The organism is Phreatobacter oligotrophus, from assembly GCF_003046185.1.
In the GTDB taxonomy this organism is placed as follows: Bacteria; Pseudomonadota; Alphaproteobacteria; order Rhizobiales; family Phreatobacteraceae; genus Phreatobacter; species Phreatobacter oligotrophus.
The window spans coordinates 502,910-554,945 of the sequence record NZ_PZZL01000003.1; the positions used below are offsets into that span (position 1 = coordinate 502,910).

The following is a 52,036-nucleotide window of genomic DNA, read 5'->3' on the forward strand; positions in this document are numbered from 1 at the left end:
CAAGACCGCTGCACCGCGCGATCCCGACGGGCCGCGCTATACATGGGGCGAGAAGTTCCGCAGCCTCGTGGACCTCACTCCCACCGCCATCCTCATCCTCATCGTGCTCGGCACGATCTATGGGGGCCTCGCCACCGCGACGGAATCGGCGGCGCTCGGCGTCATCGCCGCCATCGTGCTCGCCGCCTTCGACGGCAAGCTGTCCTTCAAGATGCTGAACGACTCGGCCGAGGCCACCGCGCGCAACACGGCGCTCATCGGCCTCATCCTCTTCGGCGCCTATCTCCTGAACTATGTTTTCACCGCCCTCGGCGTGCCGCAGGCCCTCGCCAAGCTCGTCTCCGAGATGCCGCTGCCGCCCTGGGCGATCATGCTGCTGATCATCGGCTTCTACCTGGCGCTCGGCACCTTCATGGAGGGCTTCTCCATGATGATCACCACGATTCCGGTGATCTTCCCCGTGGTGCAGGCGCTCGGCTACGACCCGATCTGGTTCGGCGTCATCGTCGTCATGCTGGTGGAGATCGCGCTGATCTCGCCACCCGACGGCACGGTGCTCTACGTGCTGCAGGGCATGCGCAAGGATGGCGGCCCCATCACCGACGTCTTCTCCGGCGTGCTGCCCTTCATGCTCGTCTACATCCTCGCCGTGGGGATCCTGATGGTCTTTCCCTCCATCGCCCTGTGGCTGCCGAGCGTGATGCGCTGACGGGGAGAACGGCCTTCGCAATCGGTTCAGATTGCGTTCAGTTGCCAGGGCCCATCACAGGGGCCTCACGACCGTCGGGGCGTCGGGGCCAGCTGCCGAAGTTCACCCTGCGCGAGGAATCGCGCCGCGGTGGCTTTATTCGACAGGAAAGCCTCGCTATAGCTCCGTCCCGGTTGATTTTCAGCGGATGACGGCCAGGCTGTGCCACAGGGTGCGGCCGGCCCAAGGGACGAAAGTTCGGACATGACGCGAGTCGCGATTATCGGTGGCGGGCCGGGTGGGCTCTTCACCAACTACCTGCTGGACCGCTTCTGTGACGGCCTCTTCACGGCCACCCTCTTCGAGGCTTCCGACCGGCTCGGCGGCAAGGTCGCCACCGACAGCTTCGAGAAGGGCAACTCGCTCTTCGAGCGCGGCGTGGCGGAGTTCTACGACTACTCCCATTTCGGCCCCGACCCGCTGAAGCGCATCATCACCGAGGTCTTCGGGCACGAGGTCGTGCCGATGGACGGCAAGGGCGTCATCCTCGACGGCAAGGTCCTCAACACCCGCCGGGACATCAAGAAGCATTTCGGCGAGGCGACCGCCAAGGCGATCGACGATTTCCACGCCAAGTGCCACGAGCTCTGCTCGCCCGATGAGTACTACGAGGGCTATTCCGGCGACGACAACAAGCACCCCTGGGGCGGCAAGACCTTCCGCGAGGTGCTCGACGAAATCCCGGACGAGATGGCCCGCAAATATATCGAGGTCGCCTCGCGCTCGGACGTCGCCACCGAGGCCCAGCTCACCAACGCGCTGAACGGCCTGAAGAACGTCCTCATGGACGATCCGAAGTACCTGCGCCTCTATTCCATCGTCGGCGGCAACGAGAAGCTCATCGAGGGTCTCGCCGAGCGCATCTCCGCCAAGGTGATGCTGGAGAGCCGCGTCTCGAAGATCCGCCGCAACGAGGGCGGCACCTACACGCTCACCGTCCGCCGCAAGGGCCGCGACGAGACGCATGAGTTCGACCACGTGGTCGTCGCCGTTCCGAACTACTGGGTCAGCCAGATCGAGTTCGAGGGCCGCGAGGAGCGCATGGCGATCCAGGCGCACCAGGCCCGCTACGACAATCCGGCCCACTACCTGCGCGTCACCATCCAGTTCAAGAAGCCGTTCTGGACCGAGACCTTCCAGGGCCACTACGTGATGACGGACGCCTTCGGCGGCTGCTGCATCTACGACGAGACGGCGCGCCATCCCTCCAAGCACGGCGTCCTCGGCTGGCTCATCCCGGCGAGCCAGGCGCTTGCCCTGTCCAACCTCGACGACGAGCGCCTCGTGCAGCTCGCCCTCGACTCGCTGCCCGCCGAGCTCATCGCCACGGCGAAGAAGCAGATGATGGATGCCAAGGTCCAGCGCTGGGTCGGCACCATTTCCGGCCTGCCGGGCGGCCATCCCACCCTGTCGCTGCGCGAGCGTCACCAGCCCGACGGCAAGGTGCTGCCGAACCTCTATCTCGTCGGCGACTACCTCTTCGATTCGACGGTGAACGGCGCCTATGACAGCGCCAATTTCGTCGTCGACATGATGATGGGCAAGCTGCGCGGCGCCGCCTATTCCGGCGCCCGCAAGAAGGCCGACCTCGAGAAGCAGAAGGGCGTCATCGAGGAGGGCTTCGTCGAGTCGACCCTCACCGACGACTACCACGACGAATATGCCGTCGGCCTCTCCTACGAGGAGAGCTTCCGCGAGTATTTCGACGAGCAGTACAACGCCGATCTCTACCAGTGCATCTTCGGCATCAAGCCGCCCTACACCCTGCTCGACGTGGGCTCGGCCTCGGGCCTGACGCTGAAGTGCTTCGCCGACATCGGCATCGACGCTTGGGGCATCGAGAACTCGCGCCACGTCCATTCCCAGACGCCGAAGGAGTGGCTGCACCGCAACCTGCTCGGCGACGTGACGAACCTGCCCTTCGAGGACCAGTCCTTCGACGTCATCTACGACACGTGCCTGTGCTACGTGCCGGAGGAGCTGATCGACAAGGCCATCCAGGAGCTCTACCGCGTCACCCGCATCGGCATCTTCTTCGGCGGCATCACCGCCGACATGACCCGCGAGGTGATCGAGTATCACGACGTCTTCGACGGCGTCCTGACGCTGGAGACGACCTGGCAGTGGTCCGAGCGCTTCCAGAAGCATGGCTGGCGCCCGGCCGTCCATGACCAGAAGATCCTCAAGAAGGCCTGGAAGATCGAGTGCGACGCCAACGAGGGCGACTTCCCCTGGTATCCGGACATGGAGACCATGCGCTACTGCTTCTACGCCAAGCCGGACGCCGCCCAGTGGGTGGAGAAGCTGATGGCCGGCCGCGAGAAGGGGCCGACCTCCAAGCTGCGGCTGGTGGCCGGCGGCAAGCGCTGAGCCTCTTTGGCCGACGACATCCGAGAAAGCCGGGCCATGAGCCCGGCTTTTTTGCATCGCGCTTTTGGTCCCCGGCGGGCCTCGAGCGCGATTTTCGGATGCATCCTGTGACAGAATGCGGCATGAGGATGAGCCGACAGGCAGCCGGGCCCCTCCGGCGGCGCCCGGCCCCGTACCGACCCCAAGACCCGTCATGAGCCAGGACAAGAACTACGTCGAGCCCGTCGACGAGGATGACGAGGAGGAGGAAGAGGACGTCAGTGCCGATGATCTTCGGCTCATGGCCCGTTTCCTGGCGCCCTTCGCCGCGCCCTACAAGACAACCATCGCCATTCTCGTCGTCCTGATCCTGACCGAGGCGGCCCTCAACTTCTCCTTCCCGCTCGTCACCCAGTACCTGATCGACGAGGGCCTGATCAAAAAGGAGTGGCGGGCGCTCCTGAACTCCCTGATGTTCATGGGCATTGCCGCGATTGCCGTCTCGGGCGTCGCCCTGCTCGCCGATTTCGTCTACACGCGCCTCTTCGCCGACATCACGCGCGACATCCGCCAGCGCCTCTTCGACCATGTCCAGTCGATGTCGATGCCCTTCTTCCACACCACGCCGACCGGCACGGTGCTCTCGCGATTCTCGGGCGACCTCGTGGCGCTCGAGGCGGCCCTCGTCGCCTTCGTGCCGGGCTTCGTCATGCCCTTCATGGAGGTCATCTACGCCACGATCCTGATGTTCATGTTCGACATCTGGCTCGGGCTGATCGCCTCCCTCGTCTTCCCGATGATCCTGTGGTGGCCGCGCATCTTCGCCCGCAAGGCCTTCCTCTTCGCCTATGAGAAGCGCCAGACCGAGGGCCGCCTCATGACCGCGGTGCAGGAGAACGTCTCGGCCCAGCCGGTCATCAAGGCCTTCGGCATGGTCGGCCGGGCGCGCCTCGCCTTCGCCGGCATCAACGGCGTCTGGGTCGGGGTTGCCCGCCGCACCAACTTCTCCTCGGCGCTGGTGGAGCGCACCGCCCAGACCGGCCTCTATGTCATCCACATCGCCGTCTTCGCGCTCGGCGCCTACTGGGCCTTCACCGACCGCATCACGGTGGGCACGATCATCGCCTTCGAGGGCGTGTTCCTCTCCATGGGCTATGCGCTCACCAACGTGACGCAATATGTGCCGACGCTGGCCCAGGCGGCCGGCTCCATCCGCCACCTCGACGACCTGCTGGCGGTGAAGCCGACCATGGTCGATGCCCCCGATGCCGGCACGCTCGCCCCCTTCGAGCGCGAGATCGTCTTCGACAACGTCGCCTTCTCCTATCCGGGCTCGTCGTTCCGCACGGAGCAGCTCGCGGTCACCGTACCCAAGGGGTCCTTCCTCGGCATTGTCGGTCCCTCGGGCTCGGGAAAAAGCACCTTCCTCAACCTGCTGATGCGCTTCTACGACCCGGTCGAGGGGCGGGTGACCATCGATGGCACGGACATCCGCACCGTCACCCAGGCCTCGCTGCGCGCCCAGATGGCGGTGGTGTTCCAGGAAAGCTTCCTGTTCAATACCTCCATCGCCGAGAACATCCGCATGGCCTATCCGGACGCGACGATGGAGGACATCATCGCCGCCGCCAAGCAGGCCGAGGTCCATGACTTCATCGCCGCCCTGCCGCAGGGCTACGACACCACGGTGGGCGAGCGCGGCGGCCAGCTCTCCGGCGGCCAGCGCCAGCGGGTCGCCATCGCCCGCGCCCTGGTGCGCAACCCGGCCGTCCTGATCCTCGACGAGGCGACCAGCGCCCTCGACGCCGAGACGGAATCAAAGCTCAACGAGACCCTGCGCCGCATCGCCGAGACCCGCACCGTGGTCTCGGTCACGCACCGGCTGGGCAGCGTCGTCACGGCCGACCGCATCATCGTGCTGGACCACGGCCATATTGCCGAGACCGGCACCCATGACGAGCTGCTGCGCGCCGGGGGCCTTTACGCCACCATGTGGTCGCGCCAGCAATCGGCCCGCAAGGCTGTGGCCGCGGTCGAGGACGACGAGGACGACGAGTGACAACTCGGCCGAACCTACTGCCGCTCAGCGAGTGACCGAACCACCTCGGACAAGATTGGCAAATCCATCAACCACGCGATTACAGCTCCAGCCAGAGCAATGACCCGCAGCGTAAGAGAGATCGAAAATCTCGTAGTTACGCGCCCGCGAAAGTCGCGTCGTCGTTCGAACAGAATAATCGGTGGAGAACGTTTCTGGCTCACGGCAGACCTCTTCATTGAGGAAAAACGTGAGACCACGAGGGGTATGGGGACGACGATTCGGCCCGTCCGTCAACTAGGCTGCGGAAACCTTAGGCGATTGTGCCCATACCCTGGGGACGAGCGCGGTGGTGCCCCTATCTGGGGCCCTGGGTCGCTGACCGGTTGCAGATGAGTCAAACGCGGCGGCCGCGGCCGCCGGGATCCGTCAGGCCACCGTGATGTCCGGGGCGTGCGGGTTCTTCATGCCGACCACGTGGTAGCCGGCATCCACGTGGTGGATCTCACCGGTCACGCCGCGCGACAGGTCCGACAGGAAGTACATGCCGGAATCGCCCACCTCGTCGATGGTGACGTTGCGGCGCAGCGGCGAGTTGTACTCGTTCCACTTGAGGATGTAGCGGAAGTCGCCGATGCCGGAGGCGGCCAGGGTCTTGATCGGGCCGGCCGAGATGGCGTTGACGCGGATGTTCTTCTCGCCGAGGTCGGCGGCCATGTAGCGGACGCTGGCCTCCAGCGCCGCCTTGGCGACGCCCATGACATTGTAGTGCGGCATCCACTTCTCGGCGCCGTAATAGGTCAGCGTCAGCAGCGAGCCGCCATCGGTCATCAGCTTCTCGGCGCGCTGGGCGATGGCCGTGAACGAGTAGCAGGAGATGAGCATCGACCTGGTGAAGTTGCCTTCGGTCGTGTCGACATAGCGGCCGGTCAGCTCGTCCTTGTCGGAAAACGCGATGGCATGGAGCAGGAAGTCGAGCTTGCCGCCGAACACCTTCTCCGTCTCGGCGAAGACCGCGTCGATGGTCGCGCCGTCGGTAACGTCGCAATGGCCGACGACATGGCCGCCAACCTCCGCCGCCAGCGGGCGCACGCGCTTCTCCAGCGCCTCGCCCTGATAGGTGAAGGCCAGCTCCGCCCCCTGGTCGTGGCAGGCCTTGGCGATGCCCCAGGCAATCGATCGGTTGTTCGCAACCCCCATGATGAGGCCGCGCTTGCCCTTCATGATGCCTGCCATGTCGCTCCTCGCCGGGCGGAAAGTCTTCACAAAAACCAGCCGGTCCCTATGCCATCGGCAGGGCGGCGGCGCAAGCGGACGGGGTGAAGCGCCTCACGCCCCGTCGCGCGGGCTGCCCTTGCGCCGTTCGCGCAGCACCCGGGCGAAGCCCTCGAGGTCGGCGCTGGCCTCGGGCAGCACGATGCGGACGGTGACATAGAGGTCGCCGGGCTCCCCCTCGCCGGCAAGGCCCTTGCCGCGCAGGCGGAAGGTCTTGCCCGAGGAGGTCATGGCGGGAAGCGTCAGCTCCACCTCGCCGTCGAGGGTGGGCGCGCGCACCTTGCCGCCGAGAATGGCCTCGTCGAGGGCGATGGGCAGGTCGAGGCGGATGTCCTTGCCCTCGGCCTTGAAGGCGGGGTGCGGCTCCACCGCGATGACCACATAGGCGTCGCCGGTCGGGCGGCCGAGGCTGCCGGGCTTGCCCTTGCCGCGCAGGCGCATGCGATGGCCGTCGCGCGTGCCGGCGGGGATCTTCAGGTCCAGCGTCTCGCCCGAGGGCAGGACGATGCGCTGGGTCGCGCCGCGCGCCGCGTCGAGGAAGGGCACCTTGATGGTGAGCGTCACGTCCTCGCCGGCGGGCGGCGGGCCCATATCCGGCTCGAAGGGGCTGCGGCCGCGCCCGCCCCCCCGCCCGGTCATGCCGGAAAGGATGTCGAAGAAGTCGTCCATCGGCGGCGGGCCGCCGGGCTGCCCTCCGGGTCCGGCCTTGCCGCCGGAGCGGCGGAAGCCGTCCGGGCCGAAGGAGAAGCTCTCGAAGATGGTCTCGGCATTGGGGCCGGCGCCAGCGCCCGTTCCGCCACGCGGGCGGCCGCCGCCGAAGCCCTCGAAGCCGGCGAAGCGCGGCTTGCCCTCCGCGTCGATCTCGCCGCGGTCGAACTGCCGCTTCTTCTCGGCATCCGAGAGCAGCTCATAGGCATTGTTCAGTTCCGCGAAGCGGTCCTGCGCCTTCGCGTCGGTGGGATTGGCGTCGGGATGCAGCGCCTTCGCCTTCTTGCGGAAGGCGCGCTTGATCTCGTCGGCGCTCGCCGAGCGCGCGACGCCGATGACGTCATAGGGATCGCGAGCCATGGTGGTCCTTCAGGGGGAGCGCCTGAGGGCGCCCCGATGGTGGTGAGTCATCGGCCCATGTGGGGATGGCCGTCGCCATTCACAAGTTCGAGAGGGCGCAGCCTCAGCTCCGCCGCCAGGGGCGCAGTTCCACCACGGCCCAGGGCCCGTTCGAGCGGCAGGCGCGGCCGTCGAACCAGACCTCCTTGCCGTCCTTGATGGCGCTGCCGAGGAAGTCGCGGCAGGTCTGGCCACCGGTTCCGGCGGCGCGCTGCAGCGCTGTCACCGTGCCGCTCATGCCGGTCCCGGCATTGGCCCAGGGCAGGCTCGGCGTGTCGGCGCGATCGGCGAGCGCCTCCATCAGCACCGCCTTGGCGGCATCCCAGTCGGCCTGGGGAATGGGAAGTCCGTTCGGCTGCGGGGCAGGCGCGGGCGCGGCGGCGGGCGTCGCCTCCGGGGTGCGGCGGACGGAGCCGGTGGTGATCTGGTCGTCGCTCGCGCCCTGGCGCATCTGCGCGGCGCCGGGGGGTGCGACATTGCTCCGCTCCCACAGGGAGGGCAGCGCCACCGTACATCCCTGCGTCATGACGAAGGCGAGCAGCGCAAGGGCGGCAAGCGGTCCGCGGCAAGGGGCGGAACGGAATGGCGGCTCAGCCGGCGCCGGGCATGGGCTGCCCGCATCCGCTCCGCTATAGACATGGCCAACGCCACACCCGTCCACCATACGCCCTCAACTCCAGAGCCTACCTGGCTCTTGCCGCAGTGAACATCGGAGTTCGTTAATGTCCGGTTCGGATCAGGACGATTTCACCGAAAGCCAGGAGCCTTTCGCGCTCTTCGACACCTGGCTCGCCGAGGCCGGCCGTTCCGAGCCGAACGATCCCAATGCCATGGCGCTCGCCACCGTCGATGCCGACGGCCTGCCGAACGTCCGCATGGTGCTGCTGAAGGGCGTCGATCCCCGCGGCTTCGTCTTCTACACCAACACCGAAAGCCAGAAGGGCACCGAGCTCGACGGGCAGAAGAAGGCCGCGGTGGTCTTCCACTGGAAGTCGCTGCGCCGCCAGGTCCGCGTCCGCGGGCCGATCGAGCGCGTCGCAGACGCCGAGGCCGACGAGTATTTCGCCTCCCGTCCGCGCGGCAGCCGCATCGGCGCCTGGGCGAGCCAGCAGTCGCGCGAGCTGGAGAGCCGTTTCGCGCTGGAAAAGGCCGTGGCCTCCTACACCGCGAAATATGCCATCGGCGAGGTACCGCGCCCGCCGCACTGGACCGGCTACCGCATCCTGCCCGTCTCCATCGAGTTCTGGCACGACCGGCCCTTCCGCCTGCACGACCGGGTGCAGTTCACCCGCGCCGAGCCCTCGGGGGCGTGGACCGCGAAGCGCCGCCTCTACCCGTGATGCGCGAACGGCCATAGGCAGATGCCGCGGATGGCTCTATGAACGGGCCTTCTGTTCCGCGGCACACCCGAGGCCATCGTGAACCAATCCCGACGCACGCTCCTGCTCACCGGTGCCAGCCGTGGCATCGGCCACGCCACCGTCAAACGCTTCTCCTCGGCCGGTTGGCGGGTCATCACCTGCTCCCGCCAGGCCTTCCCCGAGAATTGTCCGTGGGAAATGGGTCCCGAGGACCACATCCAGGTCGACCTCGCCGACCCCAACGACACCGAGCGCGCCATCGACGAGATCCGCGGCCGGCTCGGCACCGGCCGGCTCGAGGCTCTCGTCAACAATGCCGGCATTTCGCCGAAGGGCGAGGGCGGCTCCCGCCTCGATTCGCTGCACACGCCGCTGAAGGTCTGGCAGCAGGTCTTCCAGGTGAACTTCTTCTCCTCGATCCTGCTGGCGCGCGGCCTGCTTAAGGAGCTCGCCGAAGCCAAGGGCTCGGTGGTGAACGTCACCTCCATCGCCGGTTCCCGCGTCCACCCCTTCGCCGGGGCCGCCTATGCGACGTCCAAGGCGGCGCTGGCCGGCCTTACCCGCGAGATGGCGGCGGATTTCGCCCCCCACGGCATCCGGGTGAACGCCATCGCCCCCGGCGAGATCGACACCTCGATCCTCTCCCCCGGCACCGACAAGATCGTCGAGCAGATCCCCATGCGCCGCCTCGGCACCCCCGACGAGGTCGCCAAGATCATCTACGTGCTGTGCACGGAGACCTCGAGCTATCTCAACGGCGCCGAGATCCACATCAACGGCGGCCAGCACGTGTGAGGGAGTGGGCTCTGCGGCCCCCGATTGGCCGCGCCTCGACGGCCGTCGATCGAGCGCCACCCTCTTCGCGTCATGGCCGGGCTTGTCCCGGCCATCCACGACTTGACCACCGTCGGATGAGAATTCGTCATGCCCGGGCCAAGCCCGGGCATGACGAACAGGGCGGCGGCTAACGTCACCCCGCCATCGCCCTCAGACGCTCCGCCGTCTCGGCATCCGCCGGCAGGAACGTCTCGATCGCCAGCTCCGCCAGCGTCACGTCGACCGGCGTGCCGAACACGGTGGTCGCCGAAATGAGCGTCAGCAACCCGACTGAACTCTGCAGCCTGACGGGAATGAACAGCTCATCCGCCTCATGGCCCTTGCGCGGATGCGGCGCGGCGAACGGCAGGGGATAGGCGGAGACCTCCTCCAGCAACGCGGCCAGCACCGGATCGCCGGTCAGCTCCACCTGCCGCTTGAGGCGCGCCAGCACATGGCCGCGCACCTCGCCGAGATTGACGATGCGCGGCGCGATGCCCTGCGGATGCAGCGACAGCCTGACCATGTTGATCGGGCCGCCCAGGAGCTCCGGCGCGCAGCCCTCGAGGAAGGGCGCAATGGCGCGGTTGTGGGCGACGATGGCCCAATGCCGGTCGAGCGCCACGGCCGGATAGGGCTCGTGTCCCCTGAGGACCAGCTCCACCGCCGCCCGCGCCACGGCGACGGCGGGATCGTCCAGCGACCGCTCCGGGAAGACCGGCGCGAAGCCGGCGGCGACCAGCATGAGGTTGCGGTCGCGCAGCGGCATCTCCAGCACCTCGGCCAAGCGCAGCACCATCTCCCGGCTTGGCGCGGCGCGGCCGGTCTCGACAAAGCTGAGATGCCGGGTCGAGATCTCCGCCTCCAGCGCCAGGTCCATCTGGCTCAGCCGCCGGCGCTGGCGCCAGTCGCGCAGGTGGTCGCCGATGGTCCGGGCGGCGGGGCGGGGGGAGGCTTGGGCCGTGCTCATGGCAAAACCCTAGCCGCGAGCCCGCCGCGGTCCAATGACCTTGGACGTAATCGACCCGCCGCGCCCGGCTTCCCATCCTCGCCCCATCGCCGCCCGGATCCCCCGTCGCGGCCGCCTCAGAGGAGACCCGTCATGAGCCAAGCTGCTTCTCTCGCCTTCGCCCTGTTCCGCACCGCCGACGCACCGACCTTCCTGCGCCGCGTCCTCACCCTCGACGCCGTCACCTCCGGCGCCATGGGCCTCATGCTGATCGTTGGAGCGGGCCAACTCGGGCCGCTGCTGGGCCTGCCCGTCGAGCTTCTGCGGGCGGTCGGCTATGCCTTCATCCCCTTCGTGGCTCTGGTCGCTGTCGCCGCGGCAAGGCCCGGCCGTGCTCTCGGCATGATCGTCGGTCTGCTCAATGCCGGATGGGTCGTCGCCAGCATCGGCGCGCTGGTCTCGGGCGCGCTCGCGCCGAACCTCCTCGGCATGGTCTTCGTCGCCGGGCAGGCCGTCTTCGTCGGCGTGCTCGCCGAGCTGCAGATCATCGGCGCGCGCCGGCTGTGAGGCCAAGCCGGGGGGATTGGGATGACCTGCCCCTCACCCTTCCCTCTCCCCGCCAGCGGGGAGAGGGCGCAACAGCGTCGCGTCCCGGTCGACAGCCCCTGTGCCTGGCACGGCCCCTTCCAACCTCGCGGAACGTCGAAGCCCCCTCTCCCCGCCTGCGGGGAGAGGGAAGGGTGAGGGGCCAGGGAGCCGGCCCCTTACAGCCAGCCCTTCTTGCGGAAATAGAGATAGGGCAGCACGCCCGAGGCCAGCATCAGCATCATGGCCATGGGATAGCCGTACTCCCAGCCCAGCTCCGGCATCTGCTTGAAGTTCATGCCGTAGATCGTGCCGACCAGCGTCGGCGGCATGAACACCACCGACAGCACCGCGAAGATCTTGACGATGTTGTTCTGCTCGATGCCGATGAGGCCGAGGGTCGCGTCGAGCAGGAAGGTGATCTTGTTGGCGAGCGAATCGCAGTGCTGCATCAGCGATTCGACGTCGCGGCTCTGGGTCTTCACCAGTGTGCGGATGTCCTTCGACACCTTGCTGCCCTCGATCTCGGTGGCGAGGAACAGCAGCAGGCGGTTGATGGAGACGAGGCTCTCGCGCGCCTTGGAGACCAGCTCGCCCTTGAGGCCGAGGGTGCGCAGCACGTCCTGGAAGGTCTTGTCCCGCCGTGCCGCGCCGTCACGGAAAATGCCGGTCGAGACCTGCTCGATCTCCTCGCTGACCTTCTCGAGAATGTCGGCGACCCGGTCGACGATGGTGTCGAGGAGGCCGGTGAGGATCGCCTCCGGCGTCCCCTGGATGGAGCCCGGCTTCTGGGCGCGGTTGAGGAAGAGGTTGATCGGCTTCGGCGTATCGTAGCGCACGGTGATGAGCCGGTGCGGCGCCAGCACGAAGGAGATCTGCGTCAGCTTTGGCGTGCCGAGCTCGGTGTTGCAGAGCGTCGTCGCCGTCATGTAGCGCACGCCGTGGTCGACATAGAGCCGGCTCGACGGCTCGATCTCCTGCATCTCCTCGCGCGTCGGGATCTCGATGCCGAGGCAGCGTTCCAGCGCCTTGTCCTCGCCCTGCTGGGGACTCAGGAGGTCGACCCACTTCACCTCCGCCGGAACCGCCTCGTGCGAGGTTTCCACCCGCACCAGCGCCTCGTTCTGGACGGCATAGGCATTGAGCATGGTGAACTCCAAATAGGGCTGGCGCCTGTGCTAGCCAGTCCGCCGCCGCTTGCAAGGCTGTGAAACCACGTGCGTCCCAATCATGACATGACCGTGACGGTGGCGCCTGCGATCGGCTTGTCGCGCCGCCCGGTCCCGGCTAGGCGAGGACATGCTGTCTGCGTCCTCCGGCTCCGCCGCCCTGACCGGCTTCCTCCTCGGCCTCGGCCTCATCGTCGCCATTGGCGCGCAGAACGCTTTCGTTCTCCGGCAGGGCCTCCAGCGCCGCCATGTCCTGGTGGTCACGACCATCTGCGCCCTCTCGGATGCCGCCCTCATCGCCGCCGGCGTCGCCGGCCTTGGCACGCTGGTCAGCGCCTCGCCGGTTCTCCTCGCCGTCGCGACCCTCGGCGGCGCCGCCTTCCTCGCGGTCTATGCGGTCCGCGCGGCGCGAAGGGCGCTCAGCCCCGGCACGCTGGAGGCGGCGGAGCCCGCCGATGGTGACCTCGGCCGCACCATTGCCGCGACCCTCGCCTTCACCTTTCTCAACCCGCATGTCTATCTCGACACGGTGGTGCTGGTCGGCAGCCTGTCGGGCGGCTTTGCCGGGAGCGATCGCCTCGCCTTCGCGCTGGGGGCGATGAGCGCCTCGGTCCTGTGGTTCTATAGCCTCGGCTTCGGGGCAAGGCTCCTCGCCCCGCTCTTCGCGCGGCCGGTGGCGTGGCGCGTGCTCGACGGGCTCATCGCCCTGGTCATGGCCGCCATCGCGCTGTCGCTGCTGCGCAGCTGGCTTGCCACCTGAAAAAAGGGCCGGTCACGAGGACCGGCCCAAGGTGTTCAGGAGAGGCATGCGGGAGGTCTGAAAGCCCGGCAGAGCCGGAAAACCCTCAGTCCATGGAGACCGGTTCAGCCAGCGTCCGGGGACGTGGCGCACCCTTGCGGGCAGCGGTGAAAGGCGCGGCGGCGGCGACCGCCGAGATGCCGATGGCGCCGTAGCGGGCCTCTAGGGGCTCGCGGGCCGGTTGACGCGGAACAAGGGGGGCCGCCGTGGCGGTTTTCATCGTCGATCTCCATTCGCCGGACGCGGGTGCATGGGCCGGTCCGGACGAGGACAGACCCTAGGCGCGCATCGCGGCGCCCTTGCGATGGGATCGTGAAGCGATCGTGGCGGCGGAAGGTGCGTGCCGCAGGTGACGCGACGGGTCATGCGCATGGCACGGATGCAACAGTTTTGCGGCTTTCCGCGAATTTCCCCGCGCCAATGCGTTGACCTAGCGCCAACCCTTCGCCACAAGCTTGACACGACTGGTCACAAACCGCGTTGCCTTGCCAATCGCCGCGCGGACGCCATTAGAGGGGTCGAATGATGCGTTGGGGCGTACTCGCAGTTCTGGGTCTGGCGCTTGCCGGCTGCAACAACACCGTTTCGCAGACCCAGCCCATCTCCGAGCGTGACCGCACGCTCATGGCGCAGGCGCCGCAGGTGGAGATGGATTACTGGCGCATGCCGCTGCGCGTGCCCTATCGCACCACCGAGGCCCCGGGCACCATCATCGTCGAGACCTCGACCAAGCACCTTTTCCTGGTGGAGCCGAACGGCACCGCCATCCGTTACCAGGTCGCCGTCGGCAACGAGGCTTTCGGCTGGACCGGCACCGCCACCATCCAGCGCAAGGCCGAGTGGCCTACCTGGACCCCGCCGGCCGAGATGCGCCGCCGCTGGCCGACCCTGCCCGCCTTCATGGAGGGTGGTCCGCAGAACCCGATGGGCTCGCGCGCGCTCTATCTCTACCAGAACGGCCGCGACACGCTCTATCGCATCCACGGCACCAACTCGCCGCTGCAGATCGGCGAGGCCGTGTCCTCGGGCTGCATCCGCATGCACAACGAGCACGCGATCGACCTCTACAATCGGGTCGGCGTGGGCACCAAGGTCATCGTGCGCTGAGGCGCAGCCAGGGCTTGAAAGCACGACGGCGGCCCTTGGGCCGCCGTTGTCGTTTGGGGGGCTTTGTCAGCCGGCCTTCTGGGCCTTCGTGGGCTTGATCGCCCCGGCCACCGCCTTCAGGCCAACCTGGCCGTAGCGATCTTCCAGCCGGACACCCTTGGGCGGCACCGGTTGCGGTTTGGCACTCATGGTTTCCTCCTTCGGGCGGGCTTCGTGGCGTCCCGGCCGTCTGATTCCGCTCCTTCTTGTACACCAAGCCGGCTCATGGCCGTAGTGTGTTGACGTGCGATGCAACGTCGCTGGGTGCGCTGCACTGTCCGCAGCCCCTCGGCCCGGGGGATAAGCGGCCGCTTTCTGTGCACAAGCCGGCCGCGGCGCTTGCCCGGTGATGCCCCGCCCGCGAAGCTGTTGGCACCAAGATATTGAGGTCACCCCTCATATCGACCGCTACATATGGCGGTGGGCCGCGTTTCGTGGCAGGGTCAGTCCTCCATCCCGCAAGGGGCTTCGCCGCGCGATGAAATTCTCCCGTCTGCGCATCCACGGGTTCAAGACCTTCGTCGAACCCACCGATTTCCTGATCGAGCCGGGTCTCACCGGCGTCGTCGGGCCGAACGGGTGCGGCAAGTCGAATCTCGTCGAGGCCCTGCGCTGGGTCATGGGCGAGAACTCGTTCAAGAACATGCGCGCCTCGGGGATGGACGACGTCATCTTCTCCGGCTCCGGCAACCGCCCGGCGCGCAACACCGCCGAGGTCATGCTGACGGTCGACAATGGCCGCCGCCTCGCCCCCGCCCAGTTCAACGATCACGACGTGCTGGAGGTCTCGCGCCGCATCGAGCGCGAGGCGGGCTCCGTCTACAAGGTCAATGGCCGCGAGGTCCGGGCCCGCGACGTCCAGCTGCTCTTTGCCGATGCCTCGACCGGCGCCCGCTCGCCGGCCCTCGTCCGCCAGGGCCAGATCGGCGAGATCATCTCCGCCAAGCCTCAGGCCCGCCGCCGCATCCTTGAGGAGGCCGCCGGTATTGCCGGCCTGCACGCCCGCCGCCACGAGGCCGAGACGCGGCTGAAGGCGGCCGAGACCAATCTCGACCGTCTGGAGACCGTTCTCACCCAGATCGAGACGCAGCTCGACGGCCTGAAGCGGCAGGCGCGCCAGGCCGTGCGCTATCGCGGCCTCTCCGCCGACATCCGCAAGGCCGAGGCGACGCTCGCCTATCTCAAGTTCCGCGAGGCCGGCGATCTCGTCCGCGAGGCCGAGCGCCTCGTCGAGGAGGAGACGCGCCTCGTCGCCACCCGCACCACCGCCCAGGCCGAGGCGGCCAAGGACCAGGCGGTTGCCGCCCACGTCCTGCCATCCTTGCGCGACGAGGCGGCCAAGGCAGGCGCGGCGCTGCACCGGCTCGTCGTCGCCCGCGACCAGCTCGAGGGCGAGGAAAAGCGTGCCCGCGAGCGCATCGCCGAGCTCGACCGCCGCATCGCCCAGCTCGACGGCGACATTGCCCGCGAGAAGGCGCTCGGCGCCGATGCCGACGGCGTCATCGCCCGCCTCGCTGCCGAGGAAGCCGAGCTTGCCGCCGCCGCCGAGGGCGCCAAGGCCGCCGAAGCCGCCGCCGCGGCCCGCGTCACCGCCGCCGAGGCGGCTCTCGCGGTCTCCGAGAAATCCTTCTCCGAGGCGACCTCGGCCCTCGCCGAAATCACCGCCCGCCGCAACCAGTTGGAGCGCACCATCCGCGATGCCGGCGAGCGGCTGATGCGGCTCGAGGGCCAGCTCGCCGAGATCGATGCCGAGACGGCGAAGCTGGAGGCCGGGTCCGACCATGCCGCGCGGCTCGCCGCCCTAAAGGCCGAACTCGACGCCGCCGCCACCGCCCTCGTCGCGGCGGAAGCCGAGGCGGTAGCCGCCGAGCAGGCCCATGCCGGTGCCCGGTCGCAGGAGGGCGAGGCTCGCCGCCCGCTCGCCGATGCCGAGCGCACCGTCCAGCGCCTCGACACCGAGGTGCGCACCCTCGCCAAGGTGCTGAACGTCTCCCATGCCTCCAAGTGGCCGCCGGTCCTGGAGGCGATCCGCGTCGCCAAGGGCTTCGAGACCGCCCTCGGCGCGGCGCTCGGCGACGACCTTGACGTCCCGACCGCCTCCGCCTCGCCGCAGCGCTGGGGTGGCGCCGATGCCGCCGGCGACCCGGCCCTGCCCGAGGGCGTCGAGCCGCTGGCCGCCCATGTCACCGCCCCGGCCGAGCTTGCCCGCCGCCTCGCCCAGATCGGCCTCGTCGCCAAGGCTGACGGCCCGCGCCTTGCCGCCCTGCTGAAGCCCGGCCAGCGCCTCGTCTCCCGCGAAGGCGACCTCTGGCGCTGGGACGGCTTCGTCGTCGCCGCCAATGCCCCGACCGCCGCCGCGCGCCGCCTTGCCGAGCGCAACCGCCTCGGCGATCTCGAGAAGGACCTGGTCGCCTCCCGCGCCCAGGTCAACGATCTCAAGGCGCTTGCCGAGGTCGCCGTCGGCGTGGTCAAGGCCGCCGCGGCCCGCGAGATCGCCGCCCGCGACGGCTGGCGCGCCGCCCAGCGCCGCGTCGATGGCCTGCGCGACCAGCTCGCCGGCGTCGAGCGCGCCGCAGCCGGCGTCGTCACCCGCCTCGCGGCTCTCGTCGAGGCGCGCTCGCGCCTCAAGGCCAGCATCGACGAGGCCGTCGCGGTCAAGGCCGATGCGCTGACCGCCCTCGACGGCCTCGGCCAGACCGCCCAGCTCGAGGCGGCGCTCGCCGAGATTCGCGCCGAGGTGGCCCAGGCCCGCGCCACCCTCGCCGAGGCCCGCGGCGAGGCCCAGGGGCTGACCCGCGAAGCCGAGATGCGCACCCGCCGCCGCGGCGAGCTGGCCCGCGACCGCGCCCAGTGGATCGAGCGCCAGGCCAATGCCGGCCGGCAGATCGCCGCCCTCGACCAGCGCCTCGCCGAGGCCCGGGCGGAGGCCAAGGCCCTCTCCGAGGCGCCCGACACCTTCCTCGTCCAGCGCCGCGAGCTCATCGCCCGCATCCAGGAGGCCGAGGCCACCCAGCGCGCCGCGGCCGACGCCCTCGCCGCCGGCGAGACCGCGCTCGCCAATGCCGACCGCGCCGCCCGCGCCGCGCTGGAGGCCATGACCGGCGCCCGCGAGGCTTTCGCCCGCGCCGAGGCCAGGCTCGAATCGGCCCGCGGCCGCCTCCGCGAGATCGGCGCCGAGATCGCCGAGAAGTTCGAGACCGATCCGCCGGCGCTCACCCGCCTCGCCGGCCTCGGTCCGGAGGCAGCCCTGCCCGATGCCCGCCGCGTCGAGGACCAGCTGGACGGCCTGCGCCGCGAACGCGAGCGGCTCGGCGGCGTCAACCTGCGCGCCGACGAGGAGCTGACCGAGGTCCAGGCGCAGTTCGACGGCATGGTCCGCGAGCGCGACGACCTGGTCGAGGCCATCAAGAAGCTGCGCGGCGGCATCGGCTCGCTGAACCGCGAGGGCCGCGAGCGCCTGCTCGCCTCCTTCGCCACCGTCAACGAGAACTTCCAGCGCCTCTTCACCACCCTGTTCGGTGGCGGCACGGCCGAGCTGCAGCTCGTTGAATCCGACGATCCGCTGGAGGCCGGCCTCGACATCCTCGCCCGTCCGCCGGGCAAGAAGCCGCAGACTCTGTCGCTGCTTTCCGGCGGCGAGCAGGCGCTGACCGCTATCGCGCTCATCTTCGCGGTCTTCCTCACCAATCCCGCACCGATCTGCGTGCTGGACGAGGTCGACGCGCCGCTCGATGACGCCAATGTCGAGCGCTACTGCGACCTGCTCGATGACATGGCGCGGACCACGGACACCCGCTTCGTGGTCATCACCCACAACCCCATCACCATGAGCCGCATGGATCGGCTCTTCGGGGTGACCATGGCCGAGCGCGGTGTCTCGACGCTGGTCAGCGTGGATCTGGGGCGCGCCGAGCAGCTCATCGCCGCGGAGTGAGGTGCTTCCTCACGGCTTGAGCCTGTCCGGAATTTCTCCGGAACCTCCACACGTCATGCCCGGCCTTGTGCCGGGCATCCACGAATTCTGATGGGCCAGTGGTCAAGTCGTGGATGGCCGGGACAAGCCCGGCCATGACGGAAATAGCGGGTGCCTTGCCGCCTGGAGCGCTGCAGACCGCAAGTGCGTCCTTCGAGGCTCGCTTCGCTCGCACCTCAGGATGAGGACCGGAGTGACCGGCAAGACCGCTGTCCGGTCGGTTGGCTGCCTTTGCCGTCCTGCAATCCGCCACCCTCCTCATCCTGAGGTGCGAGCGAAGCGAGCCTCGAAGGACGCACTCGGATCATGCCATCCTCCGCTTTGTCGGCCGGACTCATGGATCGCCACCGTCATGCCCGGCCTTGTGCCGGGTATCCACGAATTCTGATGGGCCAGTGGTCAAGTCGTGGATGGCCCCGGCAAGCCCGGCCATGACGGAGAGGGTGGTGGCAGCCTCCAAGCCGCGGAGCCTCGAATAGGACCAAAGTCCTTGACAGCGTCACGCTCCTGGGCTATGGATCGGGCACTCTCCGGACTGCTGCCCATGACGGGCAACACTCCCACGGGCGCCATGCGCCTGACACATCCGAGAGCATTGACACGCACAACCTGAACGCGAAATGGTGGGCTGGCCGCCGGTTCGGTCAGCCACGCCGGTGGCGTGCCTGCGCCGGATTCCGTTCATCCAGCGTTTACCCTTGGTTGTGCATAAGGAACTGCGAGTGTTGACATCTGTTAACGCAGACATGTATAGCGGCCAAGGTCGTGTCTAGGTCGCGGCATCCCGACAAGGAGGTTGAGGCTGCTGTCGCAGAAGCAGAGGCCACGAGGGTGGACCTTCCGGAAGATGGGTCACTGGGGCCGGCTGTTCTGCCCGCAGGCGGACCGCAATGGCTGCCAGGTGGGCGTGAACGGAACCCCTCGCGACGCCGACACACATGCAAAGCAGATCATTCGCGCACTGGATCGGTGCCCCCACAAGGAGGAGGGCGACAATGGCGATTCATGAGTTCACCATCATCGCGTCCGGCCTCGATCCGCAGGCGGCCGATTTCGAGCAGCGCTTCTATGACGGCGGCTGCGATGACGCGACCGTGTCCTTCCAGAAGGGCCACATCATCGTCGATTTCGCCCGCGACGCCGCGACGCTCGAAGAGGCCATCGCATCTGCCGTGCGCGATGTCGCCGCGACAGGCGCCAGCGTTGACCGTGTCGAGCCGGATCCGCTCGTCAGTCTCGCGGACATTGCCGAGCGGACCGGCCTGTCCCGCGCCGCCATGACCCAGTACGCCAAGGGCCAGCGGGGCAAGGGCTTTCCGCCGCCGATCGCCCGCGTCACCTCGGACAGCCCGCTCTGGGACTGGGCGACGGTCGCCCGCTGGCTTGTCAGCCGAAAGAAGGTCGATGCCGGCAAGGCTCACGAGGCCTCGGTCATCAAGGCGGCGAACCAGGACATTGACCGTGGACGGGTGCCGACGGCGGGCGGTCTGCGTGAGCGCGTGAAGCAGCCCGAGACGGCGTAAGCCGCACCGTCTCACCCGCAACAGCACCCGCCTCCCTCACCGCCGCCCGCGCCATTCTGCACGCTGGCGTGGTTCTTCTCCGCCGGCAGGTCCATGGCGATGTTCTCCGAGAAGAACCCGTTGGGCTTCAGCATGAAGCCGGCATATTCCATCGGCATCACAGGGAAATCCTCGGGCTTGCACACATGGGTGTGGCCGAAGGAGTGCCAGACCACCAGGTCCGTGTTCTCGATACTCCGCCCCTGCCGGATATAGCGCGGCAGGCCATCGCCGCCGGCATGCTGGTTCGGATAGTCGCCGCTGGCATATTTCTCCGCGGGGTCGAAGGGCGTCACCCAGACATGCTTGCGGGCAAAGCCGCCGCGCTCCGCCACTGTCGAGCCCTCCTGCGCCAGCATCAGCGGGCTCGGCTGCACCACCAGCTTGTAGCCGGTGGGCTTGCCGACCGAATTGGCGACATTGGGATTGATGATCTTCCAGTAGCGGCCGGTCCGCCCATCCGCCTCGCGGGCGGCGTCCCGCTCGTTCTGAAGCAGCCGCGTCGTGGTGTCGAACACATTGCCATGGGGGTTGTCGGTGCCCCAGGGCCGGGGGACGAACTCGTGCTCGGTGACCGAATTGCCCTCGCCATCCACCGCCATGTGCAGGCGGACGTTGAAGAAGTGCTGGTGGGTCGGCCCGCCGAGGCCCTCGTCCACCATGCCGCCCCAAGGGTAGGCGGCGCCGGGCGCCACCGCCGCGGTCTGGATGATGCCGGTGAGCTTGGCCTCCAGCTGGATCGTGCCGTCCTGGTAGAGGTACCAGTAGAAGCCGTAGTCGTAGTTCCCCACCGTGGCGAAGAACGAGATGACGAGGCGGCGCGAGCGCCGGGCCTCGAACACCCCGGTGCGCATCTCGTAATGCTTCCACAGGAGGCCGTAATCCTCCTCGTGCATGCAGACCGCGTTGGGCATCACCATGGGGTTGCCGGCATCGTCCGCCATGGGGACGTCGAAATAGTGGATGAGGCCGAGGCAGTCGCAGCCGAGCTCCAGCGCGTTGGCGAGCTTGCCGAGGCCATATTCGCCGGCATCGAAGGCGCTCTTCCAGAAATGGTTCGCCGTCGGGTCGGCATAGGGCACCACCATTTCCGTCACGCTGGCGCGGTGGACGATGGAGCGGAAACGCCCCTTGTCGGTGATGCCGAGCTGGTGGAGCACCAGCCCTTCGCGGGCGGTGAAGCCGACGCGGAAGGACCATCCCTGCCAGGTCACCTTCCAGCCATCGACCGTGAAGCTTGGCCCCTCCGGCTGGACGATGTTCAGGGGCTTCACGTCGCTGCGCGGGGCGGGCAGCGAGGCGCGGTCGTAGTTCCGCCGCTTGCGCGGGATAGGGATGATCGGATCCTCGTCGACCAGATGGACGACGCGGTTCTCGATGAGATCGACCAGCGCGACGACGCCTTCGATCGGCGAGGCATAGCCGTTGTCTTCCGGCGCCGCGCGCCAGTAGCTCACCGCGCTGACGAGGCGACGGCCGATCTCGGCCTCGCGGCCGAAATAGCCGGCCGAGAAGGGGTCGACCTGGACGAGCTCGATCTCGGCCTCGCTGAGGCCGCGCCGGGTCATGGCACGGCGCCAGCCGGGATCGGCCTTGACGATGTCGCCGGCCTTGAAGAACTCCTCGATGATCACCGGCGGCTGGCCGTAAGGAGCCGTCTGGGTGTCGCGGGCGGTGAAGGTGAGGACGGTGCCGCCGGTGACGTCGATCAGCGCCTCGTGGACGGCCCCCGTGGCGGTGTCGAGGGTCACGGCGAAGGCGCGGCGGCGCATCGGCATGCCCGGCGACCAGGCGGCGATTTCGGCCTTGCCCGGCTCGTCCAGCTGCAGGGTGGGAAAGCGGGTCGTGTCGGGGAGCGCCTTCGCCGAGAGAAGGATCGCGCGGGCCGCGGCGATCTCCTCGAGCGTCAGCGGATCGAGCGGATGGCGGGGCGTGGCAGCGGGGGACGAGGACGACGGGGAGGCGGACATGGCGGTGTTCCGGTGGGGCAGGGCCAGTGTCCGGGGGGCCGCCATCCACCGCAAGCAAGCTTTTCGGGCAGCAGCCGCCCGTCCGGCAGGCGAAAGCTCAAGGACTGCCGGGACATGCCGCACTGCGCACGCGATGTCGCACGGCTGCTCGGACCTTCGACGAAGACGCCAAAAACATATTGCAGATCAATGCTTTAATTCATGTGTCAGTGTCCTTGACACGATTTGGCCGCATCACTATAGGTGTGCCCGGTTTTCGGGGGGTGGCCGTTCGGCGTCCTTCCGTCGTTGATTTCAGGCGAGGCGCCGGCCGTCATGGCCGTGGCGAGGCGCCAGGAAGTGGAGCGACGGTGCGATGACGGGTCAGTCTCCCCCAGAATCCGACCTCGACGCGCGGCGGCGCGCCCTTGAATCGAAGCTCGCGGAACTTGATCGCGACCGATCCACGGGAGCAGCGCCCGACGGCCGGACGGCTCAGGAACCGTCCGGGCTGGTGAAGCTCTTCCGCTTCTCGGCCGATTTCGTGTCCGGCGTCATCGCCGGCGCCATGATCGGCTGGCTCGTGGACCGGTTCGCCGGAACGCGACCCTGGGGTCTTATCGTGTTTCTCCTGCTGGGCTTCGCGACGGGTGTCTACAACCTCGTCAAGTCGGCACAGCGGGCCCAGCGGGGCGGCTGAACGGCCGGTCCGGTCCGACTAGAAGATCGCGTGGGAGCAGACCGGCGATGGCCGATCCGATCAAACAGTTCGAGCTCGTCCACCTCGTCCCGCTCAAGATCGGCGGGGCCGATTTCGGTTTCACCAACTCCTCGCTGCACATGTTCATCGCGGTCGGCGTGACCGCGGCCTTCCTGCTCCTCTCGACCACCGGCCGCCGCCTGGTGCCGACCCGCATGCAGTCCATGGCCGAGCTCGCCTATGAGTTCGTCGCGGGAACGGTGAGGCAGACGACAGGCAAGGAAGGCATGAAGTTCTTCCCGCTGGTCTTCTCGCTGTTCATGTTCGTGCTGTTCGGCAACCTGATCGGCATGATCCCCGGCGCCTTCACGGTGACCAGCCACATCATCGTCACCGCCGCCCTCGCCATGCTGGTGATCACCACCGTGATCGTCTACGGCATCATGAAGCACGGCACCCACTGGTTCGCGCTCTTCGCGCCCTCGGGCCTGCCCAAGGCGATCCTTCCGGTGATCGTGGTGATCGAGGTCATCTCCTTCATCTCGCGGCCGATCTCGCTGTCGCTTCGTCTCTTCGGCAACATGACCGCCGGCCATATCGCGCTGAAGGTCTTCGCCGGCTTCGTCACCGCCATGGCGGGCGCCGGGGTCCTCGGCATGCTGGGCGCGACGCTCCCCGTGCTGATGATCACCGCGCTCACCGCGCTCGAACTGCTCGTCGCTGTCCTGCAGGCCTATGTCTTCACCATCCTGACCTGCATCTACCTCAACGACGCCCTCCATCCTGGCCATCACTGATCCGGTGACGGCAGGCCGCTAAGCACTCTTTCGCTCCCAACACCTCACAGGAGTTCAAAATGGATCCGGTTGCAGCCAAGTTCCTCGGCGCTGGTCTCGCCTGCCTCGGCATGGGCCTCGCCGCCATGGGCGTGGGCAACATCTTCGGCAACTTCGTTGCCGGCGCCCTGCGCAACCCGTCGGCTGCCGCCGGCCAGTTCACCAACGCCATCGTCGGCGCGGCTCTCGCGGAAGGCCTCGGCATCTTCGCGCTCGTCGTCGCCCTCGTCCTGCTCTTCGTGGTCTGATCCACGGCGGACGCTCCTCCGCGCGCCGGTCCCCTTGAGGGTCCGGTCCGCGCGGGAGAACCGGCGTTCACCGCCCGGCTCCGGCCGGCCATCGCTTTCGCGTGCGGTCTCCTCGTGAGGCCGTTTCGCGCCGTCAGGGTCCCGCAATGGCGACGAACACCTCTTCTGGGACTCAGGTCCCGTCCAAAGGCGGTTTCCCGGCCTTCCGGGTGGAAACCTACGGCTCGCAGCTGCTCTGGCTGGCGATCGCCTTCGGCCTGCTCTACTACCTGATGTCGCGGCACATCGCGCCGCGCATCGGCGGCATCCTCGAGGATCGCGCCAGCCGCATCGCCTCGGACCTCGCCGCCGCCCAGACGATGAAGGCGGAGGCAGACGCTGCCACCGCGTCCTACGAGAAGTCGCTCGCCGAGGCCCGGGCCAATGCCCAGGCCATTGCGGCCGAGACCAAGGCGAAGATCACCGCCGAGGCCGACGCCGAGCGCAAGACCCTCGAGGCCAAGCTCGCGGCCGATCTCTCTACCGCCGAGGCGACCATCGCCAAGGCGCGCGAGACGGCCATGGGCAATGTCCGCTCCATCGCGGTCGACACCGCCCAGGCCATCGTCGAGCGCCTCGCCGGCGCCTCCGCCGAGGCCACCCGCATCGAGGCGGCGGTCGACGCCGCCCTGAAGCGCTGAGGAGGACGGGATGAGCGAATATCTGCCGATCTGGATCGGCCTCATCATCTTCATCGCCATTGCGTGGAAGATGGGCGCCCATACCACGGTCCTCAACGCGCTCGACGCGCGCGCCGACCGCATCGCTGCCGAGCTCGCCGAGGCCAAGCGCCTGCGCGAGGAGGCCGAGGCCATCGTCGCCGAGTACCGCAAGCGCCAGCTGGCCGCCGAGCAGGAGGCGCGTGACATCGTCGCCGCCGCCAAGACCGAGGCCGAGCGTCTCGCCGCCGAGGGCAAGGCCAAGATCGAGGACTTCGTCGCCCGCCGCACGGCGATGGCGGAGACCAAGATCGCCCAGGCCGAGGCCCAGGCCATTGCGGACGTCCGCGCCGCGGCCGCCGATGTCGCCACCGCCGCCGCCGGCACGGTTCTGGCCGATCTCGCCAAGGGCGCAGCTGGCGAGAAGCTCATCGCCTCCGGCATCGCCGAGGTGAAGGCGCGCCTGAACTGACGCTGCAGGCCTCAGGCACCTGACCATACCGAACCGCCGGGCCCTGCCCGGCGGTTTTCGTTTGGGGGATCTGATGGCCAGGGGGCGATGGGGTCTGTCCTGAGCCAGAACAGCGCCTTGCAGAACCCGAGTGCGTCCTTCGAGGCTCGCTGTCGCTCGCACCTCAGGATGAGGAAGGGTGAGACTGGCAATTCGCCCAGCCGCCGCGACATCCTCTCTGCCAGTCATCCCCGATCCTCATCCTGAGGTGCGAGCGACAGCGAGCCTCGAAGGACGCACTTGCGCAATGCAGAGCACCAAGGCCGGGAGCGGAGCATGCCTCTCTTCCCAGTCCACCCGTCTCGCGCACGGCCAACAAAAAAGCCGCCGGTCGCCCGGCGGCTTCTTCATTGTCAGATGCGCCGGCCTCAGGCCGGCAGCAGCGGGTCGATGACCTTGGAGAATTCCGCCGCCGGCTGGGCGCCGAGGAAGCGGCGGCCGTTGATGAAGAAGGTCGGCGTCGACTCTACCCCGAAGGCGGTGGAGGCCCGCTCGCGCGTCGTGTTCAGCGCGTCGAGGATCGCCTGGTTGTTGAGGCAGGCCTCGAACTGCGCCTGCGTCATGCCGGCCTGGCGGGTGATGGCGGTGACGGCCTCGAGCGGGTTGCCGCCGAAGGCCCAGGTGCGCTGCTGCTGGAAGAACACCTCGATCAGCGCGAAATAGCGGCTCTGGTCGACGCCCTCGCCGGCCTTGCCGTCGGCGCCGAGCATGCAGCGGGTGAGCATGTAGACGGCGGCATCGAGCTGGTTCAGCGCGAACTCGCGGAAGACGAGGCGGACCTTGCCGGTCTCGACATACTTCTTCTTCAGCTCGGGCAGGATCGTCGTGTGGAACGTCGCGCAATGGCCGCAGGTCAGCGAGGCGTATTCGACGATGGTGACCGGCGCATCGGCCTTGCCGATGGACACATCGCCCAGCGGGCCGGGCTGCATCAGCTGGGCGACGTCGACGGTCTCGGCGGCGGCGCGGCGCTGGGCGAGGGCGAGCCCCGGGAAGGCGGCAACCAGGCCGAGGGCGGCGGTGCCCTCGATGATATGGCGGCGGGACAGCATGGGTGGGACCTCGTCTGGGGCCGTGAACATGGAACAGGCCATAGACGTGGCAGGCGCGAGTGGCAACATCAGGGCCATACCGCCCCGCGCCTGTGGCGGTCACAGCCCCGCGAGACGCATCACATCAGCGCGAGGGTCGTCAGTTGCGGGCGATGATCTCGCGCTCCTGATGCACCGGCTGGCCGGCAATGCCCTTGGTGGCCTTGCGGCGCATCAGGGCGGAGGGGCGGCGATCCTTGAGGGTCGAGCGGCGGCGGCGGCGCGGGCCGGGCGTGCCGAGCATCACGGCGCCGAGCCGCGGGAAGGCCTCGCGCATCGAGCCGTCGGCCTCTTCCACCAGCAGCGGCAGGCCGAGCGCCTGGCCCCAGCGCTGCCAATCGGCGACCACGTCGTCGCTGCCGTCCGCGGCCATGAGCGGCACGCTGAGGGCGGGATCGCGATGGACCATCACCACCTCGACCGCCTCACCCGCCAGGGCTTCGCCGGACAGCCGCACCACCACGCCCCGATAGGCCGAGACAGGCAGCTGCAGCTTCATCCGGGCGCCGCTCGTCGTGCGGCGAATGACGACCCGGTCGGCGAAGAGGTCGATGGAGCGCTGGCCGCCATCGGCGCCCCGGTCCGGGGCGGCGTAGCGGGCCGGTAGCTGGGCGGGATCGAGGCGCAGGGCCCCGATCCCGGCGGCGAGGACGCCGGGCTCTGTTTGACGCGACACGTTGCATGCTCCCTGAGGGATCTTCGGCAGGCTTTGCGCCGCTCTCGTCCCTTCGATGGGAGGATCGTCGCAGCATTTCTTGTCCGACCGCTTAAGCTGGACGGTTAAGCGGACCTCAATCCGATCAGCGAAAGACGAGACCTTCCGCCATGCTTGAGAAAGCCTTGGGCGACGTGCTTTCCGCCGTCTTGCGCGGCAGGCTGAACGCTTCGTGAAGCCGCCCGCGCCGCGCGCCCTGCGCCTTGAAACCGCCGGCCGCGATGCCTACACCGGGTTCACCCCTCAGGCCGACCGTCCAAGGCAGGTTCATGTCCGATCTTCTCGATACCGGTGCCCTTCTCGACCGGGCGCGGCGCCTCGTTGCCGCGGCCCGCAAGGCCGGCGCCGATGCCGCCGACGTCATGGCCCTGCGCGGCGTCTCGGTCGGCGTGCAGATGCGCGAGGGCAAGGTGGAGAGCTCCGAGCGCTCTGAGGGCGATGATCTCGGCCTGCGCGTCTTCGTCGGCCGCCGCTCTGCCTCCGTCTCCTCCAACGATCCGCGCGAGGACGCGGCGGCCCTCGCCGAGCGCGCCGTCGCCATTGCCCGCGTCGCGCCCGAGGATCCTTATGCCCGCCTCGCCGACCCGGCCGACCTCGCCACCGCCTGGCCCGACCTCGACCTGATCGATCCCGTGATGATGGCGGTGAGCGACCTCGAGGCCCTCGCCCGCCGGGCGGAGGAGGCGGCGCTCGCCGTGAAGGGCGTCGCCAAGTCCGGTGGCGCCAGCGCCGGCGCCGGCATTGGCGGCTTCGCCCTGGTCACCTCCACCGGCTTCGAGGGCGCCTCCCTCGGCTCGTCGACCTCCTTCTCGGTCACCGCCATTGCCGGCGAGGGCACGGGCATGGAGCGCGACTACGACTACAGCGCCACCCGCCACCGTGCCGATCTCGAGGCCGCCGAGGCGGTGGGCGCGCGGGCCGGCGAGCGCGCCGTGCGCCGGCTCAATCCCCGCAAGGTCGACACGACCAAAGTGCCGGTGGTCTTCGACCCGCGCACCGCCGCGAGCTTTCCCTCCTATCTCGCCTCCGCCGCCAACGGTCAGTCGGTGGCGCGCAAGACCTCCTTCCTGCGCGACCGGCTGGGCCAGCGCATCTTCAGGCCCGGCGTTTCCATCGTCGACGATCCGCACCGCCGCCGCGGCCTGCGCTCGCGGCCCTTCGACGGTGAGGGTGTTGCGACGAAGCCCCTGGTGCTGGTCGATGACGGCGTGCTGACGAGCTGGTTGCTCGACAGCGCCACCGCCGCCGAACTCGGCCTCAGGACCACCGGCCATGCCAGCCGCGGCACCGGCGGCCCGCCCTCGCCCGGCGCCACCAACCTCCATCTCGCCGCCGGCACGGTGAGCCCGAAGGACATGATCGGCGCCATCACGAGCGGTCTTTACGTCACCGACATGATCGGCTCGGGCGTGAACATGGTGACGGGCGACTATTCCCGCGGCTGCTCGGGCTACTGGATCGAGAACGGCGAACTCGCCTATCCGGTCGCCGAGATCACCATTGCCGGCAATCTCGTCGACATGTTCGCCAACCTGACGCCGGCCGACGATCTCGTCCTGCTCCACGGCGTCGACGCGCCGACCGTCCTGGTGGAGGGACTCACCGTTGCCGGACGCTGACGATCTCGTCCTGCGCGACCTCCTCGCCAGCCTCGCCGAGGAGGCGGGCGCCATCGCCCTCGACTTCCAGCGGCGCGGCATGCGCACCTGGACCAAGGCCGGCGCCTCGCCGGTCACCGAGGCCGACATCGCCGTCGATCGCTTCCTCAAGGAGCGGCTCGGCGCGGCGCGACCCGATTTCGGCTGGCTGTCGGAGGAGACCGCCGACAATCCCTCGCGGCTCGATCGGCGAGAGGTCTTCATCGTCGATCCGATCGACGGCACCCGCGCCTTCGCCGCCGGCCTGCCGGACTGGACCATCTCCGTGGCGGCCGTGCGCGACGGCCGGCCCGTGGCGGCAGCGCTCGCCGAGCCCGTTGCCGGCCGCACCTTCATCGCCGCCCGCGGCCATGGCGCCAGCGTCGCCGGCCGGCCGCTCGCCGTGAAGGGCCGTGAGACCATCGACGGCGCCGTCGTCGCCGGGCCGAAGCCGATGACGGTCAAGGTGGAGCGCCATGGGGCCGTGGCGCTGCCCAAGATCCACTCGCTCGCGCTGCGCTTTGCCAAGGTCGCCGCGAGCGAGATCGATGGCGGCTTCGCCGGCGGCCAGAGCCATGACTGGGACCTTGCGGCGGCCGATCTTTTGGTGCACGAAGCGGGAGCATCACTCACCGGCCTCGACGGGACCGCTCCCTGCTACAACAGGCCGGTTCCGACGCATTTTCCGCTCGTTTGTGCCGGTTTCCCGCTGCATGAGCTTCTTCGGCGCGCTGCCGCCGAGGATCGCCGCCGCGGCGTCACGACCTGAGGGGATTACCATCGCCATGACCGACACGGCACCCGCCAAACAGCTGCCCCATCTCGTCTTCGGCGGCGAGCTGAAGAGCCTCGACGGCACCGAGTTCCGCGACCTGTCCAAGCTCGACATCGTCGGCATCTATCCGAACTACGCCACCGCGCATGCCGCCTGGAAGGGCAAGGCCCAGCAGACCGTGGACAACGCGCATATGCGCTACTTCATCGTCCACCTGCATCGCCTGCTCGATCCCGACGCGGCCTGACGGGCGGCCGCGGCCGGTGTCGGTCCTCAAGCGCCTGGGGCGCTCCGAACGGGTGCGTTCCGCCGCGGGCTCGCTGCTCGCCGGCTACCTGCGCCTCGTCTGGCGCACCGGGCGCTTTCGCCTCGATCCGCCCAATATCTACGACTATGCCGATGCCAATCTGCCGGTGATCTTCGCCATGTGGCACGGCCAGCATTTCCTCTCGCCTTTCGTCCGGCGGCCGGAATACCGCGCCGCCGTGCTGATCTCGCGCTCGGCCGATGGCGAGATGAACGCCATTGCCGCCGAGAAGCTCGGCATCCGCACCATCCGCGGCTCGGGTGACCACAAGGGCCAGTTCGCCCGCAAGGGCGGCGTCAGCGCCTATTTCGAGATGGTCGATGCCCTGGCCGACGGCGAAACCGTGGCGCTCACCGCCGACGTGCCGAAGATCGCCCGCCGCGCCGGGCTCGGCATCGTCATGCTGGCGAAGCAGAGCGGCCGGCCGATCCTGCCCATCGCGGTCGCGACCGAGCGGCGCATCGACCTGAAGTCCTGGGACAAGGCCAGCGTCAACCTGCCCTTCTCGCGCGGCGCCGCCGTGGCCGGCCCGCCCATCTGGGTGCCTGCCGACGCCGATTCCGCCGCCATGGAGGGCTATCGGCAGGAGGTCGAGGCCGCCCTGAACGCTGCCACAGCACGCGCCTATGCCATCGCCGAGGGCCGCGCCGAGCCTGCGCTCTGGTCGGCCGAGGTCATCGCCACCCTCGAGGCCCGCAAGGCCGCCGCTGAGGCTGCGCGCGCCCGCGGCGGGGCGGACGAGACGACCCCGCAGGACGCGGCGAATGGCTAAGCCTGTGGTGCGGATGCCGGCCACCCTGCGCGCCTATGTCCGCGCCACCGCCCTAATGGGCCCGGCGACGCGTCTCCTCGCCCGCCGCCGCCTTGCCCGCGGCAAGGAGGATCCCGAGCGCATCCAGGAGCGCCGCGGCGAGGCCACGGTCGAGCGGCCGGCCGGCCGCCTGATCTGGCTGCACGGGGCCAGCGTCGGCGAACTCCTCTCCATCATTCCGCTCATCGGCCGGCTGCGGGCGCGCGGCGTCGCCGTGCTGGTGACGACGGTCACCCGCACCGCCGCGGCGATCGCCGCCCGCCGCCTGCCGGAAGGGGCGATCCACCAGTTCATGCCCTGGGACGTGCCGGCCTATGTCGACCGCTTCCTCGACCACTGGCAGCCCGACCTCGCGGTCTTCGCCGAATCCGAGCTCTGGCCGAACCTGATCCTGCGCACCACCGCCCGCGGCACGCCCCTGATCCAGGTGAACGGCCGCATGTCCGAGCGCTCGTTCCGTGGCTGGCGCCGGGTGCCGCGCTCCATCGCCGCCCTGCTCTCCCGCTTCGAGCTCTGCCTGATGCAGACGGTGGATGATGCGCGGCGGGTAGAGGAACTCGGCGCGCCGCGCGTCTCGACCACCGGCAACCTCAAGTTCGACGTGCCGGCGCCCGAGGCCGAGCCCGAGGCGGCGATGATCCTCGCCCAGTCCATCGGCCTGCGGCCGGTCTTCCTCGCCGCCTCCACCCACGAAGGCGAGGACGAGGTGGTGCTGGAGGCCCATCGCCTCATGGCTCCCCGGCTCAACAACCTCCTCACCATCATCGCGCCCCGCCATCCCGAGCGCGGCGACGCCATCGCCGCCCTGGCCGAGCGGATGGAGCTTCCCGCCTGCCAGCGCTCGCGCGGCGACCTGCCGCGCTACCGCCATGCCGTCTATGTCGCCGATACGCTCGGCGAGATGGGCCTGTTCTACCGCGCCGCGCCCGTCGCCTTCCTCGGCGGATCGCTGATCCGCCATGGCGGGCAGAACCCGATCGAGCCGGCCAAGCTCGGCGCCGCCGTGGTCCACGGCCCCCATGTCCACAATTTCGCGGCCGTCTATGCCGCGCTCCACGAGGCGCAGGGCGCCTGCGAGGTGAGCGATGCGGAGACGCTGGCCGCCGCCACGCTGACGCTCCTCACCGACAAGCGCGAACGCCAGCGCCAGCGCGACGCGGCGGGCGGCGCGGTGGCCGCCCTCGGCGGCGCGCTCGACCGCACGCTCGCGGCGCTCGAGCCCTATTTCCTCACCCTCGCCATGCGGGGCGACCGATGATGGCGGGCCGGTGAGGGCGCCCGGCTTCTGGTCGGACCCCGAGGCCCTCGCCGGCCGGCTGCTGGCGCCGCTCGGCGCCCTCGTCGGCGCCGTCACGCTAGCCAAGATGCGGCGGCAGGGCGCCCGTGCTGCCGTGCCGGTCCTCTGCGTCGGCAATCCCACGGTGGGCGGTGCGGGCAAGACGCCCGCCGCCCAGTGGCTCGCCGCCCGCCTTGCGGCGAGCGGCCATCGCCCGGCCATCCTCGCCCGCGGCTATGGCGGCAGCCTTGCCGGCCCCATCGTCGTCGATCCCGCGCGCCATGCGCCGGCCGAGGTCGGCGACGAACCGCTGCTCCATGCCCGCCACGCTCTCACGATCATCGCGCGCGATCGGGTGGCCGGTGCGGCGCTGGCGGTGGCGAGGGGCGCCACCGTCATCGTCATGGACGATGGCTTCCAGAATCCGTCGCTCGCCAAGTCCCGCAGCCTGCTCGTGGTCGATGGCGCCCATGGCGTCGGCAATGGCCGCGTCCTGCCAGCGGGACCGCTGCGCGCGCCGTTGGCGCCCCAGCTCGCCCGCGCCGATGCGCTCCTCGTCATCGGTCCCGGCGAGGCGGGCGACGAGCTCGCGGCGATGGCGGCCCGCCTTGGCCATCCGGTTCTGCGCGGCCAGCTGGAGGTGGAGCCCGAGGCCCGCGCCTGGCTGCAGGACCGCGACGTCCTCGCCTTCTGCGGCATCGGCCGCCCCGCCAAGTTCGTCGAGACCCTGGGCGCGGCCGGCGTGCGCAATGCCGTGCTCCGGCCCTTCCCCGACCACCACGCCTATGGCGACGCCGATGCCGCACGCCTCCTCGCCGAGGCCAAGGCCACCGGCCTGCCGCTGGTCACGACGGAGAAGGATGCGGTCAAGCTGAAGGGCTCGCCGGCGCTCGACCGGCTCGCCGCCGCCGCCACGGTCGTGGCCGTGACCCTCGCCGTGAACGAGGCCGAGGCCGCCGCCGCCGGGTTCTAGGCCGCCCGTCCCTGGCCGTGGCCGAACCTTTCGCGATAGTCGCGGGGGCTCAGCGCGGTGGCGCGGCTGAAATGATGCCGTAGCGTCGCGGTGCTGCCGAAGCCGGCGAGCCTCGCCACATCCTCCACCGGCAGGGTCGTCGCCTCCAGCAGGCGACGCGCCTCGTCCACCCGCGCCGCCGCCAGCCACTCCCCCGGCGACGTCCCCGTCGCCTCGGCAAAGCGGCGCAGGAAGCTGCGTTCGCTGAGGGCCGCCTCGCGCGCCATGTCGCGGATCGTCCAGCGGCGCTGGAGCTCCGTGCGCATCCGGTCCAGCAGCGGCGCGAGCCGGCTGTCGCGCCGCTTCGGCACCGGGCGTTCGACGAACTGCGCCTGCCCGCCGCTGCGATGGGCGGGCATGACCAGCCGCCGCGCGACGCTGTTGGCGGCCTCGGCGCCGAAATCGCTGCGCACGATATGCAGCATCAGGTCGATGCCGGCCGCAGATCCCGCCGAGGTGAGGACGCGCCCCTCCTCGATATAGAGCACCGAGGCATCCACCGCGACCGCAGGCCGGGCGCGCCTCAGCGCATCGGCGTAGCGCCAGTGGGTCGCCGCACGCCTGCCGTCGAGCAGCCCCGTGGCGGCGAGCACGAAGGCGCCTGAACAGATCGACGCGAGCCGCGCGCCGCGGGAATGCGCGGCCAGCAGGGCCTCGCGCAGGCTGTCGGGGACGGGCACGTCCATGCCCTTCCAGCCCGGCACCACGATGAGGTCGGCCTGCCCGAGCAGGGAGATATCGCCATCCACCTCCACCCGCAGCCCGCCATGCGCCCGCAGCGGGCCGGGCTCGATCGCCGCCGTCGCGAAGCGATACCAGCCGGCGCCCATCTCCGGACGGGCGAGGCCGAAGACCTCGGCGACGATCGCATATTCGAAGGTGCAGAGCCCGTCATAGGCGATGGCGACGACGAGCGGGCCCGTGGTGGCCGGGCTTTCGGGATGGATCGGGCGATCTGGCGGGATCTTCAGCATCAATGGCAATCCTGCCACTCGCGCCGCTCGCCGAAAAGCCGAAAAACAGGCTCCGCACCCCCTTGAGGAGATGACCATGCCGAGCGCCGTGACCCAGATCCCCGCCGCGTCCCCCGCCGAGGCGGAGGCACACTTCGCCGCCGAATTCACCTTCGAGACGGATTGCTGGGACGTTCACGATGCGCTCGGCAAGGGCGCGGACTTCGTCTTGCTGGATGTGCGCAGCCCGGCGCTGTTCGAGCGTGGCCACGTTCCCGGGGCGATCAACCTGCCGCACGGCAAGATCATCGCCTCCCGGATGGCCCAGTGGCCGGCGGGGACGCTGTTCGTCACCTATTGCGCCGGGCCGCATTGCAACGGCGCGGCGCGCGGCGCGCTCAGGCTGGCAAGGCTCGGCCTGCCGGTGAAGATCATGGCCGGCGGGATCACCGGCTGGATTGACGAGGGATTTGCCCTGGAGGCCGGTCCGGCACAGGCGACAGCCTGAGGGCCGGCGCGGGCGTCCACCCGAGCCGCAGCGCGCGTCAGGTCGACCGCGCGAGCAGGGCCTTGTAGCGCTCGGGATGGAGGCGCCGCAGCACCTGCGGCGGGCCGGAATAGGCCTCCTGCCGCGCCACGCTCCAATATTTCAGGTCGTCGAGCGGGATGGCCTCGCCGGTCACGGCGCAGCGCACGAACGTGCCGGGCCGCAGGATGCGGATGTCGGCGTCGAGATAGCGGACCTCGGCCTCACCATCGGTCGGCCGGCCGGAGGACAGGCGGTTCAGCATGGCGTCACCGGCTCAGCGCTGGCCGCCGGCATTGCCCACCGGATCCTGGCCGCTCTGGCCGCGCATGTTCGGCGCCTGCGGATCGTCGGGACGGCGACCGACCGGGCCGTAGGGCGCGTCGGGCGAGGCGGTGCGGTAGCCCGGCGGCGGCTCGATCAGCCGGCGGCGCGGCGGCTCGCCGGGGAAGGGCACCACCTGGTTGTCGCGGGAATTGGGGCCGAAGAGCGAACCGACCTGCGACCAGATCGGCGCCACGCGCATCTCGTCGGCGGTCGAGGGGCCGGCAATGGCATTGGCGGAGCGGTCACGGGTCGTGTCGACCTCGCCGCCGCCGAACCAGCCGCCGTTCTGGCGGGCGCGCATCTCGGAATTGGTGAGGGTGCGGCCCTGGTCGTCGCGCACGATGGGGGTGCGCTCGGCAAGGCCGGCGGCGCGGGCGCGGGCAACGTCCGGATCGTTCGGCCAGTTGCTGTTGCGGGCGGCGGCCGGGTCCTGCGGCGGCGGCAGGGCGTTGTTGCGCGGCAGCACCAGCGGGGCGCGCTCGCGATAATCGATGGGCGGGCGCTGGCGGTCGACCAGGCCGAGGCCGCTGAGCAGGCCGCCGAAGATCCGGCCCTCGATGCTCTGCTCGCTCTGCTGGGCCTGGGCGCCGGAGCCCGCGGCAATGAGGACCGTGGCGAGCAGCGCGGTGCGGATACGCATCATCTCCGTCTTTCCTCGTCTCGGGGCGACGCCGGGCGCGCCCTCTCGCAGTCTCGTCTCAGGGGCCGCGCCGGGCGCAGGCCGCTCGCGACCCTCATCCCTCAGGATCATGCCGATTTCGAGGCATCGGGCCGCTTGCCGAGCAGGGACTCATACAGAAGCAGCGCGACCCCCGCAACGATGCCCACATCCGCGAGGTTGAAGACGTACCACTGGAACTGCCACGAGGCGGTGGTGATGTGGAAGGCGAAGAAGTCGGCGACGCCGCCATAGAGCACGCGGTCGAGGCCGTTGCCGATGGCGCCCCCGGCGATGAGGCCGAGGCCGAGGGCGGTCATGCCGGTCTCGGCCCGCCACAGCCACCAGGCAATGAGCACCACCGCCGCCACCTTGAAGGCGACGAGCGCCCATTGGCCGGCCATGCCGTCCTGCTGGAACATGCCGAAGGAGACGCCGTAGTTCCAGGCCATGACGAGGTCGAGCACCGGCAGCACGGTGATGACCTGGCCCGGCGTGATCTGCACCACCTGCAGCATGAAGACCTTGAAGGCCTGGTCGACGACGAGGGTCGCCACCAGCGCGATGAGGCCGAGCTTCAGGTGCTGCGAAGGGGTCACGGGCGTCGCCTGTTCAGTTGCCAGAGCCGAGGTGGCCCGTCCTGCGCCGCCGGTCAAGCTCTGTGCCCTCGACAAGCTCCGATCCAGTCGCCATAGGGACGTCACGCTCCTCCCCCAGTCGTGCCGCCATGACCCACAAACTCTACTTCGTCCGCCATGGCGAGACCGACTGGAATGCCGAAGGCCGGCTGCAGGGCCAGCGCGACATTCCGCTCAACGATGTCGGCCGCGTCCAGGCCGAGGAGGTCGGCGCCATCCTCGCCCGCCTCGCGCCCGACCATGCCGACCTCGCCTACTGGTCGAGCCCGCTGTCGCGGACCCGCGAGACCATGGAGCTGCTGCGCGCCCGCATCGGGCTTCATCCGCCGGCCTATCGCATGGACGACAGGCTGAAGGAGCTCTCCTTCGGCGCCTGGGAGGGCCTCACCTGGCCCGAGGTCGAGGCCCATTCGCCCTCGCTCGCCGCCGCCCGCCTCGCCGACAAGTGGCATACCAAGCCGCCGGAGGGTGAGAACTACGAGGACGTGGCGGCACGGCTTGCCGCCTTCCTGGCGCTGGTCGACCGGCCGGCGGTCATCGTGTCGCATGGCGGGGTGGGGCGCACGCTCATGGCCCTGCGCGGCACCATGGACCGGACCAGGGCGGCCGAGGTCTTCGTCCGCCAGGGCGTCGTCTATGTCTTCGACGGAGACCGCTTCAACGTGGAAGGCTGAGGGGCAGGGCGCTTCAGGTCGGGGCGCCAGGGCCCCTCACCCTTCCCTCTCCCCGTCGGGGAGAGGGGGACTTCGACGTCCCGCCTCTTGCTCTTTCGTTTGTGCCAGGCCCCGCCGCTGTCGAAGGGAACGTAACGCGGTTGCCCCCTCTCCCCGCTGGCGGGGAGAGGGAAGGGTGAGGGGCAAAGGCGAATCCGGATATCGCGCGCCGCTCAGTTGCTGCCGACGAGGCCCCAGAGGCTGCGCACCGTCGGCAGGCGCGGCTGGCCGTTCGGCCGGTCCCAGGGGCACTGCCACTGGCTGGAAGCCACGGTCTCGTCCATCCGGGTGGGGAAGCATTTCGGCCGCGTGCCGGGGGCCAGCGTGCCGCGGCTCTGGTGGATGAGCAGCACCCGGTCGCGCGTCTCGTCATCGAAGTTCTGGGCGCCGGCGGGCAGGACCGCGGCGGAGGTGGCGAGAAGCGACAGGACGAGGACGGCAATGCGGGTCATGGCGGATCCTGGATATCTCGGGTGCCCCGATGCGCGACGCACCGGCCCGATGACAACGCCGACCATATCACGCGAGGTCCATGGCGTCATTGCGGCGGTTCTGTCACCGACGGTCAGCGCGCGCCGCCCACTGCCCGGCCGAAGCGCAGGATGACCTCCTTGAGCGCCGGGTCCTCGAACCCCGCCGCGACGGCCGTGAGACGGCCCTCGTCGGCGGGCTGCCGCGGCTCTGGTTTCGGCTTGCGCTTCGCCTGAAGCGGGATCTGGGTCAGCCGCACGCCGGCGACGCAGCGCCAGCCCATGAAGGCGTTGACGCGCTCGACGATGACCGGCGTCAGGTGCTGGATCTCCAGCGCGAAAGGCGCCTCCACCCGCACATGCAGCGTGCCGGGCTCCGGCTCGGCATGGTCGCTCGGCCGGCGCGGCCAGGCGATCTTGACCGGGGCCGAGCGGCGCGCCAGATCCTCCCCGACGATCTCGTCCCACCGCGTCACCACCTCGGTCGCGGCGAAGCCGGCCTGCTTCAGCGCCTCGCCGATCGGCGCGGCGGCGATGTCGGCAAGCGGGCGGGGACCGCGGGGTCGGAAGGACGGGCTCTTCATGACGGCTGCCAGCCTAGCACGGACCGGACCCCGGGCGGAGGGGTCGCCTGCGGCGGCGCTGCTCGCCTGGTACGACCGCCACCGCCGTCGCCTGCCCTGGCGCGCCCTGCCCGGCGAGACCGCCGATCCCTACCGGGTCTGGCTCTCCGAGATCATGCTGCAGCAGACGACGGTGAAGGCCGTGGCGCCCTATTTCGCCGCCTTCCTCGCCCGCTGGCCGACGGTCGGTGACCTCGCGGCGAGCCCGGTCGAGGAGGTGATGAAGGCCTGGGCGGGGCTTGGCTACTATTCCCGCGCCCGCAACCTCCATGCCTGCGCCATCGCCGTGGCGCGCGACCATGGCGGGCGGTTCCCCGCCGACCTTGCCGGCCTGCGCGCCTTGCCGGGCATCGGCGACTACACGGCCGCCGCCATCGCCGCCATCGCCTTCGATATCCCGGCCGCCGTGGTCGACGGCAATGTGGAGCGGGTCGTCACGCGGCTCGAGACCATCGACACGCCGCTGCCCGGGGCCAAGCCGCTGATCCGCGCCCGTGTCGCCACCCTGCTCGATCCGGCGCGGCCGGGCGACTTCGCGCAGGCCACCATGGATCTCGGCGCCACCATCTGCACGCCGAAGAAGCCCGCCTGCTCGCTCTGCCCTCTGCGCCCCTTCTGCGCCGCCTCCGCCGCCGGGACGCAGGAGGCCTTTCCGGTGAAGGCGCCGAAGCGCGGCGGTACGCTGCGCCGCGGCGCCGCCTTCGTCATCCGCCGCGCCGATGGCGCCCTGCTGGTGCGCACCCGCCCGCCGAAGGGTCTGCTCGGCGGCATGACCGAGATTCCCGGCACGGACTGGACGGCGGAAGGGCCGGGGCGCGAACCGGCACCGCCTGTGCCGCTGGTCGTCACGCGGCTGCCCGGCACGGTGGGCCATGTCTTCACCCATTTTCCGCTGGAGCTGACGGTGTTCCACGCCGTGGCGCCGCAGGGACTTGCCGCTCCCGAGGGCCATCGCTGGATCGCTGAGGCGGAGATCGAGGGCGAGGCCTTCCCCACCGTGTTCCGCAAGGTCATCGCACACGCCTTCGCGACTTGACCTTCCCGCCGGTCGGCGCGAGTCTCCCGCTCCCTTGACGGAGACGTGCATGACCGACGGCCGCCCACCCGGCCTTACCTGGCGCTACGACCGGTCCGAACTTGTCGCCGACGGCATCGTCCATGTCCTCGGCGCGGTGGCGGCTGTCTTCGCCGCCGGGGCCCTGGTCGGGCTGGCGCTTTACACCGCCGAACTGCCGACCGTCACCGCGCTCACCGTCTATGCCGTGACCCTCATCGCGGTCATCGGCTGCTCGGCGCTCTACAACATGTGGCCGGTGTCGCGGACCAAGTGGATCCTCCGCCGCTTCGACCATGCGGCGATCTTCCTGCTCATCGCCGGCACGTACACGCCGCTGATGGTCCATGTCGGCACGCCGCTGGCCTATGGCGTGCTCGCCTTCGTCTGGGTGGCGGGGCTCGCGGGCGCGGCCTTCAAGATCTTCGCGCCCGGCCGCTTCGACCGGCTGGCGGTGCTCGGCTATCTCGCCATCGCCTGGAGCGGCGTCGTGGTCGCCCACCAGGTCTTCGTCAGCCTCTCCACCGCCGCCATCGTGCTGCTGGTGACCGGCGGGCTCATCTACACGGCCGGCGTCGTCTTCCACCTGTGGGAGTCGCTGCGCTTCCAGAACGCCATCTGGCACGGCTTCGTGCTGGTCGCCGCGGGCTTCCAGTACGCCGCCATCCTGAACGGCGTCCTGCTCGTCGCCTGAGGAGGCGTTCCTTGACCCTGTCCGGCTTTCTCGTCTTCTGCGGCGTCTATGCCATGGCGACCTTCTCGCCGGGCCCGGCGGTGGCGGCCATCATCGCGCGGACCCTGGCGGTCGGCCTCCGGCGCACCGCGCCCTTCATCCTCGGCATCGTCACCGGCGATCTCGTCTGGTTCGCCCTCGTGGCGCTCGGCCTTGCGGCCCTCGCCCAGGCCTTCCAGCCGCTCTTCCTCGCCATCAAATATGCCGGCGTCGCCTATCTGCTCTATCTCGCCTGGAAGCTCTGGACCGCCCCGGCGACGGCCCCTTCGGAGGCCCCCGAGGCTCGCGGCGAGGGCTGGAAGCTCTATCTCGGCGGCCTCGCCCTGACCATGGGCAACGCCAAGGTCATGGTCTTTTTCGTCTCGATCCTGCCGCTGGTGGTGGACCTCGCCACCCTGACGCCGCTGCTGGCGGTCGAGATCGGGGTGACGATGATGGCGATCCTGTCGGTCGCCATGTGGACCTATGCGCTGGCCGCCGCCCGCGCCCGCCGCTTCATCCAGAGCCCCGGGGCCATGCGCCTGGTCAACCGCGGCACCGGCGCTGTCATGGCCGGCGCCGCCGTGGCTGTGGCAGCGCGGGGCTAGCCCCCGCACCGCCACGGCGATCGCCCCCTCTCCCGGCGCTAGCGCGCCGACCTCTCCCCACCGGGGAGAGGTGTGGGTCGCGCCCTCAGCACAGGATCGCCGTGGCGCGACGCCGGCCATCTCACCTCTCCCCGGTGGGGAGAGGTCGACCGAAGGTCGGGAGAGGGGCTTCGGGATTCAACCGATTGTTGTCGCCCACCACCACGGACATCCTCCACGCAACGGAGACACCGGAGCCGGGGGATGGATCGGTTTCGCGACCTGTCGCGTCGCCTCCGGCGCGAACAGACACTCGCCGAGGCGCGCCTGTGGCAGGCGGTGCGTGCCCATCGCTTCGGCAGCCGGAAGTTCCGCCGTCAGCACCCGATCGCCGGCTACATCGTCGACTTCGTCTGCATCGACGCGAAGTTGATCGTCGAGGTCGATGGGGCGACGCATGGCAGCGCGTCCGAAGTAGCCCGGGACAGTCGCCGGACGCGCGACCTGGAGGCCTGCGGGTTCATGGTCATGCGGGTTCAGAACGAAGACGTGCGCACCAATCTCGCGGGCGTCCTAGATGCGATCTGGATGGAGCTCCATCACCGCGCGACGCTATAGGGGCGTGGGAGGCCCCCTCTCCCGGCGCTACCGCGCCGACCTCTCCCCACCGGGGGGAGGTGTGGGTCGCGCCCTCAGCACAGGATCGCCGTGGCGCGACGCCTGTCGTCTTACCTCTCCCCACCGGGGAGAGGTGTGGGTCGCGCCCTCAGCACAGGATCGCCGTGGCGCGAAGCCTGCCGCCTTACGTCTCCCCGGCGGGGAGAGGTCGACCGAAGGTCGGGAGAGGGGGCAAACCCCTCACACCGCGAAGAACACCGTCTCGCCCTCGCCCTGCAGGCGGATGTCGAGCGTGTAGGTGTCGCCGTGGCGCGTCGCCACCAGCGTGCCGCGGCGGGCCTCCGGCACCAGCGCAAGGATGGGATCGGCGGCATTGGCCGTCGCCTCGTCCTCGAAATAGGCGCGGGTGAAGAGCTGCTTCAGCATGCCCCGCCCGAACACCGCGACGAGGATGTGCGGCGCCTGCTCGCGGCCGCCGGGACCCGGGACCGGGCCCGGCTTCACCGTCTCGAAGCGATAGGTGCCGTCGGCGCGGGTGTCGGAGCGGCCGAAGCCCATGAAGCTGTTGCTCTGCCGGGCCCGGCCGTCGCCGGGATGGGCGTAGCGGCCGTCCGCATCAGCCTGCCAGATCTCCAGCATGGCATCCGGCACCGGCTCTCCCGCTCCATCGAAGACGCGGCCGGTCAGCACGATGCGCTCGCCGGGCGTGCCGGGGGCGGCGACATGGCCGTCCGCCGAGACCGGCACATGCGGATAGGCGGTGCCGGGGGTGAGCCCGTAGTGGAAGAAGGGCCCGACCGTCTGCGACGGGGTGATGCCCTCGGGGCGCGTGCTGTCAGTGCTCATGCGGCTCCTCCATGGGGGTCGCCTCGCGGCCGCGCAGGACGATGTCGAACTGGTAGCCGAGCGCCCATTCGGGCTGGGTCGTCTCGAGATCGAAGCGGGCAATCAGCCGCTCGCGCGCCTTTTCGTCCGGAATGCCGTTGAAGATCGGATCGAAGGGGAAGAGCGGGTCGCCGGGGAAATACATCTGCGTGACGAGGCGCGACAGGAAGCTCGGCCCGAAGACCGAGAAATGGATATGCGCGGGCCGCCAGGCATTGTGGTGGTTGCGCCAGGGATAGGCGCCGGGGCGGATGGTGGTGAAGCGGTAGCGCCCGTCCTCACCCGTGAGATAACGGCCGGCGCCGGTGAAGTTCGGGTCGAGCGGGGCCGGATGCTGGTCGCGCACATGGACATAGCGGCCGGCGGCATTGGCCTGCCACAGCTCGACCAGGGCGTTCGGCACCGGGCGGCCATCCTCGTCCAGCACGCGGCCGGTGATGATGATGCGCTCGCCGAGCGGCTCGCCGGCATGCTGCACGGTGAGGTCGGCGTCGGTCTCGCGCACCTTGCCGTGGCCATAGACCGGCCCGGTCAGCTCGGTCAGCGTGTGCGGCACGAGGATCAGCGGCTGCTGCGGGGCGCGCAGCACGGTGCTCGTATAGGCAGGGTGCAGGCTCGGCGGATGCGCAGCCGTGGATTCGGTCGGCAGGATCAGGGCCATCGTCAGGGCTCCTCTCGGTGTCGTCACGCCTGCTGTCCGCAGGTCTTGTTCAGGATGTGGCCGACGGGGGTTCGACGGCAGCGGGCGGCCGCGCCGCCCGCCGGGGTTTCAGGAGATGCGCTCCACGGCCAGCGCCACGCCCTGGCCGACGCCGACACACATGGTGGCGAGGCCATAGCGGCCGCCGGTTTTCTCCAGCTGGTGCACGGCGGTGGCGGCGATGCGCGCGCCCGACATGCCGAGCGGATGGCCGAGCGCGATGGCGCCGCCATTCGGGTTCACATGGTCTGCATCCTCCGGCACGCCGATACCGCGCAGCACGGCGATGCCCTGGCTGGCGAAGGCCTCGTTGAGCTCGATCACGTCGAAGTCCGACACCTTGATGCCGAGACGCTCGACCAGCTTCTTCACCGCGGGAATCGGCCCGATGCCCATGATCCGAGGCGGCACGCCGGCCGAGGCCGCGCCGAGGATGCGGGCCCGCGGGGTGAGGCCGTATTTCTTCACGGCTTCCGCCGAGGCGATGATCATGGCGGCGGCGCCGTCATTGACGCCCGAGGCATTGCCGGCGGTCACCGTGCCGGGCTGGCGCACGAAGGCCTTCAGCTTGGCGAGGCCTTCCGCCGTCGTCTCGGGGCGCGGATGCTCGTCCTTGTCGACGATGATCGGGCCGGCCTTGCCGCCGGGGATCTCCACCGCAACGATCTCCTCGGCGAAATAGCCGGAGGCCATGGCGCGGCCCGCCCGCTGCTGCGAGCGCAGCGCGAAGGCGTCCTGGTCGTCGCGCGAGACCTGGAACTCCTCGGCGACGTTTTCGCCGGTCTCCGGCATGGAATCGACGCCGTACTGCGCCTTCATCAGCGGGTTGATGAAGCGCCAGCCGATGGTCGTGTCGAAAATGTCGGCGGAGCGCGAGAAGGCCTCGGCGGCCTTGCCCATGACGAAGGGCGCGCGGGTCATGCTCTCGACGCCGCCGGCAATGGCGAGGTCGATCTCGCCGGCGCGGATGGCGCGGGCGGCAGCGCCCACCGCATCGAGGCCGGAGGCGCAGAGCCGGTTGACGGTCATGGCCGGCACGCTGTCGGGGAGCCCCGAGAGGAGCGCCGCCATGCGGGCGACGTTGCGGTTGTCCTCGCCGGCCTGGTTGGCGCAGCCGAAGACGATCTCGTCGATGGCGCCGGCGATCTGCGGATGGCGGGCGATGAGCGCCTTCAGCGGCACCGCCGCGAGGTCGTCGGCGCGCACCTTGGCCAGCGCCCCGCCATAGCGGCCGATCGGCGTGCGGACGGCGTCGCAGATGAAGGCGTCAGCCATGATGCTCTCCCTGTCGCGGCCCGGGGCCGCCATCGCGTTCTTGTTGGCGCGGCCGCGTCAGGCCGCGTGGGCCGCCTTGGTGCGGGCGTGGAGGTCGCGCAGGACCGACAGCTCCGTGTCGTCGGGAGCCGGCGTCTCGCGCACTTCGGCGGCGAACTTCACCGGCCAGCCGCAATTCTCCTGGATCTGCTCGCGCGTCACGCCCGGATGGATGGAGGTGACGGTAAGCTCGCTCGTCTCCGGATCGGGCTCGAAGATGCAGAGGTCGGTGATGAGCTGCGTCGGGCCGCGGGTCTTCACCCCCAGCGCCTCGCGCGAGCCCTTGCCGGTGCCGTGGCCGAGCGAGGTGATGAAGGGCAGCTTGTCCATGAAGGCGCGCTGGCCCATGGCCATGATGATGAAGATCTGGCCGCAATTGATGGCGATCTCCGGCGCGCCGCCGCCGCCCGGCAAGCGCACCTTCGGCGCGTCATAGGGGCCGACAACCGTCGTGTTGAGATTGCCGAAGCGGTCGATCTGCGCGCCGCCGAGGAAGCCGATGGTGATGCGTCCGCCCTGCAGCCAGTAGCGGAACATCTCCGGCACCGAGACGGTGGTCAGCGCCGTGTCGCAGAGCTCGCCGTCGCCGATGGAGAGCGGCAGGACGGTCGGGCGCGTCGACAGCGTGCCGCTTTCATAGATCAGCGTGATCTTCGGCGCGTGGGTGAGGCGGGCGAGGTTGCAGGCGGCCGAGGGCGCGCCGATGCCGACGAAGCAGACGTCGTCGTTCGACAGCAGCCGCGCCGCGGCGATGGTCATGATCTCGTTGGGCGTGTAGGCGCTCATGGTTCGGTCCTCCTCGCTCATTCCGCCGCCATGGCGACGCGGCGGGCATGGGCCGCGAAGGCCTCCGGCCCCTTGGACAGCACGTTCTCCTCCATCCACTTGAGGAAGACCGCCTTGTCGCGGGCGATCTTGTCCCAGCCGATGTAGAAGGCGTTGTCGCGCTTGTAGTAGCCCTGCGCGTAGGAGGGATGGGCGCCGCCCGGCACCACGGCGATGGCCGTGACGGTCCAGGCGGGCAGGATCACCGCATTGGCGTTGCGCGGGCCGAATTCGTCGACGACCTCCTCGACGGTCACCACCGAGCGCTTGGCGGCGAGCACCGCCTCCTTCTGAACGCCGACAATGCCCTCGAGCATGACGTTGCCCTCGCGGTCGGCCTTCAGCGCGTGGATGATGGCGACGTCCGGGCGCACGGCCGGGACGGTGGCCAGCACCTCTCCCGTATAGGGGCAGGTGACCGAGCGGATGTTCGGATTGACCTTCGGCAGGTCGACGCCCTTGTAGCCGCGGAAGACTGCGAAGGGCAGGTTCGCCGCGCCCGCCTCGAAGGCATTGGCCATGGCGGCGTGGGAATGTTCCTCGATGGCCAGGCGCCCGGCCTCGATCTCCTCGCGCACCCGGTGCAGCGAGCCGACGCCGGGATTGCCGGCCCAGGAGAAGACGAGCTTCTTCGCCTGCCCCATGCCGACGATCTGGTCATAGATGATGTCGGGCGTCATGCGGATCAGCGTCAGGTCCTTCTGGCCCTGGCGGATCACCTCATGACCGGCGGCATAGGGGATGAGATGGGTGAAGCCCTCCATCGCCACGCTGTCGCCGTCGCGCAGGTTGGCGGCGATGGCGTCGTGCAGGGACATGAACGCGGCCATGCGGTCCGTCTCCTCGTCGTTTCCTCTGTGGCGCGACTCCTCGCGCCGGGCCGTCCAACTGTCAAGTGCGATATGCGGACGATAGTGCGTTAAACGCACAGAAAGGGAGTCTGGCGCGTTTGTTGGGCAGGTCCGGGCAGGTCAGCCCAAAAGAATCTCTCGTCCCCGGCGCACGCAGAAAAAATTCGTGGCTGCCTCTTGCATGGCCTTCATGCCGAAAAGGCGGGCCTGATGCCAAATTATGCAGGAATCAGAAGAACTCCGGATCGACCGGCCCGGAGCGCGGCACGGCGCTTGGGAAAAGACCCTATGGCACGCCCCTTGCCACAGGCTAGGCTGCCCCCGCCGGGCCCCGGACAACAATCCAGGCCGTCGGTGCCGCGTGTTGGCATCGGCAGGAACGGGCGGGGATCGGTTTCCGAGGGAGAACCACGACGATGGACCGCAGAACATTCATCAAGGCCGGCGCGGGCGCCGGGCTGGTGGCCGGCACGGCCGGCCTCGCCGCACCCGCCCTGTCGCAAGGGGCCGCCGCCAAGACGCTGCGCTTCGTGCCGCAGGCGAACCTCGCCAATTTCGACCCGATCTGGGGAACGCAGTACGTCGTCCGCAACGCGGCGGCGCTGGTCTGGGACACGCTTTACGGTGTCGACGAGACGCTGACGCCCCAGCGGCAGATGGTCGAGTCCGAGGAGGTTTCCTCCGACGGCCTGACCTGGACCTTCAAGCTGCGCTCGGGCCTCAAGTTCCATGACGGCACCCCCGTGCTCGCCAAGGACTGCGTTGCCTCGCTCATCCGCTGGTCGGCCCGCGATCCCATGGGCCTGATGATCAAGGCCCTGCAGAAGGAGCTCGTCGCCGTCGACGACCGCACCTTCAAGTGGGTGCTCTCCGCCCCCTATCCGAAGATGCTGCTGGCGCTGGGCAAGAACAACGCGCCCTGCTCCTTCATCATGCCGGAGCGCATCGCCAAGACCGATCCGTTCCAGCAGATCAGCGAGTATATCGGCTCCGGCCCGATGAAGTTCGTCCGCGGCGAGTGGGTTCCCGGCGCCAAGGCAGTCTTCGAGAAGTTCGCCGACTACGTGCCGCGCTCGGAGAAGGCCTCATGGCTCGCCGGCGGCAAGCGCATGCTTGTCGACCGCATCGAGTGGGTGATCATGCCGGATCCGGCGACCGCTTCGGCGGCGCTGCAGAACGGCGAGGTCGACTGGTGGGAGAACCCGATCGCCGACCTCGTGCCGGTGCTCCGCCGCAACCGCAACATCCGTGTCGATATCGGCGATCCGCTCGGCAATATCGGCGCCTTCCGCCTCAACCACCTCCACCCGCCCTTCATTGACGTGCGCGCCCGCCGGGCGATCCTCGCCGCGCTCGACCAGGAGGAGTTCATGCGGGCGATCGTCGGCTCCGACGACAGCCTTTGGAAGCCGCTGCCGGGCTTCTTCACTCCCGGCACGCCCCTCTACACCGAGGAAGGCGGCGACATCCTGAAGGGTCCGCGCAACGTCGAGTTGGCCAAGCGCCTTCTCGCCGAGAGCGGCTACAAGGGCGAGCCGGTGACCATGGTGGTCGCGCAGGACCAGCCGGTGACCAAGGCGCAGGGCGACGTGGCCCAGCAGCTCCTGAAGCGCATCGGCATGAATGTCGACTTCGTCGCCACCGACTGGGGCACGACCGGCCAGCGCCGCGCGCTGAAGACGCCTCCGGCCCAGGGCGGCTGGAACATCTTCTTCTCCTGGCATGCCGGCGCCGACTGCACCAACCCGGCCGGCTACACCGCCATCCGCGCCAATGGCGATCGCGCCTGGTTCGGCTGGCCGGACATCCCGGAGGTGGAGAAGCAGGTCACTGCCTGGTTCGACGCCAAGAACCTGGAGGAGGAGAAGGCCGCCATCCGTGCCCTCAACAAGGCCGCGGTGGAAAACGTCGTCTTCGTGCCACCGGGCTTCTTCCTCACCTACACCGCCTGGCGCAGCAATGTGACCGGCATCACCAAGGGCCCGCTGCCCTTCTTCTGGGACGTCGCCAAGGCCTGATCGGCCAAGAGCGTTCCATCGCTGATCCGGCCGGGGGCGGTCCGCTGTCCCCGGCCTCACATGTGAGATTCCCCGCCGATGTTCGTCTATGTCGTCCGCCGCATCCTCGCGACGATCCCGGTCATGGCCGTGGTGGCGCTCTTCGTCTTCTCGCTGCTCTACATCGCCCCGGGCGACCCGGCGGCGGTGATTGCCGGCGACCAGGCGACGCCGGAGGATGTGGAGAAGATCCGCCGCTCGCTCGGCCTCGACCGGCCCTTCCTCATCCGCTTCGGCGAATGGGTCTGGCAGATCGCCCGTTTCGACCTCGGCACCTCCATCTTCACCGGCCTGCCGGTGACCCAGCTCATCGCCCAGCGCATCGAGCCGACGCTCTCGCTGATGGTCGTCACCCTCGTCATCGCCGTTTTCATTGCCGTGCCCATGGGCGTGCTGGCGGCCTGGAAGGCCGGCACGATCATCGACCGCACCATCATGGGCTTCGCCGTCTTCGGCTTCTCGGTGCCGGTCTTCGTCGTCGGCTACATCCTCGCCTATGTCTTCGCCCTCGAGCTCGACTGGCTGCCCGTGCAGGGCTACACGCCGCTCTCCCGCGGCTTCTGGCCCTGGCTCGAGAACCTCATCCTGCCCTCCATCGCGCTGGGCATGGTCTATATCGCCCTCATCGCCCGCATCACCCGCGCCACGATGATGGAGGTCCTCCAGCAGGACTACATCCGCACGGCGCGCGCCAAGGGCCTGTCCCAGCGCACGGTGCTCTTCCTCCACGCGCTGAAGAACGCCGCCGTGCCGGTCATCACCGTCATCGGCATCGGCGTCGCCCTGCTCATCGGCGGCGCGGTGGTCACCGAGAGCGTCTTCGCCATTCCGGGCCTCGGCCGCCTCACGGTCGATGCCATCCTCAGGCGCGACTATCCCGTCATCCAGGGCCTCGTCCTGCTGTTTTCCTTCATCTACGTCCTCGTCAACCTCGCCGTTGACCTCGTCTACACGCTCGTCGATCCGAGGATCCGCTATTGACAGTGCAGAGCCCCACCACCGTTCCCGCCGTCGCCGAAACGGCCGCCGAGGCGCCGAAGCGGATCAGCCTGTGGCGCCTCGTGCGCCGTTATCCGACCATCGTCATCGGCTCGTCGATCCTCATCACGATCATCCTGGTCGCCATCTTCGCGCCCTTCCTCGGCACGGTTGACCCGACGGCGATCTCGACCCGCATGAGGACCCGCGAGCCCTCGGCGCAGTTCTGGTTCGGCACCGACATGCTCGGCCGCGACATCTATTCCCGCGTGCTCTACGGCGCCCGCGTGTCGCTGGTCGTCGGCTTCTCGGTCGCCATCCTCGCCTCCGTGCTCGGCCTTGCCATCGGCCTCGTCGCCGGCTTCATCCGCAAGGCCGACGCCATCATCATGCGGGTGATGGACGGCATCATGTCGATCCCCTCCATCCTGCTGGCCATCGCGCTGATGGCGCTGACCCGCGGCTCGGTCGGCAACGTCATCCTCGCCATCACCATCGCCGAGATCCCGCGCGTCTCGCGCCTCGTCCGCGGCGTGGTGCTGTCCCTGCGCGAGCAGCCCTATGTGGATGCGGCGGTGGCCGCCGGCACCTCGACGCCGGTCATCATCGTCAAGCACATCCTGCCCAACACGCTGGCGCCGATCATCGTCCAGGCGACCTATATCTGCGCCGCGGCCATGATCACCGAGGCGATCCTGTCCTTCATCGGCGCCGGCACCCCGCCGATCACGCCGTCCTGGGGCAACATCATGGCCGAGGGCCGGGCGCTCTGGCAGGTGAAGTTCTACATCGTGCTCTTCCCGGCCATGTTCCTGTCCATCACCGTGCTCGCCGTGAACCTCCTCGGCGACGGGTTGCGCGACGCCCTCGACCCGCGGCTCGCCAAGACCATCTGAGTGACCACGATCTGAGTCCGAGGGCCAAGGCCCCCAAAACACGAACGGCGCGGGATCGCTCCCGCGCCGTTCGCTTTTGGAAGGGTCAGGCAGGCCTCAGCCGCCGGAAATGCGCTCCACATCGGCGCCGACCGCCGAGAGCTTGGTCTCCAGCCGCTCGAAGCCGCGGTCGAGGTGATAGACGCGGTTGACCATGGTCTCGCCCTGGGCGGCCAGCGCGGCGATGACCAGCGACACCGAGGCGCGCAGGTCGGTGGCCATGACCGGCGCGCCCTTCAGCGTGTCGACGCCCTCGATCGTGGCGGTCTGGCCGTCGAGATGGATATGCGCGCCGAGGCGGGCGAGCTCCTGCACATGCATGAAGCGGTTCTCGAAAATCGTCTCGGTGATGCGCGACGTGCCCTTGGCGCGCGTCATCAGGCCCATGAGCTGGGCCTGCAGGTCGGTGGGGAAGCCCGGATAGGGATCGGTCGTCACCGTCACCGGCGACAGGCCGTGCCCGTTGCGCTTCACGCGGATGCCCTCGTTGGTCGAGGTGATCTCGGCGCCGGCCTCCACCAGCACGTCGAGCGCGGCCTGCAGCAGCTCGGGACGGGCGCCCTCCAGCAGCACGTCGCCGCCGGCCATGGCCACGCACATGGCATAGGTGCCGGTCTCGATGCGGTCGGCCACCACGGCGTGATGGGCGCCGCGCAGGCGCGAGACACCCGTCACTTCGATCGTCGACGTGCCATGACCCTTGATCCGCGCGCCCATCTTGATGAGGCAGTCGGCGAGGTCGACGATCTCCGGCTCGCGCGCGGCGTTGTGGATCACCGTCGTGCCGTCGGCCAGCGAGGCGGCCATCAGCGCCACATGGGTGCCGCCGACCGTCACCTTCGGGAAATCGATCTCCGCGCCCTTGAGGCCCTTGTCGGCCGAGACCACGGCATAGCCGGCATCGATGTCGATTGTGGCGCCCAGGCGCTCCAGCGCCATGAGGAGCAGGTCCACCGGCCGCGTGCCGATGGCGCAGCCGCCCGGCAGCGACACCTTGGCGCGGCCCATGCGGGCGAGCAGCGGCGCGATGACCCAGAAGCTGGCGCGCATGGTGGAGACGAGCTCATAGGGCGCCGTCGTGTCGACGATGGAGCGGGCGTTGAGGCGCACGGTCTGGCCGGTCAGCACCTCGTCGCCATTGCGCTTGCCGGCAATGGTCACGTCGACGCCGTGATTGCCGAGGATGCGGGCGAGGTTCGACACGTCGGAGAGGCGCGGGACGTTGGCGAGCGTCAGTTCGTCCTCGGTGAGCAGCGAGGCGATCATCAGCGGCAGGGCGGCGTTCTTCGCCCCGGAGATCGGGATGGTGCCGTGAAGCGGGCGTCCACCCGTGATGCGGATGCGGTCCATGCGGAACTCCTCGGAGGGAGGGCTCGCCGTCGCGGCGCCCGCCGTCGAATCGCCCGGCGGGGTTTCTGGAGCATGCCGCCGCGGCCGGGCCATCGTCTAGCCGACCAAGGGGGGCGAAACAAGGAAGGCCCTGCGGCGGAATTCCGGCCGGTGCCGCAGCACCGCAGCCGCCACCGCCATGGTTCAGCCCGGCTCGTCCTCGCTCGCGCTCCTGGCCTTCGCCTGCTCCTTGCGGCGCTTCAGGTTGGCGCGCAGCTGCGCCGCGAGCCGCTCGGCGCGGGGATCGCGCGGCTTTGCCGCCCCACCCGGAGCCTCCACGCCGCCTGCCGCTGCATCCTTCTCCGCCATGCCCTCGATCCTACTGCTGCGGCGGCGATCCTGCCGCCAGCGGAGCGGCCCTGCAACGTCCTCTCCACCAATTCGCCCCGCCGCCCTTGCATCGCGCCGCACCCTGTGGCAGGAACGCGCCTCGTTCGCACCGCGCACCGCTTGGACGCGCGTCGGGCCTCGCTGCGGTAGCTCAGTGGTAGAGCACTCCCTTGGTAAGGGAGAGGTCGAGAGTTCAATCCTCTCTCGCAGCACCATTCCCAAGACATCCCCACGTTGAGCGCTTCAGCACTTTTAGTGGGCTAGCGCTGTCTCCACCGTGGGACAGAGGGGTGGAACAATAGCTCGCAAAAAGTCGCTGCGAGATGGTCTAGATGTTACGAGCGCACGGATAGATGTCCGAAGCGTTCGACCGTGCCGCTGTGGTGCCAGTCACGGTGAAAAAGGTGGAAGGCTGAGGAGATACACTCTCCTACAGGGAGCACTCTATCGTATAACTCAGACAAAAAATCATGAATTGCACCTACCTCCGGTTAAGAGGGGGGCATAAGCGCTGCCGATGCTTCCCGTTCACAGTTCGCGGTCACCTGATTGAACCATCCCTCCAGCTCGCTCGACTTGACCGCCTCGCGTCGCAGATGCGGCCCGAAGTGGTCCAAACAGTTTAGGAGAGCCTCCCGACATAACTCCGCCCCCTCGACAACCCCGCGGCCGATGCTGACATCGCGAGGCGGTAATTCTCCGTGAACAATCTTTGATCGGAGTTTGTAGAAGCGCCTTACGCGTTCCTGCTGGAGGCCAAATGCTCCCGGTTCGCGAGGATCGCACAGGAAGGCAGCTGATCGTTTGGAGAGAACAACTGTGATGTCCTGAACCTCGCCGGTCATCATCATTGTTTCCAGCGCGGTAGCAAATTGCACCACCCGAGTAGAACCGCGCTCCTGACGAACGGCCTCGCCATACCAGTGTACGGCGTTCAAAAAGCGCCGGCTGAGTGGCCTTGAGACGCTCGGGTCGACGACTGCCTCTAGAGCTACTGCAAACCATTCCAGCGGCTTCTGGATTTCTGGCTTAGCGAGAGACTTAGACCAGCCTGGACCGAACCCGCCTTGGCCGGTTCTCTCTTCAAGGACAGACGAATGAAGATTGCCGTAGGCATCCGCAACAAGGGTCGCCCTGACATCGTTCCGCACCGCCGGCCCGCGAAGGCGCATCCTATCCGTCGCGAACGCACCAAAGAGGAGATGAAGGCAGTCTAGCGCTGACGTAACAGCACGGGTGGCGATCGCTTCCGATGTATCTTGGTCGCAGTCCTCGACCCGAACCACCGCCACCCATCGGAAGGACCGATAATAGCGCAATGAAAGACAGAGAAGATCGCGCCTGAGGTTGCTCGTTGAATCAGCCCCCTAATTGCCCGGACACGACCCACCCTTAAGATAAGGGTTAGGAGTAATGTCGTGCGCATGACTGGTTCTTATCCGAAGAGTGA

54 protein-coding genes and 1 tRNA gene (1 of these 55 only partly in view) are annotated in these 52,036 nt (G+C 69.1%); 31 read left to right on the forward strand and 24 right to left on the reverse strand.

The annotated features are described in order from the left end of the window. From C8P69_RS09510 to C8P69_RS09520, 3 genes are all read left to right on the forward strand, one after another. Window positions 1–709 carry the 3' portion of a TRAP transporter large permease gene (locus tag C8P69_RS09510; RefSeq protein WP_108176410.1) on the forward strand. The gene continues 668 nt to the left of window position 1, outside the view, so only the last 709 of its 1,377 coding nucleotides appear in the window; the start codon falls outside the window, past its left edge; it ends in the stop codon at window positions 707–709. A 243-nt stretch (window positions 710–952) separates the two neighbouring features. Continuing rightward, a complete protein-coding gene (locus tag C8P69_RS09515; protein ID WP_108176412.1) occupies window positions 953–3,118 on the forward strand; it encodes an FAD-dependent oxidoreductase in 2,166 nt (721 codons plus the stop codon). Window positions 3,119–3,311: 193 nt separating this feature from the next. Then, window positions 3,312–5,156: an ABC transporter ATP-binding protein gene (locus C8P69_RS09520; RefSeq protein ID WP_170118190.1), complete on the forward strand. Its 1,845-nt coding sequence runs from the start codon at window positions 3,312–3,314 to the stop codon at window positions 5,154–5,156. A gap of 408 nt (window positions 5,157–5,564) precedes the next feature. Here the strand turns inward: C8P69_RS09520 and fabI are convergent, their stop codons facing one another. The 3 genes from fabI to C8P69_RS09535 all read right to left on the reverse strand — a co-directional run bounded on the left by fabI (window position 5,565) and on the right by C8P69_RS09535 (window position 8,025). Next, on the reverse strand, window positions 5,565–6,359 hold the full coding sequence (fabI, locus tag C8P69_RS09525) for an enoyl-ACP reductase FabI (protein WP_108176589.1): 795 nt from the start codon (window positions 6,357–6,359) through the stop codon (window positions 5,565–5,567). 105 nt (window positions 6,360–6,464) lie between these two features. Next, entirely contained in the window at window positions 6,465–7,478 is a 1,014-nt protein-coding gene (locus C8P69_RS09530; RefSeq protein ID WP_108176416.1) for a DnaJ C-terminal domain-containing protein, read from the reverse strand. A gap of 103 nt (window positions 7,479–7,581) precedes the next feature. After that, the gene (locus tag C8P69_RS09535) at window positions 7,582–8,025 is read right to left on the reverse strand and encodes an RT0821/Lpp0805 family surface protein (RefSeq protein WP_170118191.1); all 444 of its coding nucleotides are present in this window, start codon (window positions 8,023–8,025) and stop codon (window positions 7,582–7,584) included. A 214-nt stretch (window positions 8,026–8,239) separates the two neighbouring features. On the opposite strand from C8P69_RS09535, the gene pdxH reads away from it, so the two are divergent. Further along, entirely contained in the window at window positions 8,240–8,857 is a 618-nt protein-coding gene (gene pdxH / locus C8P69_RS09540; RefSeq protein WP_108176421.1) for a pyridoxamine 5'-phosphate oxidase, read from the forward strand. Window positions 8,858–8,932: 75 nt separating this feature from the next. Then, window positions 8,933–9,673 carry an SDR family NAD(P)-dependent oxidoreductase gene (locus C8P69_RS09545; protein WP_108176423.1) on the forward strand — a complete coding sequence of 247 codons (741 nt, stop codon included), beginning with the start codon at window positions 8,933–8,935 and terminating at the stop codon, window positions 9,671–9,673. 175 nt (window positions 9,674–9,848) lie between these two features. Here C8P69_RS09545 and C8P69_RS09550 read toward each other — a convergent pair whose 3' ends face one another. Further along, window positions 9,849–10,664, reverse strand: a complete 816-nt coding sequence (locus C8P69_RS09550; RefSeq protein WP_108176425.1) for a helix-turn-helix transcriptional regulator — start codon at window positions 10,662–10,664, stop codon at window positions 9,849–9,851. A 132-nt stretch (window positions 10,665–10,796) separates the two neighbouring features. Here C8P69_RS09550 and C8P69_RS09555 point away from each other — a divergent pair, with 132 nt between their 5' ends. Continuing rightward, entirely contained in the window at window positions 10,797–11,210 is a 414-nt protein-coding gene (locus C8P69_RS09555; protein ID WP_108176427.1) for a hypothetical protein, read from the forward strand. Window positions 11,211–11,407: 197 nt separating this feature from the next. Here C8P69_RS09555 and corA read toward each other — a convergent pair whose 3' ends face one another. Continuing rightward, window positions 11,408–12,376: a magnesium/cobalt transporter CorA gene (gene corA, locus C8P69_RS09560; protein ID WP_108176429.1), complete on the reverse strand. Its 969-nt coding sequence runs from the start codon at window positions 12,374–12,376 to the stop codon at window positions 11,408–11,410. Between the two features lie 151 nt (window positions 12,377–12,527). Between corA and C8P69_RS09565 the strand changes: the two genes are divergently transcribed. Next, window positions 12,528–13,157, forward strand: a complete 630-nt coding sequence (locus tag C8P69_RS09565) for a LysE/ArgO family amino acid transporter (protein ID WP_108176431.1) — start codon at window positions 12,528–12,530, stop codon at window positions 13,155–13,157. An 85-nt stretch (window positions 13,158–13,242) separates the two neighbouring features. Here the strand turns inward: C8P69_RS09565 and C8P69_RS23835 are convergent, their stop codons facing one another. Further along, window positions 13,243–13,416 (reverse strand): hypothetical protein, encoded by a 174-nt coding sequence (locus C8P69_RS23835; RefSeq protein ID WP_170118192.1) that lies wholly within the window; start codon window positions 13,414–13,416, stop codon window positions 13,243–13,245. Window positions 13,417–13,721: 305 nt separating this feature from the next. On the opposite strand from C8P69_RS23835, the gene C8P69_RS09570 reads away from it, so the two are divergent. Beyond that, entirely contained in the window at window positions 13,722–14,303 is a 582-nt protein-coding gene (locus C8P69_RS09570; RefSeq protein ID WP_108176591.1) for a L,D-transpeptidase, read from the forward strand. 66 nt (window positions 14,304–14,369) lie between these two features. Here C8P69_RS09570 and C8P69_RS24435 read toward each other — a convergent pair whose 3' ends face one another. Then, a complete protein-coding gene (locus tag C8P69_RS24435) occupies window positions 14,370–14,492 on the reverse strand; it encodes a hypothetical protein (RefSeq protein ID WP_273512744.1) in 123 nt (40 codons plus the stop codon). Between the two features lie 328 nt (window positions 14,493–14,820). On the opposite strand from C8P69_RS24435, the gene C8P69_RS09575 reads away from it, so the two are divergent. Further along, window positions 14,821–18,276, forward strand: coding sequence for a chromosome segregation SMC family protein (locus tag C8P69_RS09575; protein ID WP_108176433.1), 3,456 nt, complete (start codon window positions 14,821–14,823; stop codon window positions 18,274–18,276). 1,034 nt (window positions 18,277–19,310) lie between these two features. Then, window positions 19,311–19,838, forward strand: a complete 528-nt coding sequence (locus C8P69_RS09585) for a helix-turn-helix transcriptional regulator (protein ID WP_211353812.1) — start codon at window positions 19,311–19,313, stop codon at window positions 19,836–19,838. A gap of 11 nt (window positions 19,839–19,849) precedes the next feature. Here the strand turns inward: C8P69_RS09585 and C8P69_RS09590 are convergent, their stop codons facing one another. After that, a complete protein-coding gene (locus C8P69_RS09590; protein WP_108176435.1) occupies window positions 19,850–21,847 on the reverse strand; it encodes a primary-amine oxidase in 1,998 nt (665 codons plus the stop codon). A 355-nt stretch (window positions 21,848–22,202) separates the two neighbouring features. On the opposite strand from C8P69_RS09590, the gene C8P69_RS09595 reads away from it, so the two are divergent. The 5 genes from C8P69_RS09595 (at window position 22,203) to C8P69_RS09615 (ending at window position 24,780) form a co-directional block, all read left to right on the forward strand. Then, on the forward strand, window positions 22,203–22,526 hold the full coding sequence (locus C8P69_RS09595) for an AtpZ/AtpI family protein (protein WP_108176437.1): 324 nt from the start codon (window positions 22,203–22,205) through the stop codon (window positions 22,524–22,526). A gap of 47 nt (window positions 22,527–22,573) precedes the next feature. Then, window positions 22,574–23,323 (forward strand): F0F1 ATP synthase subunit A, encoded by a 750-nt coding sequence (locus C8P69_RS09600; protein WP_108176440.1) that lies wholly within the window; start codon window positions 22,574–22,576, stop codon window positions 23,321–23,323. A gap of 59 nt (window positions 23,324–23,382) precedes the next feature. Further along, window positions 23,383–23,610 (forward strand): F0F1 ATP synthase subunit C, encoded by a 228-nt coding sequence (locus C8P69_RS09605; RefSeq protein ID WP_106750262.1) that lies wholly within the window; start codon window positions 23,383–23,385, stop codon window positions 23,608–23,610. Between the two features lie 146 nt (window positions 23,611–23,756). Further along, window positions 23,757–24,290, forward strand: a complete 534-nt coding sequence (locus C8P69_RS09610; protein ID WP_108176442.1) for a F0F1 ATP synthase subunit B — start codon at window positions 23,757–23,759, stop codon at window positions 24,288–24,290. 10 nt (window positions 24,291–24,300) lie between these two features. Continuing rightward, the gene (locus C8P69_RS09615; RefSeq protein WP_108176444.1) at window positions 24,301–24,780 is read left to right on the forward strand and encodes a F0F1 ATP synthase subunit B family protein; all 480 of its coding nucleotides are present in this window, start codon (window positions 24,301–24,303) and stop codon (window positions 24,778–24,780) included. A 407-nt stretch (window positions 24,781–25,187) separates the two neighbouring features. On the opposite strand, the gene C8P69_RS09620 is transcribed toward C8P69_RS09615, so the two are convergent. The 3 genes from C8P69_RS09620 to C8P69_RS09630 form a co-directional block, all read right to left on the reverse strand. Further along, window positions 25,188–25,871 carry a DsbA family protein gene (locus C8P69_RS09620; RefSeq protein ID WP_108176446.1) on the reverse strand — a complete coding sequence of 228 codons (684 nt, stop codon included), beginning with the start codon at window positions 25,869–25,871 and terminating at the stop codon, window positions 25,188–25,190. Between the two features lie 139 nt (window positions 25,872–26,010). Continuing rightward, on the reverse strand, window positions 26,011–26,586 hold the full coding sequence (locus C8P69_RS09625; RefSeq protein WP_108176448.1) for a DUF6101 family protein: 576 nt from the start codon (window positions 26,584–26,586) through the stop codon (window positions 26,011–26,013). Between the two features lie 124 nt (window positions 26,587–26,710). Further along, window positions 26,711–26,896 carry a hypothetical protein gene (locus C8P69_RS09630; RefSeq protein WP_108176450.1) on the reverse strand — a complete coding sequence of 62 codons (186 nt, stop codon included), beginning with the start codon at window positions 26,894–26,896 and terminating at the stop codon, window positions 26,711–26,713. Between C8P69_RS09630 and C8P69_RS09635 the strand changes: the two genes are divergently transcribed. From C8P69_RS09635 to lpxK, 6 genes are read left to right on the forward strand one after another with little or no spacing between them, the layout of a single operon-like run. Next, window positions 26,895–28,244 carry a TldD/PmbA family protein gene (locus C8P69_RS09635; protein WP_108176452.1) on the forward strand — a complete coding sequence of 450 codons (1,350 nt, stop codon included), beginning with the start codon at window positions 26,895–26,897 and terminating at the stop codon, window positions 28,242–28,244. The genes C8P69_RS09630 and C8P69_RS09635 overlap by 2 nt on opposite strands. Next, complete coding sequence (locus C8P69_RS09640) at window positions 28,231–29,031, forward strand: 3'(2'),5'-bisphosphate nucleotidase CysQ (RefSeq protein WP_245901956.1); 801 nt, start codon at window positions 28,231–28,233, stop codon at window positions 29,029–29,031. The genes C8P69_RS09635 and C8P69_RS09640 overlap by 14 nt, the downstream gene beginning before the upstream one ends. A gap of 16 nt (window positions 29,032–29,047) precedes the next feature. Further along, window positions 29,048–29,284, forward strand: coding sequence for a DUF4170 domain-containing protein (locus tag C8P69_RS09645; protein ID WP_108176454.1), 237 nt, complete (start codon window positions 29,048–29,050; stop codon window positions 29,282–29,284). Window positions 29,285–29,300: 16 nt separating this feature from the next. After that, entirely contained in the window at window positions 29,301–30,116 is an 816-nt protein-coding gene (locus tag C8P69_RS09650; RefSeq protein WP_245901957.1) for a lysophospholipid acyltransferase family protein, read from the forward strand. Continuing rightward, window positions 30,109–31,413, forward strand: coding sequence for a 3-deoxy-D-manno-octulosonic acid transferase (locus C8P69_RS09655; RefSeq protein WP_108176458.1), 1,305 nt, complete (start codon window positions 30,109–30,111; stop codon window positions 31,411–31,413). Before C8P69_RS09650 ends, C8P69_RS09655 begins: the two co-directional genes overlap by 8 nt. A gap of 10 nt (window positions 31,414–31,423) precedes the next feature. Beyond that, entirely contained in the window at window positions 31,424–32,404 is a 981-nt protein-coding gene (gene lpxK / locus C8P69_RS09660; RefSeq protein ID WP_108176460.1) for a tetraacyldisaccharide 4'-kinase, read from the forward strand. Here lpxK and ftrA read toward each other — a convergent pair. Continuing rightward, complete coding sequence (gene ftrA / locus C8P69_RS09665) at window positions 32,401–33,417, reverse strand: transcriptional regulator FtrA (RefSeq protein ID WP_108176462.1); 1,017 nt, start codon at window positions 33,415–33,417, stop codon at window positions 32,401–32,403. The genes lpxK and ftrA overlap by 4 nt on opposite strands. A gap of 76 nt (window positions 33,418–33,493) precedes the next feature. Between ftrA and C8P69_RS09670 the strand changes: the two genes are divergently transcribed. Next, window positions 33,494–33,904 carry a rhodanese-like domain-containing protein gene (locus C8P69_RS09670; protein WP_108176464.1) on the forward strand — a complete coding sequence of 137 codons (411 nt, stop codon included), beginning with the start codon at window positions 33,494–33,496 and terminating at the stop codon, window positions 33,902–33,904. Between the two features lie 37 nt (window positions 33,905–33,941). Here C8P69_RS09670 and C8P69_RS09675 read toward each other — a convergent pair whose 3' ends face one another. From C8P69_RS09675 to lspA, 3 genes are all read right to left on the reverse strand, one after another. Further along, window positions 33,942–34,187: a DUF2093 domain-containing protein gene (locus C8P69_RS09675; RefSeq protein ID WP_108176466.1), complete on the reverse strand. Its 246-nt coding sequence runs from the start codon at window positions 34,185–34,187 to the stop codon at window positions 33,942–33,944. 12 nt (window positions 34,188–34,199) lie between these two features. After that, the gene (locus C8P69_RS09680) at window positions 34,200–34,889 is read right to left on the reverse strand and encodes a hypothetical protein (protein ID WP_146167309.1); all 690 of its coding nucleotides are present in this window, start codon (window positions 34,887–34,889) and stop codon (window positions 34,200–34,202) included. Window positions 34,890–34,996: 107 nt separating this feature from the next. Next, a complete protein-coding gene (lspA, locus tag C8P69_RS09685) occupies window positions 34,997–35,506 on the reverse strand; it encodes a signal peptidase II (RefSeq protein ID WP_108176469.1) in 510 nt (169 codons plus the stop codon). 128 nt (window positions 35,507–35,634) lie between these two features. Between lspA and C8P69_RS09690 the strand changes: the two genes are divergently transcribed. Continuing rightward, a complete protein-coding gene (locus C8P69_RS09690; protein ID WP_108176471.1) occupies window positions 35,635–36,219 on the forward strand; it encodes a histidine phosphatase family protein in 585 nt (194 codons plus the stop codon). A 212-nt stretch (window positions 36,220–36,431) separates the two neighbouring features. On the opposite strand, the gene C8P69_RS09695 is transcribed toward C8P69_RS09690, so the two are convergent. Both C8P69_RS09695 and C8P69_RS09700 read right to left on the reverse strand, forming a co-directional pair. Then, the gene (locus C8P69_RS09695) at window positions 36,432–36,710 is read right to left on the reverse strand and encodes a hypothetical protein (protein ID WP_108176473.1); all 279 of its coding nucleotides are present in this window, start codon (window positions 36,708–36,710) and stop codon (window positions 36,432–36,434) included. Between the two features lie 113 nt (window positions 36,711–36,823). After that, the gene (locus tag C8P69_RS09700; protein WP_108176475.1) at window positions 36,824–37,312 is read right to left on the reverse strand and encodes a DUF721 domain-containing protein; all 489 of its coding nucleotides are present in this window, start codon (window positions 37,310–37,312) and stop codon (window positions 36,824–36,826) included. Here C8P69_RS09700 and mutY point away from each other — a divergent pair. From mutY to C8P69_RS09720, 4 genes are all read left to right on the forward strand, one after another. Next, window positions 37,311–38,387: an A/G-specific adenine glycosylase gene (gene mutY, locus C8P69_RS09705; protein ID WP_108176477.1), complete on the forward strand. Its 1,077-nt coding sequence runs from the start codon at window positions 37,311–37,313 to the stop codon at window positions 38,385–38,387. The genes C8P69_RS09700 and mutY overlap by 2 nt on opposite strands. Window positions 38,388–38,436: 49 nt before the next feature. Continuing rightward, the gene (gene trhA / locus C8P69_RS09710) at window positions 38,437–39,099 is read left to right on the forward strand and encodes a PAQR family membrane homeostasis protein TrhA (protein WP_108176479.1); all 663 of its coding nucleotides are present in this window, start codon (window positions 38,437–38,439) and stop codon (window positions 39,097–39,099) included. An 11-nt stretch (window positions 39,100–39,110) separates the two neighbouring features. Beyond that, window positions 39,111–39,725 carry a LysE family translocator gene (locus C8P69_RS09715; protein WP_245901958.1) on the forward strand — a complete coding sequence of 205 codons (615 nt, stop codon included), beginning with the start codon at window positions 39,111–39,113 and terminating at the stop codon, window positions 39,723–39,725. Window positions 39,726–39,968: 243 nt separating this feature from the next. Continuing rightward, window positions 39,969–40,322: an endonuclease domain-containing protein gene (locus tag C8P69_RS09720; protein WP_108176481.1), complete on the forward strand. Its 354-nt coding sequence runs from the start codon at window positions 39,969–39,971 to the stop codon at window positions 40,320–40,322. A gap of 240 nt (window positions 40,323–40,562) precedes the next feature. On the opposite strand, the gene pcaG is transcribed toward C8P69_RS09720, so the two are convergent. The 5 genes from pcaG to C8P69_RS09745 all read right to left on the reverse strand — a co-directional run bounded on the left by pcaG (window position 40,563) and on the right by C8P69_RS09745 (window position 44,876). After that, a complete protein-coding gene (gene pcaG, locus C8P69_RS09725; RefSeq protein ID WP_108176483.1) occupies window positions 40,563–41,168 on the reverse strand; it encodes a protocatechuate 3,4-dioxygenase subunit alpha in 606 nt (201 codons plus the stop codon). Next, a complete protein-coding gene (gene pcaH, locus C8P69_RS09730) occupies window positions 41,158–41,868 on the reverse strand; it encodes a protocatechuate 3,4-dioxygenase subunit beta (RefSeq protein WP_108176485.1) in 711 nt (236 codons plus the stop codon). Before pcaH ends, pcaG begins: the two co-directional genes overlap by 11 nt. 108 nt (window positions 41,869–41,976) lie before the next feature. Beyond that, window positions 41,977–43,182: a 3-oxoadipyl-CoA thiolase gene (gene pcaF / locus C8P69_RS09735; protein WP_108176487.1), complete on the reverse strand. Its 1,206-nt coding sequence runs from the start codon at window positions 43,180–43,182 to the stop codon at window positions 41,977–41,979. A 57-nt stretch (window positions 43,183–43,239) separates the two neighbouring features. Continuing rightward, window positions 43,240–44,007: a CoA-transferase subunit beta gene (locus C8P69_RS09740; RefSeq protein WP_108176489.1), complete on the reverse strand. Its 768-nt coding sequence runs from the start codon at window positions 44,005–44,007 to the stop codon at window positions 43,240–43,242. A gap of 17 nt (window positions 44,008–44,024) precedes the next feature. Beyond that, the gene (locus tag C8P69_RS09745) at window positions 44,025–44,876 is read right to left on the reverse strand and encodes a CoA transferase subunit A (RefSeq protein ID WP_108176491.1); all 852 of its coding nucleotides are present in this window, start codon (window positions 44,874–44,876) and stop codon (window positions 44,025–44,027) included. Between the two features lie 437 nt (window positions 44,877–45,313). Between C8P69_RS09745 and C8P69_RS09750 the strand changes: the two genes are divergently transcribed. From C8P69_RS09750 to C8P69_RS09760, 3 genes are all read left to right on the forward strand, one after another. Next, a complete protein-coding gene (locus C8P69_RS09750; protein ID WP_108176493.1) occupies window positions 45,314–46,915 on the forward strand; it encodes an ABC transporter substrate-binding protein in 1,602 nt (533 codons plus the stop codon). Window positions 46,916–46,993: 78 nt separating this feature from the next. Then, the gene (locus C8P69_RS09755; protein WP_108176498.1) at window positions 46,994–47,935 is read left to right on the forward strand and encodes an ABC transporter permease; all 942 of its coding nucleotides are present in this window, start codon (window positions 46,994–46,996) and stop codon (window positions 47,933–47,935) included. After that, window positions 47,932–48,828 (forward strand): ABC transporter permease, encoded by an 897-nt coding sequence (locus C8P69_RS09760; protein WP_108176500.1) that lies wholly within the window; start codon window positions 47,932–47,934, stop codon window positions 48,826–48,828. The genes C8P69_RS09755 and C8P69_RS09760 overlap by 4 nt, the downstream gene beginning before the upstream one ends. A 96-nt stretch (window positions 48,829–48,924) precedes the next feature. Here the strand turns inward: C8P69_RS09760 and murA are convergent, their stop codons facing one another. Next, complete coding sequence (gene murA, locus C8P69_RS09765) at window positions 48,925–50,217, reverse strand: UDP-N-acetylglucosamine 1-carboxyvinyltransferase (protein ID WP_108176502.1); 1,293 nt, start codon at window positions 50,215–50,217, stop codon at window positions 48,925–48,927. A gap of 183 nt (window positions 50,218–50,400) precedes the next feature. After that, the gene (locus C8P69_RS23840) at window positions 50,401–50,565 is read right to left on the reverse strand and encodes a hypothetical protein (protein ID WP_170118160.1); all 165 of its coding nucleotides are present in this window, start codon (window positions 50,563–50,565) and stop codon (window positions 50,401–50,403) included. A gap of 161 nt (window positions 50,566–50,726) precedes the next feature. On the opposite strand from C8P69_RS23840, the gene C8P69_RS09770 reads away from it, so the two are divergent. Continuing rightward, window positions 50,727–50,801 (forward strand) — tRNA-Thr (locus C8P69_RS09770). Window positions 50,802–52,036: the final 1,235 nt, after the last annotated feature.

Bases quoted from the DNA above. Each gene is read 5' to 3' on its own strand.
- C8P69_RS09620 (WP_108176446.1), bottom strand. From the start codon at position 25,871: ATGCTGTCCCGCCGCCATATCATCGAGGGCACCGCCGCCCTCGGCCTG.
- pdxH (WP_108176421.1), top strand. From the start codon at position 8,240: ATGTCCGGTTCGGATCAGGACGATTTCACCGAAAGCCAGGAGCCTTTC.
- C8P69_RS09515 (WP_108176412.1), top strand. From the start codon at position 953: ATGACGCGAGTCGCGATTATCGGTGGCGGGCCGGGTGGGCTCTTCACC.
- C8P69_RS09655 (WP_108176458.1), top strand. From the start codon at position 30,109: ATGGCTAAGCCTGTGGTGCGGATGCCGGCCACCCTGCGCGCCTATGTC.
- C8P69_RS09680 (WP_146167309.1), bottom strand. From the start codon at position 34,889: ATGCGTATCCGCACCGCGCTGCTCGCCACGGTCCTCATTGCCGCGGGC.
- ftrA (WP_108176462.1), bottom strand. From the start codon at position 33,417: ATGCTGAAGATCCCGCCAGATCGCCCGATCCATCCCGAAAGCCCGGCC.
- C8P69_RS09575 (WP_108176433.1), top strand. From the start codon at position 14,821: ATGAAATTCTCCCGTCTGCGCATCCACGGGTTCAAGACCTTCGTCGAA.
- C8P69_RS09615 (WP_108176444.1), top strand. From the start codon at position 24,301: ATGAGCGAATATCTGCCGATCTGGATCGGCCTCATCATCTTCATCGCC.
- pcaG (WP_108176483.1), bottom strand. From the start codon at position 41,168: ATGAGCACTGACAGCACGCGCCCCGAGGGCATCACCCCGTCGCAGACG.
- C8P69_RS09550 (WP_108176425.1), bottom strand. From the start codon at position 10,664: ATGAGCACGGCCCAAGCCTCCCCCCGCCCCGCCGCCCGGACCATCGGC.
- C8P69_RS09690 (WP_108176471.1), top strand. From the start codon at position 35,635: ATGACCCACAAACTCTACTTCGTCCGCCATGGCGAGACCGACTGGAAT.
- C8P69_RS09570 (WP_108176591.1), top strand. From the start codon at position 13,722: ATGCGTTGGGGCGTACTCGCAGTTCTGGGTCTGGCGCTTGCCGGCTGC.
- C8P69_RS09645 (WP_108176454.1), top strand. From the start codon at position 29,048: ATGACCGACACGGCACCCGCCAAACAGCTGCCCCATCTCGTCTTCGGC.
- C8P69_RS09695 (WP_108176473.1), bottom strand. From the start codon at position 36,710: ATGACCCGCATTGCCGTCCTCGTCCTGTCGCTTCTCGCCACCTCCGCC.
- C8P69_RS09555 (WP_108176427.1), top strand. From the start codon at position 10,797: ATGAGCCAAGCTGCTTCTCTCGCCTTCGCCCTGTTCCGCACCGCCGAC.
- C8P69_RS09530 (WP_108176416.1), bottom strand. From the start codon at position 7,478: ATGGCTCGCGATCCCTATGACGTCATCGGCGTCGCGCGCTCGGCGAGC.
- C8P69_RS09700 (WP_108176475.1), bottom strand. From the start codon at position 37,312: ATGAAGAGCCCGTCCTTCCGACCCCGCGGTCCCCGCCCGCTTGCCGAC.
- C8P69_RS09630 (WP_108176450.1), bottom strand. From the start codon at position 26,896: ATGAACCTGCCTTGGACGGTCGGCCTGAGGGGTGAACCCGGTGTAGGC.
- C8P69_RS09670 (WP_108176464.1), top strand. From the start codon at position 33,494: ATGCCGAGCGCCGTGACCCAGATCCCCGCCGCGTCCCCCGCCGAGGCG.
- C8P69_RS09635 (WP_108176452.1), top strand. From the start codon at position 26,895: ATGTCCGATCTTCTCGATACCGGTGCCCTTCTCGACCGGGCGCGGCGC.
- pcaF (WP_108176487.1), bottom strand. From the start codon at position 43,182: ATGGCTGACGCCTTCATCTGCGACGCCGTCCGCACGCCGATCGGCCGC.
- C8P69_RS23840 (WP_170118160.1), bottom strand. From the start codon at position 50,565: ATGGCGGAGAAGGATGCAGCGGCAGGCGGCGTGGAGGCTCCGGGTGGG.
- C8P69_RS09590 (WP_108176435.1), bottom strand. From the start codon at position 21,847: ATGTCCGCCTCCCCGTCGTCCTCGTCCCCCGCTGCCACGCCCCGCCAT.
- fabI (WP_108176589.1), bottom strand. From the start codon at position 6,359: ATGAAGGGCAAGCGCGGCCTCATCATGGGGGTTGCGAACAACCGATCG.
- C8P69_RS09565 (WP_108176431.1), top strand. From the start codon at position 12,528: ATGCTGTCTGCGTCCTCCGGCTCCGCCGCCCTGACCGGCTTCCTCCTC.
- C8P69_RS09595 (WP_108176437.1), top strand. From the start codon at position 22,203: ATGACGGGTCAGTCTCCCCCAGAATCCGACCTCGACGCGCGGCGGCGC.
- C8P69_RS09610 (WP_108176442.1), top strand. From the start codon at position 23,757: ATGGCGACGAACACCTCTTCTGGGACTCAGGTCCCGTCCAAAGGCGGT.
- C8P69_RS09755 (WP_108176498.1), top strand. From the start codon at position 46,994: ATGTTCGTCTATGTCGTCCGCCGCATCCTCGCGACGATCCCGGTCATG.
- corA (WP_108176429.1), bottom strand. From the start codon at position 12,376: ATGCTCAATGCCTATGCCGTCCAGAACGAGGCGCTGGTGCGGGTGGAA.
- mutY (WP_108176477.1), top strand. From the start codon at position 37,311: ATGACGGCTGCCAGCCTAGCACGGACCGGACCCCGGGCGGAGGGGTCG.
- C8P69_RS09520 (WP_170118190.1), top strand. From the start codon at position 3,312: ATGAGCCAGGACAAGAACTACGTCGAGCCCGTCGACGAGGATGACGAG.
- C8P69_RS09750 (WP_108176493.1), top strand. From the start codon at position 45,314: ATGGACCGCAGAACATTCATCAAGGCCGGCGCGGGCGCCGGGCTGGTG.
- pcaH (WP_108176485.1), bottom strand. From the start codon at position 41,868: ATGGCCCTGATCCTGCCGACCGAATCCACGGCTGCGCATCCGCCGAGC.
- C8P69_RS24435 (WP_273512744.1), bottom strand. From the start codon at position 14,492: ATGAGTGCCAAACCGCAACCGGTGCCGCCCAAGGGTGTCCGGCTGGAA.
- murA (WP_108176502.1), bottom strand. From the start codon at position 50,217: ATGGACCGCATCCGCATCACGGGTGGACGCCCGCTTCACGGCACCATC.
- C8P69_RS09600 (WP_108176440.1), top strand. From the start codon at position 22,574: ATGGCCGATCCGATCAAACAGTTCGAGCTCGTCCACCTCGTCCCGCTC.
- C8P69_RS09675 (WP_108176466.1), bottom strand. From the start codon at position 34,187: ATGCTGAACCGCCTGTCCTCCGGCCGGCCGACCGATGGTGAGGCCGAG.
- C8P69_RS09720 (WP_108176481.1), top strand. From the start codon at position 39,969: ATGGATCGGTTTCGCGACCTGTCGCGTCGCCTCCGGCGCGAACAGACA.
- C8P69_RS09585 (WP_211353812.1), top strand. From the start codon at position 19,311: ATGGCGATTCATGAGTTCACCATCATCGCGTCCGGCCTCGATCCGCAG.
- C8P69_RS09745 (WP_108176491.1), bottom strand. From the start codon at position 44,876: ATGGCCGCGTTCATGTCCCTGCACGACGCCATCGCCGCCAACCTGCGC.
- trhA (WP_108176479.1), top strand. From the start codon at position 38,437: ATGACCGACGGCCGCCCACCCGGCCTTACCTGGCGCTACGACCGGTCC.
- C8P69_RS23835 (WP_170118192.1), bottom strand. From the start codon at position 13,416: ATGAAAACCGCCACGGCGGCCCCCCTTGTTCCGCGTCAACCGGCCCGC.
- C8P69_RS09605 (WP_106750262.1), top strand. From the start codon at position 23,383: ATGGATCCGGTTGCAGCCAAGTTCCTCGGCGCTGGTCTCGCCTGCCTC.
- C8P69_RS09740 (WP_108176489.1), bottom strand. From the start codon at position 44,007: ATGAGCGCCTACACGCCCAACGAGATCATGACCATCGCCGCGGCGCGG.